Source organism: Streptomyces cucumeris (assembly GCF_024295805.1).
GTDB classification, from domain to species: Bacteria; Actinomycetota; Actinomycetes; order Streptomycetales; family Streptomycetaceae; genus Streptomyces; species Streptomyces cucumeris.
Genome location: NZ_JANCLX010000005.1, coordinates 1 through 55,860, shown reverse-complemented (window position 1 = coordinate 55,860; position 55,860 = coordinate 1). Strand labels below are relative to the sequence as shown.

Here is a 55,860-nt window from a genome sequence, read left to right as displayed (position 1 = left end):
CACCTACCACCGCGCCGCTATCGCCCCCTACTGGCCCCATATCCAGGCCCGGATCGAAGCCGACCGGGCCGCCCGGGGCCGGGCGCTGCTGGACGGCGGGGCGGACGGGCTGCTGTCCTCGCTGCCGCCCACCATGCGCTGGCGGGCGCCGGTGCTGGAGGTCGACTATCCCGTCGACCGGGATCTGTATCTCCGCGGCCGGGGGCTGTTGCTGCTGCCGTCGTTCTTCTGCCGCGGCACCCCGGTGACCTTCCGCAACCCGGAGCTGACCCCGGTGCTGGTCTATCCGGTCGAACACGCCCGCCGGACCGCGCCGCCCCGTATCCAGCCGCGCCCGGCCACCGCGCCCGCCTGCGTCCGTTCGCTGGGCAAGCTGGTGGGCCAGACCCGGTCCGCGGTGCTGCTGGAGGTCGGCGGCGGCTGCACCACCAGTGAACTCGCCCGCAGAGTGGGCGTCTCGCTCGCCTCGGCCAGTCAGCACGCGAGTGTGCTGCGGGAGGCCGGGCTGGTCCACACCCTGCGCCAGGGCAGCGCCGTACTGCACACCCTGACCCCGCTGGGCGCGGCGCTGCTGCGCGGCGGCGGCTCCCCGGGGGAGCGGGTCTTCGGCGCGCAGGCCGCGTTCCCCGCGGTGGCCGGTGCCCAGGGGCACGCGGGGCACGGATGACACGACCGCCCGGTGCCGCGGGCGGGTGTCAGTCATCGATGCCGGAGCGTTCGACGCCCGCCACGATGTAGCGCTGGAGCACCAGGAAGACCACCAGCAGCGGCACGATGGACACCGCGGCCGCCACGAACAGCTCGTGGATGTTGACGCTCTGGGCGGTGGTGAACGTCGACAGCGCGACCTGCACCGTCCATGCCTCCCGGTCCTGGCCGATGACCAGCGGCCAGAGGAAGGAGTTCCAGGCGCCGATGAACACGATGGTGCCCACCGCGGCGAACACCGGCCGTGAGTTGGGCACCACCACCCGCCAGTAGGTGCGCCAGTAGCCGAGCCCGTCCACCCGCGCGGCGTCCTCCAGCTCGCGCGGGAAGCCCAGGAAGTACTGGCGGAAGATGAACGCGGCCACCGCCTGGAAGAGCGTGGGCACCACCAGACCGCGCAGGGTCGAGATCCAGCCCAGCGAGCTGACCAGCACGAAGCTGGGCACGAAGGTGACCGCGGCGGGAACCATCAGGGTGCCCAGGATCCAGTAGAAGACCAGGTTGGCGTGGCGGTACGGGATGCGGGCAAGACCGTACCCGGCGAGCGAGGCCAGCAGCAGGGTGCCGAGCGTGGTGAGCACCGCGATCAGCGAGGAGTTGAGGAGGGCGTGCGCCATTGGCACATCGGGGTCCTCGAACAGCTCGCGTATGTTCCCCCAGTGGAGTTCGCCGGGGAAGAAGGTCCACTCCGGCGAGGTGATGTCCGCCTCGCTGGACAGGCCGTTGCGCACCAGCAGATAGAAGGGGAGCAGGAAGAGCAGCGCGAGCGCGCTCAGCAGCACCAGCCGCACCGCGCGGCCCGCGCGGGCCAGTCCGTCGCCCCGCCGGTGGTGCGCGGGGAGGTTCCGGGGCATCGCTCAGTCCTCCTTCCGGCCCAGGCCGAACCAGCGTGCCTGCGCCACCGTGACCACCGCGATGATCAGTGCCAGGATCACCGCGCCCGCACTGCCCAGGCCCAGGTTCTGCCCCTGTCCCAGCGCGGTGTAGTAGAGGTAGACCAACGGCGGCCGGGCGTAGGGCGGATAGCCGCGTGAGTCGGACAGCAGGTTGTAGAACTCGTCGAACGCCTGGAAGGCGTTGATCACCAGCAGCAGCACCACGGCCACCGAGGTCGCCCGGAGCTGCGGGAAGGTGATGTGCCGGAACACCTGCCACCCCGGCCGGGCGCCGTCCACCGCCGCCGCCTCGTACAGCCGCGGAGGGATCCGCTGGAGCCCGGCCAGGAACAGCACCATGTAGAACCCGGCCTGGAGCCACAGCCGCACGGTCACGATGACCAGCCAGTACCAGGGCGGATCGGTGGTGGACAGCCAGGCGATCTGATCGGCGCCGAACCAGCCGAGCACAGTGTTGGCCAGGCCGAACCGCACCCCGTTGAAGATCGACATCTTCCAGATCAGCGCCGCCACCACATAGGAGCACGCCACCGGCAGGAAGAACACCGACCGGAAGAACGCCTGCGCCCAGCGCAGCCGGTTGACCATCAGCGCCAGGGACAGCGAGAGCACATAGGTGGCCGGGACGATGAACGCGGTGAAGACCAGGAAGGTCAGCAGGCTGTCGGTGAAGGCGTCGTCGCGCAGCATCGCCGTGTAGTTGTCGAAGCCGACGAACTCGGTCGGTGACACGGTGTTGTGCGCGTCGAAGAAGCTGAGGTAGGCGCTCCAGGCCAGCGGTACATAGGTGAACAGGGTCAGCCCGAGGACGAACGGGCCCACGAAGACCCAGAACCACAGGGTGCGGTTCTGCCGGCCGAACCGGCTCCTCCGCGTCGGCGACTTCTGGTGCGGGGCCGCCCCGCGCATCAGCGCTTCTTCTGGACGCGCCGCAGCTCCGCCCGGGTCCTGCGTACCACGGACCGCAGCTCCCGCTCCGGACTGGCACCGCTCTTGATGATCCGGCTCAGCGCGTCCTGGTAGGCGGTCTTGCTCGCGGGCGTCCACAGCAGTGGTTCGGCGTGGCCGTGGTCGGTGGCGTAGCCCACCGCCTCACCGGCCGCGCCCGCGCGCAGTTTGGCGGCCCTCCTCGCCAGCGAGATCCGGGCCGGGATGTGGAAGCCGTAGGTGAGCGCGAAGTCCTCCTGGTACTCCGTCCTCTCCACCCACAGCCACTTCACATACTCCTTCGCCGCCTCCCGGTGGCCGCTGCGCGCGCTGACCGCCGCCCCGTAGGCGCCCACCGGCACTGCGGGGCCGCCGTGCGCCCCGTCCTCGGGGAACGGCAGCACCCCGAAGTCGTCCCCCAGTGCCTTCTTCACCTGCGGCAGCGCCCACAGCCCGGACCACTGCATGGCTGTGAGCCCCTGGGTGAACGCGGCCGGGTCCGACCAGTCCGAAGGAGCGCCCAGCAGCAATGACTTGTCGGCGAAGAGCCGGTGCAGCTTGCCGAGGGTGCGGGCGGCGGCCGGATCGTCGAACCCCACCTCGCCGTCGGTGGTGATCAGTTCGAGCCCGGCGGCGTGCAGCGGGGTGCCGCCGAGGACCCCGGGACCGCCGTCGTTGCCGAGGAAGAGCCCCTTGACGTCCCCGGTGGTCAGTTCCTTCGCCGCGTCCACCAGCGCGTCGAGCGTACGCGGCGGTTCCACGCCCGCCTTCTCCAGCATGCTCTTGCGGTAGTAGAGCAACTGCATGTCCACGACCTGCGGAACGGCCCAGATCCTGCCCTCATGGGTCTTGGGCGCCAGCACCGCCGGATTGAAGTCGTCCTTCGCCTCGCTGAGCAGATCGGTGAGGTCCACCACCTGACGGCCCCGGATCTGGTCCAGCGTCGGGCCGTTGACCTCGAAGACATCCGGCCCGGACGCCGTCAGCAGCGCGGCGGCGGTCTGCTGGTCGTAGTTGCCCGGCCGCCACTGCACCTGGACGTCGGCCTTGCGGTAGGCGTCCGCGTACCGCTTGACCGCCTGCTCGGTGCCGGGCTCGCCGTACTGGTGGTACCAGTGCGCGAGCAGCGGCCGGCCGCCCTCGCCGTCCGATCCCCGTCCGGTGTTGGACCCGCAGGCGGCGGTCAGTCCACCGGTCAGCGTGAGTCCCGCGCCCGCGCCGAACGTACCGAGCAGTCTTCTGCGGCTGATGGACACAGCTGGCGCCCCCTCGCTCCTCGTGTGGCCGGTCCCGGGCCACCGTATGTCCCAACGATCAACGATGGGGGCGGATTACGACAGGGGTGTTGCGGCGCCATGTCGGCTACGGCGCACGGAGGATGACGGGGCGTCGGACGACGGGGCCGGACCGTCTCACCGCTCCAGGACGAGCGCCATCCCCTGCCCCACGCCGATGCACAACGTGGCCAGTCCGGTGCCCGAACCGCGGGCCGCGAGCTGGTGCGCCACCGCCCCCGCCAGCCGGGCACCGGAGCAGCCCAGCGGATGGCCGATGGCGATGGCGCCGCCGCGCGGATTGACCACGTCCGGGTCGAAGCCGCGGTCCTCGGCCCATTCGGCGAAACAGCCAAGCACCTGTGCGGCGAACGCCTCGTTGAGCTCCAGCGTGGCCAGATCGCCGAAGCCACGGCCCGCCCTGGCCAGGGCCCGGCGCACCGCCTCGACCGGCCCGAGGCCGAAGTACTGCGGTTCGATCCCGGTGACGGCCGAGGCGCCGATCCGGGCGAGCGGTTCCCGGCCGGTGGCCGCGAGCCCCTCCTCGTCGACCAGCAGCAGGACCGCCGCGCCGTCGTTGAGGGGTGAGGAGTTCCCGGCGGTGACGGTGCCGCCGGGCTTGCGGAAGGCGGGCTTCAGACCTGCCAGGGACTCCAGCGAGGTGGTGTCCCGGATGGTCTCGTCGCGCACCAGGCCGGTGTCCGGGTACGGCAGCACCTCGGCGTCGTACGCCCCGTCCTTCCACGCCCGTGCCGCCTTCGCATGGCTGGCGAGGGCGAACGCGTCCTGGGCCTCGCGGGTGATGCCGTGCTTGTCCGCGATCAGCTCGGCGCCCTCGCCGAGGGCCACGGTCCACTCCGGCGGCATCTCCGGGTTGGTCATCCGCCAGCCCAGGGTGGTGGAGTACAGCTCCTGGTGTCCGGCCGGGAAGGCACGCTCGGGCTTCTGGAGCACCCACGGCGCGCGGCTCATGGACTCCACACCGCCCGCGAGCGCGATATGGGCGTCGCCGACGGCGATGGCGCGGGCGGCCTGGAGCACGGCCTCCAGACCCGAGGCGCAGAGCCGGTTGACGGTGGCGCCGGGCACCGTGACCGGGAGACCGGCCAGCAGCACGGCCATCCGGGCCACATCGCGGTTGTCCTCGCCCGCGCCGTTGGCGTTGCCGAAGTACACGTCGTCGATCCGGGCCGGGTCCAGCTCCGGGGTGCGCTCCAGCAGCCCGCGCAGCACATGGGCGGCCAGGTCGTCGGGGCGGACCCCGGCGAGCGCGCCGCCGTACTTGCCGACAGGGGTGCGGACGGCGTCGACGATGTAGACGTCGCGCGGACGGTCGAGGGTCATCGGGCGTCCCTTCCTGCGGCCTCGGGCGCTTGTGGCGCGGCCGTCCGGTGGTGTCGGCGGGTGACGGACGGAGGCGGTCGTCGTCACATCGTCCCGCCGGTGGTCAGCGTACTGATCACCTTCTCGCCCGCCCGTACGCTGCCACCGGGGGCGTGGCCCGTCAAGGGGCCCCGGCCCGCGCGGGTGCCGGTCCGGTTCAGTCGCCGAGGTCCACGGACATCAGGGCGGCGAGGCGCTCGACGGTTCCCCGGGACGTCACACGGAGCCCGTCCAGATCGAGTCCCTCGTCCCCTCTGACCGCCAGCAGAGCCTGCTCGCCGATGGCGTACACGATGAGGTGGCCCGACTGTGCGCGGGTGACGACCTCGCGCAGCCCGCCGATGCCGACCTCCCCGGTGGTGCGCCGCGCCAGGCCGAGCATGGCGGCCGTGAGCGCCGCCAGGGATTCGGCATGGATCTCGTAGCTGTCGGAAGCGACGAGCAGGCCGTCGGCCGTGGCGACGATGGTGTCGCTCACGCCCAGCACCCGCTCCCGCAAGCTCTTCAGTTCCAGGTCCAATCCTTCATCGCTCACTGCGAGGGCTCCTTGCATGGTGTGCGGCGGGCGGTGGCCGCTGTGTGCTCGGTGGGGGTCGAGTGCGGAGGTGGGGGTGAGGTCGGCGGTCAGTCGTCGGCTCTGGGCTGTCAGGCTCCCGGGGGTCCGGCTTCGGGGCGTCCGGCCCCGGGGCGGCGGCGGGGCAGTGAGGCGGGCGGCGCCGGTGGTGTCGCGGGGCGGTCCTCGCCCTCCCGCCGGGCCGGCTGTCGGATCGCGACCCCGGCGGCCCCGGACGGCGAGGAGGCGGGGCGGCCGTCGAGCAGCCCGCGGGCGGCCATGGCGACGATGTCGGTGGTGACGGCGAAGGTGCCGCGGCCGAGGAGAAAGGCGATGTCACGAGGCGTGTGGCGGCCGTTGGCGTGGAGCAGGATGTCCTGGAAGCGGGCGTTCGGCACGACGCTCGGCGCGGCCCGGCCGCTCGCCCTCACCCGGTGTGTCATCAACTGCTCCGGAGGACCCCATCGTTGGGAGACCACGGACAGCCGGCGACGGGTCTCCCGCAGCAGATCCTCGGGATGCACCCCGGGCCGCACCGGAAGGGGCAAGGGCACGGTCTCCGTCTCGGCCTGCCATCGATCCGGTCGGTTCAGCCCGATGGCGAACGCCGCGTCGTACAGCGCCGAGACGGTCACCACTTCCAGTTCCGCCGTGCCGACCCCGGCGGTCTTCGTCAGATGCGCACCCACGCGCTCCTCGGGGGCCCCGGCGGCGAACGCCGCGGACCACTCCCGTTCGGTGATCCGCTCCGACTTCAGCAGCAGGGACTCGGGCCCGGGGGCGCCGGGGGTGACGATCGCGGCGATCAGACCCTCGCGCAGGTGGATGACCCCCGCCGGGACGCCCTCGATCCGCAGTACACCCGTGAAGCGGCTCTCGTGCAGTCGTGTCAACTCACCGCGGAAGCCGGTCATGCGAGCAGCTTCCGGGCGTGCTCATCGATCTGGCGTGCTGCCAGCGCGAGGTTCGTACTCTCCCGTGCCAGCGCGACCACCAGCAGCAGGGAGTCGCCCCGTTTCCGGGGAATCACCTGGGTGACGTAGTGACTCAGCGTGGTGGTCACCGTGATGTTCTCCAGCCCCGTCCGGCCACTGACGGCTTCAAGAGTGTCCGATATTCGATGTGCGTCATCACAGGACTCGGCGGCGGACGGCAGCGCCGAACGATCGCCGCCGAAGCCGTACTCGAGGCCCGTCGTGCCGTCTATCAGCATCGCGGCGCTGACACCTGGGTGTTCGAGCAATTGGCGTATGAACAGTCCTAGTTCGGACACCCGGACCCCTTCACTCTTGAAGGGCCGTCACGATACCCTCCGATCACAATTTTGACGAGAAAGAAAACAGTCGATCATAAAAGTACCCAATGCTCCAACTTGGTGTGCTTTTCTTACACGTTACGTGCCTGCGGTCGTAGCCGCTCACGCTCCGTACATCACCCTGCCCACCCCGCGCCGCACGGTGTGAGGCGTCGGCGTCGACCGCGAAGGAAGTGCTGATGAACATCGAGACCGCTCTCAAGGAAGCCATGGCGATCGAGGGAGCCCTGGGGGTGGCCGTCGTCGACTACGAAAGCGGCATGACCCTGGGCGCAGAGGGGGGAACCGCCCTCGACCTGGATCTGGCCGCCGCCGGCAATACCGAGGTGGTCCGGGCCAAGCTGCGCACCCTGGCCAGTCTCGAGATCCGCGACTCCATCGAGGACATCCTGATCACGCTCACCCAGCAGTACCACCTGATCCGGCCGACGCAGCAGTCGAACGGCTCTCTCTTCCTCTACCTCGCCCTGGACCGCCAGCGCGCGAACCTCGCCCTCGCCCGCCACAATCTGCGGAAGATCGAGCAGCGCCTGGAGATCTGACGGGATACCGGATGCCGGACGTGCTGGATCGAGTGCGACGTCAGACCGCGCCCATCGAGGCATCGGCGCTCCGGCGTCGCACTCGTACCCGGTCGCGCCATCGGGTCACCGCGAAGGCGGCCTGGTGCCGATGACAACGGTCGCCTCCCGCTCCGCGCATTCGGCCACTGTGGCCCGCAGCCCGTCCCGGGCGACGATCCCCACGGCCGCGGACGCCTGGGCTCCGCTGGTCTCGAAGAGCAGACAGCCGCCCGGCGCCAGCCACCCGGCCGCCTGCGCGGTCACCCGGCGCAGCACGTCCAGCCCGTCCGCCCCGCCGTCCAGCGCCACCCGCGCCTCGTGCACCCGGGCCTCCGGCGGCAGCAGTCCGACCTGGGCGCTGGGCACGTACGGGACGTTGGCCAGCAGCAGGTCGACCCGGCCGCGCAGGCCCCCCGGCAGCGGTTCGTACAGATCGCCCTTGTGGACCCGGCCGCCCACCGCGGCCACATTGCGCCGGGCGCAGCGCACCGCCGCGGGATCGATGTCGGTGGCGTCCAGCGCGATCCGCTCCAGCGCCGCCCCCAGGGCCGCGCCCAGCGCGCCGGAGCCGCAGCACAGATCGACCACCACCGCCCCGGCCCGCGCGGGCGCCAGCGCGAGCGCCCGTTCGACGAGGAACTCGGTGCGGCGGCGGGGGACGAACACACCGGGATCCACGGCGATCCGCAGACCGCGGAACTCCGCCCAGCCCAGGACGTGTTCCAGCGGCAGCCCGGCGGCGCGCCGAGCCACCATGGCCTCGAGCGCGGCCGGATCACGGGCGGCGGAGAGCAGCAACTCCGCCTCGTCCTCGGCGAATACGCACCCGGCGGTACGCAGTCTGCCGACGACGGCGGGGAAATCGAGGACCGGAACGAGGGAGAGAGGTGAAGTCGACATGGAGCCTTCCGGGATTCCCAGGGCGCTCCGCCGGTCACCTACACCGGTTCGGCCGCTTGGCCGCAGAGGGGGAGCACCCAGCCTGACCTGGCGTTTATGGGTCTCACCTCCTCGGTATGCAGCGGGTGACGCCCACGTTACCCGATCAGCGCCCGCCGGGCCTCATGGATCAGGCGGTGCGCGTCGGCGCCGAAGACGGCGGATTCGCGCAGGGTGTTCCAGGCGCGGAGGTAGAGGGCGATGCTGTCGGCGTCGTTGATCCACAGCTCGGCGTGCCAGTCCTCGACGAGCACCAGCCGCTCATCGTGGATCCAGAATCCGTTGGCGGGCTGGATCTTCAGAGGCGCCGAGAACGGGACGATGCCCAGCTCGACCGTGTCCAGGCCGATGACGCTCATCAGCCGGTCGAGCTGGGCGGCGAGGACTGACGGTGGGCAGACGAGAGCGCGGAGCGTTCCCTCCCACATGAGGATCCGGTACCGCTTGCGCGAGTCGTACAGCCCTTCCTGGCGCCGCAGCCGACCCCGTACCGCGGCCTCGGTGTCGCGTGGAGACTTGTGCAGATCTGCGCTCTGGCTGAAGACAGAGCGTGCGTAATCGGGCGTCTGGAGCATGCCCACCACAACACAGTTTTGCCAGCCGCGCAGTGTGGTGGAGCGCTGGTGCTCGGCGTTGATCGTGTCCTGAACGGGCTTGTGCCCCAAGGCCAGTTGGCGGCGCCACGATCGGATGTGAGATTCCAGGCCGTTGAACCGGGAGAGGAGTTCCTCGGCGGCTTCCGGCTGGCCGGTTGCCGTGGCCCAAGCGCGTAGGTCCTCGGCTGTTGCCGTCTGACGGCCGTTCTCCAGTTTGTAGATCTTGGAATGCGGCCAGCCCAGCCGCTGGGCCAGTTGTGTACCGGTGAGCCGACCTCCAGGGCATGACGCGCGCAGCTCCCGAAGCCGCGCTCCCAGGGCCACCCGTGCCTGTTGAAAGTCAGTGCTCACCGGTCACACGGTACTTGCAACCTACGTGGCGAGCCCCGCTTCGAACGTGTCGTATCGCGCGGCGTAGTGCCATGCCGCGTCCCGAACCTGGAGATAGCGGTTGACCGCCGCCGGCTCGGTGATCACCTCCACGTTGAGCAGATTGTCGTCGTCATCGAAGTTGAGGAGGGCGACGAGCCGGGAGTCGAAGACCCAGAAGTCCTCGGCGGGCAGTCGCAGCCGATCGGCATCGGCGCGCCACATGTTGCGGATGTCCTCACCCACCGACCTGTTGCGCGCGGCGCTGTAGAGCAGGTAGCGCTGACCGGTTGTGGGTGGATTGTCGACGATGCGCACTCGCTCGCACCGCTTGCCTTGCCGGGTTTGCTCACGGATCGTGGCGAAGAACGGATGGTAGAGATCCAGTGGTGCCTCGCCCGTTGCGACGAACTCCTGGTAGCCGGGAGCGACTTCATCGCTCGCGAACCGGCGCCGAGTCTCCAGCCGCCAGGCGGTGTGCTCGAAGTTCTCGAAGAGCTTGCCGAAGTCATCCAGGTCGATGATGCGCGGTGTGCGAGTGGCCTCCTTGGGGCCGAAGTCGACCAGCAGTTCGCGTGGCACCACGATCGGCGTCTCGCCCTCTCCCAGGTGTCGGAGCTGGGCGAGGTCCTCGGGGTCGGAGAGCGGTGTTCCGTGGATGACGATCTCTCCGCTGTCCAAGTCCTCGTGCACGGCGGGGCAGCCCGTGACGTCAGAACCCGTGCCGTTGAAGCGCAGTCGACGCGCCATGATCACGTCCTTCCTCGTTGATCTGGACACCCCGAGCATGTCGCACCCACGGGTGCGCTCGGTACCGATTCGCTGACCCTGTGTGAGATCAATCAAGAACATCCCGCCCGTGGTCGAGAACATCCGAGAACATTGCCTCGCATCCCCCAGCTCCCTCTCCCTAATGTCCCGTTCACGCAGAAACGGCGGGAGAGGTGAGCGATGAGAATCCGCGAACAAGACATCGAGGCGCTGGGCGCCGATGGCCGACCCTGCGTGGCGAACTCACGGTGTCCGGCTATCCCCTGGTGGCCCTCGGGCGCATCCCGCTCGACAGCGCGAACCGGCTCGCCGATGTCCTGATGCGGGCCGCGCTGGATGAGCAGACGAAGAACGCCGCCTCGGCATAGGCGTCGCAGACCCCCGTACCGGCTGGACCGGAGCCCTGGCAGGTCGAGCCCAGCCGGAACGGGTGCACATGCACGACGGCACGAGGAGAGCCCTCGTGTCCGACAGCACAGAAGGGAATCTTCCCGATGCGGCAGGCAGGACACAAGGCCGTCTTACGCCAGGACCCGGACGACGGCGACACCTTGCCCGACACCGACGCGCCGTCACCCCCTTCGGGTGGCGATTGCGGTGGCGGCGACGGCTGCGGCCGTCGATAACCCGGAAGGCGGGGCGGTCCCCGGCCGGCGCCGGGGCCGCCCCGCTCGGTCTGCGAAGGCGGCACAGTGCACCACCACCACGGTTACCTTTGGCTCGGCTCAGGCCACGACCTCCTCAAGGACGGCCCCAGACGCCCCCTGCACCCCGAGTTCACACGCAGCAGGGTCGTTCCCCTCGAACTCGCCCACTGGCTGCTCAAACCCCCGGACTTCATCCAGGGAACCTGGACCCACCCGGCCGAGGCCGCGCGCTGGTTCGGGGACCGGGTGCGTGAGCACGCCGCGTCCTTCGCCTCTCATCACGACCGCGCCCCCGAAACGCTGTCCGCGAGGGACCGGGGTGCGGCCGAGGCGGTCGCGGGTGGGGAGGATGTGGCCGGCGGGTGGTATCTGACGGGGCGGCGGTTTCTCTCCGTCTGTCTGGTCGCCTGCGGCCCGCACCGGTTGCGCCCCGAAATCCCCTGTCCGCGGCGACGGACATGACGAGGGCACCGGCTGTCGGTGCCATGGGCGAGGATCGGGCCATGGCACATGTGACTGGGGGAACTCCGGTGCTCGACCGGCTCGGAGGCGGCAGGCTGGACGACGGATGGCTGGCGAACGCCCTGGGCGGGCTGGTCGACGGCTCCGGGTACTGGTCGACGCGGGGGGTGCTGGCCGCGCTGGAGCGCACCGGCGGCTTCCTGGCCGGGACCTGGGAGCCCCCGGAGGGGGAGACCGGGCCGGGCAGTGCCGGGGAGGGGTCCTGGACCCGGTTCCTCGGGCGGATCGGCGCCCTCGCGCTGCGCGCCGCCGTGGAGCCCACCCGTGAGGTGCGGCGGCAGCGGCTGCTGGCCTGGCTGGAGATCTGGGCGGCGAGCCCGTTCGCGGACCCCTCGGCGCGCTGGCGCACCGGGGTGGTGCGCACCGACCGCCCCGGTGTGCGGGACGAGCACGGCGCCGCCGTCTGCATCGGCTGGGTGCGCGGCGGGGCCCGGAAGTTCCTGGAGCTGCGCACCGGCCACGGCGAGCCGCCGTCGCTGGGGGAGCCCGTGGAGGTCAACGACCTCGTCCCCGGCGGTGGCTGGGGCTCGCCGGAGCAGATCCGCACGCTGGTGGCGCTGATCCGCGAGCGCGGTCCGGTGCCGTGGGACCGGTCGGCCGTCACGTTGCTGCGCGAGGCCACCGGGCTGGGGCGGGCCACCGCGTCGTTCGCCCTGGCCGGGCTGATCAGCACGGGATACACACCGTTCCTCGAAGCCGAGGAGCGCCGGATCCACCAGCTCAAGGCGGCCGAGAGCGAGGACGGCGGACAGGAGTTGGCGAGGCTGAGCCCGCTGGAGCGGCTGGAGCTGCTGGCGGACGTCCTGCCCGCCGATCCGGCCGCGCTGTGGGAGCTGGAGGGCATGCGGGAGGTCGCGACCCGGATCGGCGCGGCGTGGCGGGCCCGGTTCGGGCGGCGCACGACGGTGCCCGAGTCCACGCACACGGCGGTGGTCGAGCGGGAGCCGTTCCTGCTGACGGCGGGCAAGCTGTGCTGGGCGTTCACCGACCCCACCGACCTTCCGGAGCTGCGCGCGGACGTCGACACCTGGCTGAGCAACTCGAAGTTCGGCCCCTATGTCACCGACGCCCGTGGCCAGGCACGGTGGTTCGGGGACACCCTGCTCACCGCGGTGGCGCACCTCCCGTGGGTCTACGCCGAGCTCCCCGCCGGGGACGTGGTGCACGACGGTGTGCCCGGGCTGGTGCGGGTGTTGCGGAAGCGGCTGGAGCATCCGGGGCTGCTGCTCGGCGCGGGGTTCCGGGGGATGCGCGGGGAGGATCTGCCGGCGGAGCTGCCCGAGGGGTTCGGCCGCCGCCCCTACGCGGGTCCGGAACCACTGGACGACCCGAGCGTGGACGACGGGCTGACGGTGGTGACGCGATGGCGGGCGACCCGCCCGCACGAACGGCCCAGTATGCATCTGTCCTTCCGCCCCGCCTTCTACGGCGATGACGAACGCTCCCGGCGGCTGTCGGGATGGGTGGACCGCTACGGCCGCGAGCACATGGACGCGGTCGCCTGGCTGCGCGGCCCGGTCTGCTCCGCCATCGTGGACCGGATCGCCTCGGCCGCGCTGCCCCCGGGCCGCTACGAGTCCGATCCGGCGGCCTCGGCCCCGGACGTGGTCGCGCTCGCCGCGGGGAAGCTGGACCTGGAGGAGGACCAGGCACGGCTGTATCTGCAACTGCTGGCCCTGCCCGCCCCCACCGACCGCAACGTGCGGAAGTGGAACGGCTGGACGGCCGCCCGCCACCACGCCGCCCGCGACGGACTGCTGGCGCGCGGTGTGGTGGTGGCGGACAAGCGGCCCCGCGCCGGACGGCAGGTCTTCCTGCCCGGCGAGTGGGGCCACGCGGTGAAGCCGTTCACACCGATGGAGCGGTGGAAGGCGGCGCTGCTGGGCGTGGAGCGTTCGTACAACGGCCGCTACGACAACCACCCGCCGCTGCCCGTCCGCACCCTGCCCGAACTCTTCGCCCACGCCTGGACGCTGGTGGAACGGGGTGACGGCCCGGTCTGAGCGATGGCGCGCGGCGCCCCACGACCGCTACGGCACCGGTGTGTGATGCCCCCGTCGACGCGCAGATTCGTCCCGTTGACGTAATCGGCCAGCGGACTGGCCAGATAGGCCACCGCCGCGGCGATGTCCTCACCGGTGCCCAGCCGTCCGCTCGGGTTCGGCGCGTACTCCCGCGTCACCCGCTGTTCGATCGCGGGCCAGTCGCCCTCCCAGCCCTCCTCGGCGGCGCGCTCCTCGAACATCCGGCGCAGCCCGGGGCTCACGATGACCCCCGGGCTGACGGTGTTCGCGGTGATCCCGGTGCCGGACAGATGGCGGGCGAGGCTGGTGGTGGCGTTGAGCACGGCCGCCTTGGCCGCCGAGTACTCGACCATGTTGGGCAGCGCGGTGACGGCCGCGCGGCTGCCGACGTTGATGATCCGGCCCCAGCCGCGCTCGCGCATCCCCGGCACCAGGACGCGGACCATCCGGACCGCGGAGAGCAGATTGCCGTTCATGGCCGTCAGCCAGTCCTCGGGCGTGGCGGAGTCCCAGTCGTGTTCGGCGAACGGCCCCGCGTTGTTGACCAGGATGTCCGTGCCCCAGTCCGCCGCCCGCCGGGCCACCTCCGTGGCGGACTCGTCGTCGCCGAGGTCGCCGAGCACCGCCTCGGCCTGCGCGCCTTCACCGCGCAGTGCCGCCGCGACCTCCTCGGTCCGCGCCGCGTCGCGGCCGTGCACCAGCACCGCGCAGCCCTCGGCGGCCAGCCGGCGGGCGATCGAGGTGCCGATTCCGCCGCTGCCACCGGTCACCAACGCGCGCTTCCCCAGGAGTTTCAGATCCATACCAGGGACCCTAACCGCCCTCCATGTCACCCGGGCGGCAACGGATCACACGGTCACACCGGGCCCGGCGCCGGGCTGCCGAGGCGGGTGGCGTACGCCGTGACGGACACCGTCTCGTCGTCCAGGCAGCGGCCGGTCTCCAGGTCGAAGCGCTGCTTGAGCAGCGGCGAGGCCACGAACGGGCGTCCGCCCGCGGTGCCCAGCAGTCCGCGCGAGAGCACATACGCGCCGGTGAACGGATCGCGGTTGCCGATGGCGTGGGCGCGGCCCGCGCGGTCCTGGAAGACCGCCACCTGGGTGCCGTCCGGCAGCAGGGCCGCCACCCCGCGGCCGGGGACGAGATCGGTCAGCTCGCAGACGGTGAACCACTTCTGGTCGACGAGGAGTTCCACACGGACATCGGTCCGCTCGGGAGCCATGGTCATCGGCTGGAGGTCCCTTCGAGTTCGCGGGTACGGACGGGGATGGCCGGGCCGGACAGGATCGTGAGGTCCGGCTTGACCTGGTCGCGCTCGGGCACGAACCGCACCGTGGGGTCCGGTGCCCCGGGCGCGTTGACGAAGGAGACGAAGCGGCTCAGCCGCTCGGGGTCGGCCAGGGTCTCGGCCCACTCGTCGCGGTAGCCCGCCACATGGTCGGCCATCAGCGCCTCGAGCTCGGCGCACAGCCCCAGCGCATCGTCGACCACCACGTCCCGGACGTGGTCGAGACCGCCGTCGATCCGCTCCAGCCAGGCCGAGGTGCGCTCCAGCCGGTCGGCGGTGCGGATGTAGAACATCAGGAACCGGTCGATGAGCCGGATCAGCCCCTCGTCGTCCAGGTCCTGGGCCAGCAGGTCGGCATGGCGGGGGTCGGCGCCGCCGTTGCCCCCGACGTAGAGGTTCCAGCCGTTGGAGGTGGCGATCACCCCGAAGTCCTTGCCGCGGGCCTCCGCGCATTCGCGGGCGCACCCCGAGACGGCCGACTTCAGCTTGTGCGGGGAACGCAGCCCCCGGTAGCGCAGCTCCAGGTCGATCGCCATCCGCACCGAGTCCTGCACCCCGTAGCGGCACCAGGTCTGTCCCACGCACGACTTCACGGTGCGCAGCGCCTTGCCGTACGCATGGCCCGATTCGAACCCGGCGTCCACCAGCCGTGCCCAGATCACCGGGAGCTGGTCCACCCGGGCGCCGAACAGGTCGATCCGCTGACCACCGGTGATCTTGGTGTAGAGCCCGAAGTCCCGGGCCACCTCGCCGATCACGATCAGTTTCTCGGGGGTGATCTCCCCACCGGGGATCCGCGGCACGATCGAGTACGAGCCGTTGCGCTGGAGGTTGGCCAGGAAGTGGTCGTTGGTGTCCTGGAGCGCGGCCTGTTCACCGTCCAGGACATAGCCGCTGGCGCCCAGCGTCGGGGCGAGCGAGGCGATGATCGAGCCGATCGCCGGTTTGCACACCTCGCAGCCGTCGCCCCGGCGGGCCTCCTCGCGGCCGTGGCTGTCCAGCAGTTGCGCGTAGGTGGTCACGCGCAGGGTGCGCACGATCTCGTACAGCTCGGCGCGGGTGTAGCCGAAGCAGCCGCACAGCCCCTTGTCGACGCTGACGCCGCTCGCCTCCAGCTCGTCGTTGACCAGCGAGGTGAGCGCCTTGACGCAACTGCCGCAGCCGGTCCCCGCCTTGGTGCACTTCTTCACCTCGGGGACGGTGGTGCACCGGTGGTCGGTGACGGCGCCGCGGATCGCGCCCTTGGTGACGTTGTGGCAGTTGCAGATGACGGCCTCGTCCGGCAGCGCGGACGGGCCGAGCGCGGCGGGCGCACCGGCCCCGGCCGGGAGCACGAGCTGTTCGGGGGCGACCGGCGGCACCGAGCCGGTGAGCGGGCGCAGCATGCCGTACGCGTCGGCGTCACCGACCAGTACCCCGCCCAGCAGGGTGCCGTCCGCGCCGACCACCAGCTTCTTGTAGACGCCCGAGCGGGAGTCGGAATACACCACGTCCAGACAGCCCTCCGCGGTGCCGTGGGCGTCGCCGAAGCTGGCCACGTCCACGCCCAGCAGCTTGAGCTTGGTGGAGGTGTCCGCACCGGTGAATCCGGTGTGCGCGCTGCCCGCGATCTCGTGCGCGGCCACCTCGGCCATCTCGTAGCCGGGCGCGACCAGGCCGTACACCCGGCCGTCGGCGGCCAGCGCGCATTCGCCGATCGCGAGGACCGCCGGATCGCTGGTGCGGCAGCGCTCGTCCACCGTGATCCCGCCGCGCTCGCCCACCTCCAAGCCGCAGTCACGGGCCAGTTGGTCGCGGGGGCGCACCCCGGCCGAGAAGACGACGAGGTCGGTCTCGACGGCCGAACCGTCGGACAGCGCCATCCCGGTGACCGCGCCGGCGTCGTCCGCGGTGATCTCCTTGCCGCCGACACCGGTGTGCACGATCAGGCCCATGTCCTCGACGGTGCGGCGCAGCGCGGCGCCACCGCCGTCGTCCACCTGGAGAGCCATCAGCCGCGGGTTGAACTCCACGATGTGGGTGGTCAGCCCCAGCCCCTTGAGCGCACCGGCCGCCTCCAGACCGAGCAGTCCGCCGCCGACCACCGTGCCGGTGGCGCAGTTCTTCGCGTACGCCTCGATCGCGAGCAGGTCCTCGACGGTGCGGTAGACGAAACAGCCCTCGCTGTCCTTGCCGGGGACGGGCGGGACGAACGGGTAGGAGCCGGTGGCCAGCACCAGCGTGTCGTAGCCGACGGTCAGCCCGGAGCGGGCGGTCACCGTGCGCGCGGCGCGGTCCACGGACGCGGCCGGGTCGCCGAGGTGCAGTTCGATCCCGTGCCGGGCCAGGAACCCGTCCTCGACGAGGGAGAGGTCCTCGGCGGTGCGGCCGGAGAAGTACGAGCTGAGCTGGACGCGGTCGTAGGCGGGGCGGGGCTCCTCGCAGAACACCACGACCCGGGCGGTGCCGGTGACGTTCCGGTCGACGAGGGCTTCGAGGAACCGCTGGCCGACCATCCCGTGGCCGATCAGCACAATCGTCGGCTTCGTCATGAGCAGGAGCCTCCATCGTTGGTGAGCAGGTGGAGCAGCGGGGTGGCGGGGAGCGGCTCATCGCCCTCCCAGGTGCGGGCGAGCGCGCCGACGGTGCCGAGATCGCCGAGGAGGATGCCGCCGACGAGGCGGTCGCCCCGGACGACGACCTTGCGGTACGCGTTGCGGGTGGCGTCGGTGAGGTGCACGACGTCGTCCCCGGGGGCGGGGGTGGTCTCCCCGAAGGAGGCCAGGTCAAGGGGGCGGGCGGAGGCGAGGGTGAGCCGGGTGAGGGTGCGCGTCCCCTGGTACGGGGTCACCTGGTACGCGGTCGCCGCCGCGTCCCGGGGCGCTTCCGCTTCCCGGTGGCCGGGTCCGGCCCGGCCGCGGTCGCCGAGGACGGCGCCGACGGCGTCGGCCTGTTCCTGGGCGGCCTGTGCCAGCCCGTAGACCACACCGCCGTGTTCCGCGCAGTCACCGATCGCGTGGATCCGGGGGTCGCTCGTGCGCAGCGCGTCATCGACCACGACACCGCGCGCCACCTCCAGACCGGCCGCCCGGGCCAGCCCCACGCGCGGCCGGACCCCGCAGGCGAGCACCACGAGTTCGGCCTCCAGCGCATAGCCGTCGGCCAGTTCGACGGCGCTCACCGCGCGTCCGCCCCGGTCCCGTTCCCGGGTCCGCAGACCACGGACCCGGCATTCGGTGTGGACCTCCACGCCCAGCGCCGTCATATGGTCCCGCAGCAGCCGGGAGGCGCCCGGGTCGAGCTGGCGTTCCATCAGGTGCTCGCCCTGGTGCGCCAGCACCACCTGGGCGCCGCGTTCGGCCAGGGCGCGGGCGGCGGACACGCCCAGCAGCCCGCCGCCGATGACCACCGCCCGCACCCCGGGGCCGGCCGCGGCGCCGAGCGCCAGACAGTCGTCCATGGTGCGGAAGGCGTGCACCCCGTCCGGCAGTTCCCGGCCGCCGGGCGCGAACAGACCGCGCAGCGGCGGCAGCACCGGATTGGAGCCGGTGGCCAGCACCAGCGTGTCGTAGCCGAGGCTGCGGCCGTCGTCGCACAGCACCCGCGCGGTGTCGCGGTCGAGGCGGACCGCCCGCACCCCGCCCAGCCGGTGGACGACGGGGGCCGGGGCCGGGAGCGCGATGACTTCCGGGACGTACCGCCCGGCCAGCACCTCGGCGAGCAGCACCCGGTTGTACGCGGGATGCGGTTCCTCGCCGATCAGCGTCACCCGCAGCGGTCCGGCGCCCGCCGGCGGCGCGGCGGTGAGCTGCTGCGCCAGCCGGGTGCCCGCCATACCGCCGCCGACGATCACCACGCGGTGGTGGCGCTCCGGCTCCCTGTTCGACCTCATGACACCGAAGCCTGCGGGGTGCCTGTTACCCGACGGCATCCCCGTCGTTTCCCGGAGGCAACGCTGCCCTCAGCGGGCGCGGGCGGCCACTGTGAGCGGTGGCCGCGCGGCCGTCAGCCCAGCCGGACCGGCAGCGCCACCGGGCTGTTGCCGACGAAGCTGGGGTGCGGCACCAGCTCCTCGTCCGGCACCGCCACCGTCAGACCGGGGAAGCGGGCGAACAGCCGCTCCAGCGCGATGGTGGCCTCCATCCTGGCCAGCGGGGCGCCCAGACAGTAGTGGGCGCCGTGGCCGAAGGACAGATGGCGGGTGGCGGCGGCCCGGGTGATGTCGAAGCGGTCCGCGTCCTCGCCGTGGGCCCGCTCATCGCGTCCGGCGGAGGTGTAGGAGACCAGCACCGGCGCGCCGCCCGGGATGACGGTGTCGCCGACCTCCAGGTCACGGGTGGGGTAGCGGAACGGGAAGTAGCTGACGGGGGCGTCCCAGCGCAGGGTCTCCTCGACCACGTCGCCCCAGGCCGGGCCCTGTGCCTCGGCGTCCCCGGCGCGCGAGAGGACCAGCTCGAGCTGGTCGCGGTGGTTGCACAGCGCCCGCACCGCGTTGGTGATCAGGCTGAGCGTGGTCTCGTGTCCGGCGACGATCATCAGCAGCAGGGTGCCGATCAGTTCGCTCTCGCTCAGCCGGTCGCCGTTCTCCTCGCGCGCCGCGATCAGCGCGCTGGTCAGGTCGTCGCCGGGAGATGCCAGCCGGGCGGCAGCCACCTGGCCGAGGATGGCGACCATCTCCCGGTTGGCGGCCACCACCCGCTCGGGTCCGGTCCTGGTGGAGACGATCTCGTTGGACACCTCGTGCAGCCGGTCCTGGTACTCGGCGTCGACCCCCAGCAGCCGGCAGATGACCCCCATGGGCAGCGGCAGCGCGAGGTGGCGGCGCAGATCGGCCACCCCGTCCGGGGCGTCGGCGGCGGCCCGCTCCAGACCGTCCAGCAGCGACTCCGTCAGCTCCTCGACCGCGGGCCGCATCGCCTCCACCCGGCGCGGGGTGAAGGCCCGGGTGACCAGGGAGCGCAGCCGCCGGTGGTCCGCACCGTCGGCGGTGGTCATGCCCTGCACGGTGGCGAAGGTGGCCAGCGGCCAGCCGGGCGGGATGTCCCCGTTCCGCAGCGCCGCGAAGTGGCGGGCGTTCTTGGCCACGTCGGGGTGGGTGACGAACTCCTTCAGCTCCTCGTGCCGGGTGATGGCGTACGCGGACACCTCACCGGGCAGCAGGATCGGGACCGCGGCCCCGCGGGCGCGCAGCCGGTCGTTGACCGCGTGCTGGGCGGCCCCGGTGGGGTCCAGACGGTGCGGCGCTGCGGCATGCGGCACGGGGCATCGGCCGTCGGTCATCTGCTGCCTCCTGGCGGCTGCGAGGGCGTCACGGGCGGTTCTCGGAGGTGTTCCGGGCGGCCGGGGCCTCGGCGGCGAGCTGGGGCGCGGAGAACCGCACCGGCAGCGCGGCGAGACCCTTGGACCAGGGCGAGGTGATCCACGGCAACTGCTCCTCCGGGACCGCGATCTCCATGTCCGGCAGCCGGTGGCGCAGGGTGTCCACCGCGGTCCGGGTGATCAGCCGGGCCGGATCGCGTGCCGGGCAGGTGTGCGGCCCGGCGCCGAACGCCAGGTGCGAGCGGTTGCCGACGACCGGACGGCCGTCCTCGGGCAGCACCTCCGGATCGGCGTTTGCCCCCGCGAGCCCCAGGATGAGCATGTCCCCGGCCCGGATGTCCTGGCCGCCGAAGCGCAGATCGCGGGTGGCGTAGCGGCCGGGGAAGTTGGCGGTCGGCGGGAAGCGCCACAGCACCAGGTCGAGCGCGTCGTCCACGGTCATCTGGCCGTGCGCGAGCGAGGAGCGGAACGCCGGGTCGGTGAGCAGGATCCGGGTGGTCTCGGCGATCCAGTTCACGGTGGTCTGGTTCCCCGCGACGATGATCACGACCAGGTTGTGCAGCACTTCCTCGTCACCGAGGCCGATGGGGTGCTCCAGCAGCCAGGAGGTCAGATCCGGGCCCGGCCGCCGCTTCTTCTCCGCGATCAGCTCCAGCAGGATGCGGCCCATGGTCCGGTTGGCGCTGGTGGCGGCCACGGTCGGGGCGTTGGCGATGGTGCGGATGGCCTCGACCAGCCGCGGTCCGTTCTCCTCGTCCAGGCCCAGCAGTTCGGTGACCACCTGGAGCGGCAGGATCCGGGCGTACTCCGCCACCAGATCGGCCCCGGAGCGCCCGGCGAACCCGGCCACCAGCCGCTCCGCGGTGGCCCGCACCGTGCGGATCAGCTCATGGCCGTTGACCCGGCCCAGTGCGTCCACCACCGCCGAGCGCATCCGGCGGTGCTGCTGACCGTCGGCGAACAGCAGCGCGGGGCGCCAGCCGACCAGGGGCATCAGCGGGGAGTTGGTCGGCACCCGGCCGTCGCGCAGCGGGGTCCAGCGGCGCGGATCGTGGGAGAAGTACTGCTCGTCGCGGGTGAGGTGGAGCAGTTCGCGGTGGCCGATCACCAGCCACGCCTCGATGCCCGGGGAGATGTCCACCGGCACCACGGCGCCGTGCTCCCGGCGCATCCGCTCGTACAGGTCGGTCATCCGGCCTTCCAGCGCCGCCCCGTACAGCGGCACCCGGCGGGTCACGGTGGTCACGGCGCCTCCGCGACGGTCTCGATGAGATGGGACACCAGCGAGATCAGCGCCTGCACCGACGACTTGTGCTCGCGGGCGTCACAGATGACCAGCGGGGTGTGCGGCAGCAGGTCGAGTGCCGACCGCAGATCCTCCTCGTTGTGCAGCGCGCTGTCGGGGAAGGAATTGACCGCCACCGAGAACGGTACGTCCAGATCCTCCAGGTGGCCGATGGCGTCGAAGGACGCCTCCAGATCACGGGTGTCCACCAGCGCCAGCGCGCCCAGCGCACCGCGCGCCAGGTCCTTCCAGGCGGGCAGGAAGCGCTGCTGGCCCGGGGTGCCGAACAGATACAGCACCAACTCGCCGCCCAGCGTGATCCGTCCGAAGTCCAGCGCCACGGTGGTGGTGGTCTTCGACGGGCTGACGACGGTGTCAAGACGCGCTCCCGCCCGGCTCATCGTCGCCTCGGTGGAGAGCGGGGTGATCTCCGAAACGGTGCCGATCAGCGTGGTCTTGCCGACCCCCATCGGCCCGACGACCAGGATCTTGGCCGCGCCGGAGACGCTGGGCTGCACATACATGACGGGGCTGTCGTCCATGCCGTCCATATCGCCCGGCTCCGTTGTGTCGTCCGTATCGGCCATCGAGATCTCAGAGCTTGCTCTCAAGCCCATTGAGCACCTTCCTCAGCAAGTCCAAATCGGCACGCTCGGCCGCCCTGATCGGCGGGCGTGCCACGACGTGCCCCCAGTCGATGAGATCGGCGAGCAGCACCTGCACCACCGCGGGTGGCTGACCCAGGTGTGCCGCGACCTCCGCCACCGACAGCAACCCCCGGCAGAAATGGGCGATCCGCCGGTATTCGGGCTGCAGTGTCGGAGGCAGTGTGCTCCCGGAGGCCATGACGAGCGTTTCCAGCGGCAGAGCTTCCCGTGAGGAACCCGCGCGCCCCCCTGTGATCACATAGGGGCGCACCGCGGCCGTGGTCCGTTCCTCCCCGGGACCGGTCATGACGCCGGACTGATCGGCTCCCGCGGCTGACTGCTCAGGTGGGCGCCGATCTTCGCCACCAGCAGCTGCATCTGCTGGGCCACCAGACCGACATCCGCCTCGGTGTCGGTGGCCACCCCCAGCGAGGCGCCCTGGCCCGCCGAGGTGAACAGGACGAATCCGCTGTCGGACTCGATCATCAGCTGTCGCACCCCCGCCTCCTCACCGAACAGCAGTGACACCGTGGACTGGCTGGTCACCGTCAGCGCGGCGCAGGCGGCGGCCAGCGACTCGGCCTCGGCGACGCCGAGCTGGGACACCTCGCCGCTCAGCCCCTCGGCGGAGCCGTGCCCCATGCGCAGACCGTCCTCCGAGACGACGACGGCATGCCGCACCCCGGGAATCTGGGTCAGGGGACGCAGCATCCATCCAACGTCGGGCAGTCTGGAAATGGTTCCGGCCACTACCGGCCTCCCTCTCGATCCTCATGGTCATCTCGGTCGCGGTCCCGCGGGGACCGCGCCACCTCGGCCCGGCCGCGGCGGGTGCCCGCGACCACGCTGGCGACGGAGGCGCGGGCGGCCTCGGGCGTCCACGGGTCCCCGTCCGCCGCCGTGGTGCCGGCGGCCGCGCCCGGCGCCGTGGCGGCCGGAGGCGCCACGGCCGGTGTGGTGGCCGCCGGTCCGGTGGCGCTCCGCGGTGGCGTACGGCGGCGGTTGCGGCGCTGGGGCAGCCCGGGGGCGGCCGGACCCGGCGAGGGTGCCGGATCCGGTGCGGGGACCGCGTCCGGCTCCGGGGCCTGCTCCGCCTCGTCGGCGGCCACGGTCGCGGCCGCGGCCACGGAGGGCGGTCCGGCGGTCAGGGCGGCGGGTTCGGCGACGACCGGCTCCGCGGTCGGCACCGGCGCGCCGACGCTGAACTCGGTCAGCAGCCGGTGCGGTACGAAGACCACCACCCGGGTCCCGCCGTACGCGGACGCCGTGGACAGCTCCACCCCGAAGCCCAGCTCGCGCGACCAGCGGCCGGCGCAGGCGAGCCCCAGCCGCGGCACCGCGCCGAGCTGGGCCAGGTCCAGTCCCTCGCGTAGCTGGCCCACGGCCTGTTCCAGGGTGTCGGGCGGCATCCCGAGCCCCGCGTCGTCGATCTCGATGACGGCGCCCGCGGCCACTTCCCGGACCGAGACGGCCACCTGGGTGCGGGAGGGGGAGAACACGGTGGCGTTCTCCAGCAGTTCGGCGACCGTGTGCATCAGGCCCTCGACGGCGGGCGCCACCACGTAGAGGTTCTGGCCGCCGTGCACCTCCACCCGGCCGAACTCCAGGATCCGCGACTGCGCGCCGCGCACACAGTCGAACAGCGTCACCGGCCGGGTCTCCCGCCGCGCGGGCCAGATCCCGCACATCACCAGCAGGGTCTGCGCCTTGCGGGTCATCTGGGCGGCGGCGTGGTCGGCCTTCATCACCTCGGCCATCAGCCGGGGGTCGGAGACGAACTGCCCCAGACCGTCCAGCACCTGCTGCTGGACCATCGACATGGCGTGCATGTTCCGCGCCACCGACTCGAACGACGCCTGCACCGAATCCCGCAGGATCCGCTCCCGGCGCGCCGCCTCGTCCAGATCGGCCCGTACGGCCGCCATCCGTGCCACTTCTTCACCGCGTTCGGCCGCCAGGGCTCGCTCTTCCGCGGAATTGGCGCGTTCTCGTTCGGAAACGGCTTGTTCCCGTTTGGTCTCGGCCCGTGACGTGACAACGGCCCGGCGCAATCGGGACACCCATATCAGGCACAGCGACAACACCAGCACCAACAGCACGGACGCGGCCGTGGCGACGGTCTCCGCCCCCGACAGCACCTATGACACCTCCATCCGGGACACGGCCAAGAACGGGCAGATACTACTGACCAAGTGATCAGAAGAGTCCGGTAGTTGCCAAACTCTCACCGCTACGGAGGGAACGGGCAACCGTTCTCCGCATTCGGGCAGCTACGCGGAGGCGGCCCGCGGCAGGCGCAACAGCAGCCGAGCACCGCCTTCGGGGCTGGTGAGGACGGTGAGCGTCCCCCCATGGGCGTGAGCGATGTCATGGGCGATGGCGAGTCCCAGACCGGTGCCGCCGTCCTGGCGGGCCCGGGCGTGATCGAGCCGGGTGAAGCGTTCGAAGACCCGGTCGCGGTCGGCCTCGGGGATCCCGGGACCGTCGTCGTCCACGGTGAGTTCGACGGCGTCCTCGCACGGAACGACGGTGAGGCGGACCGAGGCGCGGGCGTGCCGGCAGGCGTTGTCGGCGAGATTGGTCAGCAGCCGCGAGAGCTGGACCCGGCTGCCGTGGACGACCGGGTCCGCCGCCGGGCCGGTGCCGTCGCCGGCCGGAGCGAGCGCGACCGTCCCCGGGTGGCGCCGCGCCTCCTCGGCGGCCAGCGCCCTCAGATCCACCGGGGAACGGGGCGGCGCGTCCTGGGCGTCCAGCCGGGCGAGCAGCAGCAGATCGGAGGCGACCGCCTGGAGCCGCTCGGTGTCCTGGAGCGCCTTGTGCACGGCGGACGGCCAGTCGGTGCGGTGCGGACGGGCCATGGCGAGTTCGAGCTGGGTGCGGACGGCCGCGATGGGGCTGCGCAGTTCATGCGAGGCGTCCGCGACGAACCGGCGCTGCCGGGTCATGGCCTGGTGCAGCCGGTCCAGGGTGGCGTTCATCGTCCGGGCGAGCCGGGCGATCTCGTCCCGCGCCGCGGGGACCGGGACCCGGCGGTGCAGATCGCGTTCGGTGATCTCGGTGACCTCCTGCCGGATGGCCGCCACCGGACGCAGCGCCCGCCCGACCAGCAGCCAGGTCAGCCCGGCCACGAACAGCACCAGACCGGCGGCCGCGGGGGCCACGTCGTGCAGCAGCAGTTGTCTGGCGTTGTCCAGGGCGGTGGTCGAGGGGTTCACCGCGACGTGGTAGCGCTCGTCGCTCTCGCCGGTGAGCAGGGCTCCGGGAGCCGGTTCGGGCGCACGGCCGTGCGTCATGGTGGCCTTGGGCTCCTGATGCGCCTCGAAGACGGCCGTGGCGGGGACCACGCGCCCCTCGACATCGTGGATCCTGACCCGGTCGGGCATGATGACCACCGGCTTGCCCGTGCGGGGCTCGACCATGGCGAGCTGGTCCACGACCGACACGGCGGTCCTCCGGGCATCCGACCGCGCGCTCTCGCGCAGGTTCTGCTGGAGGGCGAGAACGAGGGCGAGCACACACAGACCGATGGCGAACGTGACGGTCCCGGCCGCTGCCACGACGGCTTTGGCGCGGACGCTCATCGTGCGCGTGAGTCTCATACCGGGCCCGTCCTCTCCGCTTCCGCCGCCTGTGCCGTCGGTTTCTCAGCCGCCGTCGCGGGCCAGCAGATAGCCCGCGCCACGGATGGTGCGGATCGCGGTCCGTCCGTACGGCACATCGATCTTCCGGCGCAGCGCCCTGATGTACACCTCGACGAGATTGGCACCCCCGTCGTACGCGGTGTCCCACACCGTCCGCACGATCTCGGACTTGGAGACCACCTGGCCGGCACGACGGGCCAGGAACTCCAGCACGGCGAACTCCTTGGCCGTGAGGACGACGTTCTCCCCGCCGCGCCAGCAGGCCAGCGCAGCCGGTTCCAGCCGCAGATCGCCCAGCTCCAGCAGTTCGGGCCGGTCCAGCCCGCCGCGCCGGACCAGTGCGCGGACGCGGGCGATCAGCACCACGTAGGAGAACGGTTTGGTGAGGTAGTCATCGGCCCCGACATCGAGCCCGTCGGCCTCGTCGTACTCGCCGTCCTTCGCGGTCAGCATCAGGATCGGCGTCCAGACGCCCGCCGCGCGCAGCCGGGAGCAGACCTGGTAGCCGGACATCCCGGGGAGCATCACATCGAGCACGACGGCGGCGTACTCACCGTCGGTGCCATGAGCGGCCATCGCCCTCGTCAGACCGCCCGGTCCGTCACCGGCCTCCTCGACGGTGTAGCCCTCCTCCTCCAGCCCCTCCCGCAGGAGTTCGCGGAGACGGGCGTCGTCTTCCACCACGAGTATGCGCACCGGCTCAGAATGGCACGCCCCGGCTGAGCCCCCGCTGAAACCGCCGACGCCTTCAGCGGGGCCTCAGCGGTTTCAGCGGGGACTCAGCGCCGGTGCGACACGGTGGGCGGGCCGGTCGCCGAGTGACCCGGCCGCCGGACTCCCGCGACGGACGGCGGAGTCCGGCCCTTCGACCAAGGAGACATATGACGATGTCGACCAGGCCCCGTTCCGCAGCGGCCACGCGCCGCAAGATCCTTTTCGTCGTGGCCGCCGGTGCCCTGGCCATGGGTGCCGCGCCCGCATCGGCCGCCGGGGGCTCGCCTTCCCCCTCCGGCACGCTGGAGAAGCACCCCGACCGGATCGCGGTCGTCTGCGATGCCGTGGAGCGGCACGACGGGGCGGACGCGCGCGCCAAGCGCTCCGTCCCGGGGAAGGGGAAGACCGAGGGAGAGACCCCGTCGCAGATCCTGTGCGGCAAGGTGCTGCCCGGCAAGCCTGGTGACCCTGCCGAGCCCGGTAAGCCCGGCAACCAGTGCGTGGTGGTCGTCATGAAGCACGAGGCCGGACAGAAGAAGGCGACACCGGCGTTGCCCGGTCGGCACGGTGAGCGCGTCAAGCGCGGTGAGCGGGTCCGTCCGACCGGACCCATCAAGATCGACAAGCTGGACCGGACCGTGCGGCCGGGCGACGTCTGCGGTGTCTTCCTGATGAGGGAAGCCACGGTCGCCGGGCGCTGACCGCCGTCCTCCGGGTGAGGGCCCGGCGCGCACCCCGCGCCGGGCCCTCACCGCTGCCCGCCGGGGGGTGCGGGCACCCCGCCGACCGGGGGCTTCTAGGCTCCGGAGCATGCCTGACATATCCCTGACGACGCTGCTCCTGCTCTGTCTGACCGCGGCGGCGGCCGGCTGGATCGACGCCGTCGTGGGAGGCGGGGGACTGCTGATGCTCCCCGCCCTGCTGGTGGGACTTCCGCACCTTCAGCCCGCGTTCATCCTCGGCACCAACAAGGCGGTCGCCATCTGCGGCACCACGGGCGCCGCCGTCACCTACACCCGCAAGGCGCCCCTGGACCTGGGGATCGCCGTCCGGATCGGCGTGGCCGCCGCCATCGGCTCGCTCGCGGGGGCGTACCTCGCCTCGGGGATCGACAGCGGTGTGCTCCGCCCGCTCATCATGGTCGTCCTGCTGATGGTCCTCGCGTTCGTCCTGCTGCGGCCCACGTTCGGCGCCGCCCCCGCGCTGACCGGCCCGGTGTCCCGCCACCGCGTGCTCGCCGCGGTCCTCGGCGTGGGTCTGGGCATCGGCTTCTACGACGGTCTCATCGGCCCCGGCACCGGTACGTTCCTCGTCCTCGCCCTGGCCGCGACCCTCGGCACCGATCTGGTCACCTCGTCCGCGACCGCCAAGGTGGTCAACGTCTGCACCAACCTCGGCGCCCTCGTCACCTTCGGCCTCCAGGGCACCGTCCTGTGGCGCCTGGCCGCCGTCCTCGCCTGCTTCAACCTCGTGGGCGGCATGGTGGGCGCGCGGATGGCCCTCAAGCGGGGGAGTGGTTTCGTCCGCGGGGTGCTGGTGGTGGTCGTGGTCTCCCTGGTGTGCAAGCTGGGATACGACCAGTGGGTCGCCTGAACGGCACACCGAAGACACCGTGAATTCGGTGAGGGATCACCGCATTCGGGAATCAGCCCCAGAGTGTCTGAGCCTGAGCCCAGATTTTCTTCTCCCCCACGGCCGCGGCCCGTTTCCCGAATTCCGCCCCGGCCCGGCGGACTTGGCGGAATGCGGCTAGCCGCAGTGGGTGTGACCTGGGATGTCGTAGTGGCGAGCGCGGGTCGGGGGGAGGTTTTCCCCTTGTTACGGTTTCCCCGTTCCCGGTTTCGGAGCCCCGCGCTCCGATACGGTCATCCCCCCATGGAAACGGTGTAGTTGAACGTGAAACTCTCTTGGTCGAAGCGCGAGACGCGCGGTGCTCACCGGCGCAGAGTGCGGATGATTCCGCTCGGTATCGTGGCCGCCGTCGGCGTGGTCGCCGGGTCGGCGGCGGTGTTCTCCTCCCAGGACGACGCCACCGCGGGTGAGACCTTCCCCCAGGCGTCGCATCCGGCCACCCCCGAGGGCACCTCCGCCCCCGCCCCCACCGCCTCGGCAACCACCTCAGCGCCGAAGTCGCCGAAGTCGCCGAAGACAGGCAAGGTGGCGCGCTACGAGGCGGAGATCAACCGCCTGGTCAACAAGGCCCGCGCCGACCACGGCTGTGCCCCGCTGCACCGCGACCCCCGGCTGGACCGCGCGGCCCGGCTGCACAGCCAGGACATGGCCGCCCACAGCCACTACTCCCACACCGGCACCAATGGCTCCGACCCCAAGGAGCGGATGGAGGCGCAGGGGTACCACGACGCCTCGGCGGAGAACATCGACGCCTGGCCGAGGACCCCCAAGGGCGCGTTCGACGCCTGGATGCACAGCCCCGGCCACCGGGCGAACATCCTCTCCTGCCGTTCCAAGGCGACGGGCATAGGCGTGGCCCTCGGCGGCAAGCACCGGGCCTACTGGACCCAGGACTTCGGCTACAAGTAGGAGCGGACGCGGGGCCGGAATTGAGTAGCCGTACTCAGGCGCCCGGCCGCCGCGCCGACGCACCATCGGGCGGTGGAGACCGCCGGGAGACGATGGACGCGTATCCCCCTTGCCACCGGACCGGTGTGGCTGCTGGGGGCGCTGCTGATACCTCTGGGCCACCGGCTCGCCTCCCTGCCGTGGTGGGGGCGGGGTACGGCCGGAGCCCTGGTGGTGCCGGCCGTCGTCGCGGCGGCCATGGTGACGGCGCTCGCCCACGTCCCCGCCCCGGTCCACCGCGCGGTCCCGATGTGCCGTACGGCGGTGGGCCGGTGGGCCTGGGCCGTGATGGTGTTCTGCGGCGGCACGGTCGGACTTGCGGCCGGTGCCGGTGCCCGGCGCGCCGGAGCGCTGGACACCGGCGGTCCGCTGTCCCGCGCGGCCCTGTGCGGAGTGCCCTACGCGCTGGTGGCGGCGCTGTTCATCACGGGCGTGGCGGTCCGGGTCGTCTCCGGGGTGGCCCTGCTCGGTGTGGTGGCGTACGGCACCGCCGTGACCCACAAGGCGCGCCAGACGGCGGAGGTCCGGGCGCTGATGACCGGCACCTCCCTGGTCCGGCGGGAACTGGTGCTGCCCGATCCGCCCGCCGGCTACCGGCTGGACGAGGGCAACGGCGAGCTGGCGGACGACAACTTCCGGGCCCGGTACGTGTACACGGGCGCGGGGCGCGAACGGCCCGATGTGGTGTTCGCCGTCCGCCGCGACCCCGGCGCGCACGCGCGGGACGGACGGCGCGACGGGCGGATCACCGAGTCGGTCCGGACGCGCGGCGACGGAAGCGGGAGCATCGTCCTGACCCGCCACCGTGACGGACTGCGGCTCACCGTCACCGCCCACGGGGCGGCCCGGCCGGACGCGGTGGACCGGGGCGAGCTGCGGCGGATGCTGCGGAAGGCCCGTACGGCCGGCGACGGTCAGGTGCTGCGCGCGCTGCGCCGCCCGGTCGCCTGACGGGTGCCGGGCGGGACCGCCCGCGAGGACGTCACGGGCCCGGACGCGCCGTCCGGGAGACCGCGGACCGGAGCCGTCACGCGGTGACCGCGTCCTCGGCGGGGGCGGGACAGCCGACCGTCGCGGTCACCGCCGTCAGCAGCACCACCGAGTCCTCCAGGGCGCGCAGCCCGTGCCGCCCGTGCGGGATGCGGTGCACCTGCCCCGCGATGAGATCGGTGGTCCCGCCGTCGGCACCGGTCAGCCGGACATGGCCGTGCAGCACCTGGAGGCTCGCCGCCGGGGGCGCGTTGTGCTCGTCGAGCTCACAGCCGGAGACCATCGCGATCACGCTCTGCCGCAGCGGTCCGTCGTGCAGGAACAGATGGGCGCTGCGCCCGTGCGGATCGGCTCTCGCCTGGTCCAGATGGTGGCGCGCGAGCGCGGTGAGGTCATCCATGAGTGCCCCTCGATCGGCCTGGTCTGATCGTCGCCGGGTTCTCTCAATCGTCACCGGCTAGCGTGGTGCGCGCCAGTTCACCGCTGGGTCCGCGGGCCCCGGGGCCGCCCAGGAGAGAGGTTCAGCAGCCGTGGCCGACTATCTGACCGTCCTGACCACCACCGACACCCCCGAGAAGGCCGAGGCGCTGGCGCGCGGGGCCGTGGAGGCGCGGTTGGCGGCGTGTGCGCAGATCAGCCAGCCCGTCACGTCGGTGTACCGGTGGGAGGGGGCCATCGAGACCTCGGCCGAGTGGCAGGTCCTGTTCAAGACCACCGCCGCGCGGTACGAGGAGCTGGAGGCCCACATCCGCGAGGCGCACGACTACGACACCCCCGAGGTCATCGCCACCCCGATCGCCAACGGCAGCGAGGACTACCTGGCCTGGGTGGTCACGGAGACGACCATCGGCTGACCTGCGGTCCTGCCGGTCAGCGGTGATCGGCGTCCGCCGCCAGCGCCTCCTCCAGGCCCCGCTCCCGGGGCCCCAGGAAGGCCGGATCCGGCCGGAAGGCTGCGTCCAGGACCGCCTTGTTCGCCGCCAGTACCTCGCGCAGCGCACCGTGGTTCCAGGTCACGTCGTGCGGCTCGGCGACCGCCACCCCGTACGCGTCGATCCCCGCCGCACCGCACAGCGCCAGGGCCCGCTGGATGTGGAAGCCCTGGCTCACCAGGATCGCCCGGCGCACCCCGAAGATCCGCCGGGCGCGGCTGCACGAGTCCCAGCTGTCGAAGCCCGCGTAGTCGCGCACGATCCGCCCCTCGGGCACACCGTGCCGGGCCAGGTAGGCGCGCATCGCGTCCGGCTCGTTGTAGTCCTGGCGGCTGTTGTCGCCGGTGACCAGCAGCGCGCGCACCTTGCCCGCCCGGTAGAGCCGCGCGGCGGTGTCCAGCCGGTGCGCCAGGTACGGGGACGGCGCCCCGTTCCACAGCCCGGCCCCGAAGACCACCCCGACCGGGGCCGCGGGTACGTCCGCGACCGTGCGGATCCGGTCCTCGGTGGTCAGCCGCAGCCAGGTCGCGGGGAGCAGCGCCAGGACGCACAGCGCCGCGCCGATCTGGAAGAGCCGCCGCTGCTCCCGCCGCGTACGCCGCCGGAACAGCCGCCGGAGCCGCCGCCGCGCCCGGTACCACGGCGTCATGGCGGCCCACCGCATCCGCTCGAACCGCGCCCCCGCACGCCCCATCCGTCCCCCCGACCCGTCTCGCCGCCACCCCTGTGTCCGTCGGGCTGAGGGACGACCACGGACGCCGCGCGGTTGCGTCCCGGCCGCGTCCCGGCCGCGTCCCGGCCGCGTTCCGGCCGTGTTCCGGCCGTGTTCCGGCCGTATCGCAGGGGGTGGCGATCAGTCCGGCGGACTGCTTCCGCATAGCCTGGGGACGTTCCGTACGACCGAGAAAACAGGTGTGATCAAGCCGTGCCCCCGATCCCCACAGCAGAGCTCCACCTCCACATCGAGGGCACCCTGGAGCCCGGACTCGCCTTCGCGCTCGCCGCGCGCAACGGCGTCGTGCTGCCCTACGACACCGAGGACGAGCTGCGGGCCGCGTACTCCTTCACCGACCTCCAGGACTTCCTGGACCTGTACTACGCGCTGATGGCCGTGCTGCGCACCGAGGACGACTTCGCCGACCTCGCCCACGCGTACCTGGCTCGCGCCCGGGAACAGGGCGTGCGGCACGCGGAGATCTTCTTCGACCCGCAGGCCCACACCGAGCGCGGCGTCCCCATCGGCACCGTCATCGGGGGCCTGTCGCGGGCTCTGGACAGCGCCCAGGAGACCTACGGCATCACCACCCGCCTCATCATGTGCTTCCTGCGTGACAAGAGCGCGGAGTCCGCCCTGGAGACGTTCGAGTCGGCCCGGCCGCACCTGGACCGGATCGCCGCCGTCGGCCTGGACTCGGCCGAGGTCGGCAACCCGCCGTCGAAGTTCCGCGAGGTGTACGCGCGGGCCCGGGAGGCCGGGCTGAAGTGTGTGGCGCACGCGGGGGAGGAGGGCCCGCCCGCGTACGTGTGGGAGGCCCTGGACGTCCTCGGTGTGGACCGGATCGACCACGGTGTGCGCTGCCTGGAGGACGAGGCCCTGGTCGCGCGGCTGGTCGCGGACCAGGTGCCACTGACCGTGTGCCCGCTGTCCAACGTCCGGCTGCGCGTCGTCGACCGCCTCGAGGACCATCCGCTGCCCGCGATGCTGGACGCCGGGCTGCTGGTGACGGTCAACTCCGACGACCCCGCCTACTTCGGCGGCTACGTGGGCGACAACTACACCGCCGTACGGACCGCGCTCGGGCTCGACGCCGCCACCCTGCGCACCCTGGCCCGCAACTCCTTCCGCGCCGCCTTCCTGGACGAGCCGACGCGGGCGGCCTACCTGAAGGAAGTCGAGGAGACCGGATAGCGGCGGTTGACCTCACCTCAGGTTCAACTTCTACGTTCATGAGCAGTCGCGTGAACGGGTCATGCGATCAGTCCCACGGACGGACGAAGCGAAATGAGGACAGGGTGATGGAGTACTCCCACAGCGACGCCGAACTGGTCCGGCAGCCCATCGGCTACTGGTCCTGGGCCGCGCACCAGTCGGTGGTGACCCACATCCGCGCCGGGCTGGCCGAGTTCGGCCTCAGCCAGCCCCAGTGGTGGGTGCTCAACCAGGTGTTCGACGGCGGTGCGGACGGCCGGCTCCGTGAGCAGGTGCGGTCGGTCCTGGAGGGCTACCTGGATGCGGGCGACGCCCTCGAGCCGGAGATCGACGCCCTCCTGGAGCGCGGTCTGCTCGTCTCCGGCGAGGGGGCGCGGCTCCGGCTGACCGACGAGGGAGGGGCGTTGCGCGAACGGGCCGCGGAACGCCAGCTCCAGATGCGCGCGCGGATCCACGAGGGCATCGACGACGACACGTATGTGACCGTCCTCAAGGTCCTCCAGCGGATGATCCACAACACCGACGGCAAGGCATGGCACCACTGAGCGCTCCGGGGGAGCGGGGTACGGGCGCGGCGGGCCCGCGGTGGCCCCGCGGCGGGCCCGGGGATCAGTCCCCGGCCAGCTCCACCCGTACCGCGCACACCTTGAACTCCGGCATCCGCGAGACCGGGTCCAGCGCCGGGTTGGTGACCGTGTTGGCCCGGCCCGGCCCCGCCCAGTGGAACGGCATGAACACCGTGTCCGGCCGGATGTCCCGGCTGATCCGCGCCGGGGCCACGGCCCGGCCGCGGCGGGAGACCACGGCGAGCGGAGCCCCCTCCACCGCGCCCAGCCGGTCCGCGAGCAGCGGATGGAGCTGGACGAACGGCCCGGGCGCGGCCTCGTTCAACTCCGCCACCCGCCGGGTCTGGGCGCCTGACTGGTACTGGGACAGCACCCGGCCGGTGGTGAGCAGAACGGGGTACTCCGCGTCCGGCTCCTCGGCGGCGGGCCGGTGGGTGACGGGAACGAAGCGGGCCCGCCCGTCGACGGTGGCGAACCGCTCCAGAAAGAGCCGCGGCGTACCGGGGTGAGACACAACTACCCCGGCCGGCCCGGCCCCGTCGTCCTCCGGTCCGACGCCGGTCCGGTCTCCGTCCCGTTCCCCGTCCCGGTCACCGGCCCCGGCCGGGGCCGGGCAGGGCCAGAACACGCCGTCTTCTTCCGCGATCCTGCGGTAGGTGATGCCCGAGTAGTCCGCGGGGCCGCCCGCCGACGCGCGGCGCAGTTCGTCGAAGACTTCCTCCGGGTCGGCGGGGAACCCCTTCTCCCAACCGAGCCGCGCCGCCAAGGCGTTCAGCACCGCCAGGTCCGTCCGCACGCCCGGCGGCGGGGAGACGGCCGCCCGGCGCAGGATGACCCGGCCCTCCAGATTGGTCGTCGTGCCCGTCTCCTCGGCCCACTGGGCCACCGGCAGGACGACGTCCGCGAGCGCGGCCGTCTCGGAGAGCACGACGTCCGCGACCGCCAGGAAGTCCAGCGAGCGCAGCCGCGATTCGATGTGGGCCGCGCGGGGCGCGGAGACCAGGGGGTTGGAGCCCATGAGCAGCAGCCCCCGCACCTCGCCGCCGAGCGCGTCCAGCAGCTCGTACGCACTGCGCCCCGGGCCCGGCAGCGTGTCGGGGTCGACGCCCCAGACGCCCGCCACATGGGCGCGTGCGGCGGGGTCGTCCAGTTTGCGGTAGCCGGGGAGCTGATCGGCCTTCTGGCCGTGTTCCCGGCCGCCCTGGCCGTTGCCCTGGCCGGTGAGACAGCCGTAGCCGGACAGCGGGCGCCCGGCGTGGCCGGTGGCCAGGCACAGGTTGATCCAGGCGCCGACGGTGTCCGTGCCCTTGGACTGCTGCTCGGGGCCGCGCGCGGTGAGCACCATCGCGTTCTCCGCGTCGCAGAACATGCCTATCGCGCGCCGGAGTTCGGGCACCGGGACACCGGTGATCCGCTCGACCAGTTCCGGCCAGTGGGCCATGGCGGCGGCCCGTGCCTCCGCCCAGCCCGTGGTCTGCCGCGCGATGAACTCCTCGTCCACCCGCCCCTCCGCCACCACCAGGTGCAGCAGCCCCAGGGCCAGCGCGAGATCGGTCCCGGGCCGGGGGGCGAGGTGCAGATCGGCCTGTTCGGCGGTGCGCGTACGGCGCGGATCGACCACGATCAGCCGTCCGCCCGCCTCCCGCAGCTCGGTCAGATAGCGCAGCGCGGGCGGCATCGTCTCGGCGAGGTTGGAGCCGACGAGGATCACACAGCCCGTGCGCGAGACGTCCGCCAGCGGGAACGGCAGCCCCCGGTCCAGTCCGAAGGCCCGCTGGTGGGCGGCGGCGGCCGAGGACATGCAGAACCGGCCGTTGTAGTCGATCTGCGAGGTGCCGAGCACCACCCGGGCGAACTTCCCCAGCGCGTACGCCTTCTCGTTGGTCAGCCCGCCGCCGCCGAACACCCCCACCGCGTCCGGACCGTGCGCCCGGCGGGTGGCCGCGAGGCCCTCCGCGACCCGGTCGAGGGCCTCCTCCCAGGTGGCCGGTTCGAGCCGACCGGTGTCAGGGCGGCGGACCAGCGGCCCGGTCAGACGCACCCGGGAGGAGAGCAGGGCGGGCGCCGTGCGCCCCTTGCCGCACAGCGCGCCGCGATTGACCGGGAACGCGGTGCGTTCCACCACCTCGACACCGACATCCGCCGCCGACGGCCGCAGCGTCATCCCGCACTGCAGCGCGCAGTACGGGCAGTGCGTGTCGACGGAGGCGGCGGTGGTGGCGGAGGCGGTGGCGGGTGCGTCCCCAGGAGCGTGCGGCATACGGGGGAGCGTGCTACGTCCGTGTTACGGACCGCGTCCCGGTGCGTTACGCCTCCGGGAACCGGACCTCAGCGCACCCCGGAGGCGCCGGTGAAGTCGGCGCAACCACCCGTCACCGCGGCGCAACGGCGGCGCAACACGCCGCTGCCAGGCTCTTTTCATGACGGCGTCGCCCCGCCCGGGTCCTCCCGGTCCCCACTGTCCTTCCGGCCCTCCCCGGCCTCCCGGCCCCACCGGCCCCCACGACGGCCCCCACGACTTCGACAGCACGGCGCAGCTCATGAACCGGATCACCGCACAGCTCCACACCCAGCTCAGCCGCAGGGGGCGGTCCGCCCGCCGCCCCGCGCCCCCGCCGACCCTGGTCGCCGTCGCCCACGGCAGCCGGGACCCCCGGGCGCTGCGCACCGTGACCGCGCTCCTGGACCGGGTCCGGGCGCTCCGCCCCGAGGTGCCGGTGCGCCTGGGCCACATCGAGCTGAACGAGCCGCTGCTGACCGACACCCTCGCCGCCCTGCGCGGTGATGTCGTGGTGGTGCCGCTGCTCCTGGGCCGCGGCCACCACACCAAGCGGGACATTCCGGCCACCGTCGCCGCCGCGCCCCACCTCCGCGCCTGGATCGCCGGCCCGCTGGGCCCGCACCCCCTGCTGGCCGAGGCCCTGCACACCCGGCTGGCCGAGGCGGCCCGGCAGCCCGGGGCGCCCACCGCCGCGCCGGGCGGTGTGGTCCTGGCCGCCGCGGGCTCGAACGACCCGGACGCGGCCCTCGACACCGCCCGTACCGCCGAGCTGCTCAGCGCCCGGCTCGGCGGTGTCCCGGTGCTGCCCGGACACGCCTCCGGCACCGGGCCCCGCGTGTCCGACGCGCTGCGCGCCCTGGCCGACCTGGGCCATGAGCGGGCCGCGGTGGCCTCGTACTTCACCGCTCCCGGCCGTTTCGCGAGCCAGTGCGCGGACGCCGCCCCGGGGATCGCGGCGGCCCCGCTCGGCGACCATCCGGCCGTCGCCCGACTCGTCCTGCACCGCTACGAACAGGCCCTCGCAAGTGCTCCCTTGTCACACGAGGCGGTTACCGTCGGTGTATGAACAGCCCAGCAGGACCTGATCCCGACCCTTCCGGCGCGTCGTACCGGCCCGGGGCCACCGGTGAGGCCGCGGCCCGCCGGATCCCCGGCTACGACGCGGCGGACCTCGAGCGGTGGGCGGCCGAGCCCGACAAACGGCCGGGCCGCACCGCCTTCCAGCGGGACCGGGCCCGGGTGCTGCACTCCGCCGCCCTGCGCAGACTGGCCGGGAAGACCCAGGTGGTGCCCGCCGCCCCGGCCGCCGACCACGGCCCGGCGCGGCGCGCCCCGGCCTGGGACGCCACCCCGCGCACCCGGCTGACCCACTCCCTGGAGTGCGCGCAGGTGGGCCGGGAGCTGGGCGCCGCCCTCGGCTGTGACCCGGATCTGGTCGAGATGGCCTGTCTCGCCCATGACCTCGGCCATCCGCCCTTCGGGCACAACGGCGAACAGGTGCTCAACGAGATCGCCGCGCCCTGCGGCGGCTTCGAGGGGAACGCGCAGTCACTGCGGCTGCTGGCCCGTCTGGAGCCCAAGCGGTTCGTCCCCGACGAGGAGACCGGCGGCCAGCGCAGCGTCGGTCTCAACCTCACCCGCGCGGCGCTCGACGCCGCCACCAAGTACCCCTGGCCGCGCGGTGGCCACCCCCGTGACCCCGGCTCCCCGAAGTTCGGCGTCTACGAGGACGACATCCCGGTCTTCCGCTGGTTCCGGCAGGGCGCCCCCGAAGGCCGTACGACCTTCGAGGCCCAGGTCATGGACTGGTCCGACGATGTGGCGTACTCGGTGCACGACGTCGAGGACGGGCTGCACGCCGGTCATCTCGACCCGGCCAGCCTGCTCGCCGAGCCCGAGCGGGCCGAGGTGTTCGCCGTCGCCGCCGACCGGTACGCGCCCGGCGCCGATCCGCAGGAGCTGGCCGAGGCGCTGGACCGGCTGCTGGAACAGGAGTGGTGGCCCCACGGCTACGACGGCTCACCGGTGGCCCAGGCCCGGCTGAAGGACGCCACCAGCCAGCTCATCGGCCGGTTCTGCCTGGCCGCCGAGGGCGCCACCCGCGCCGCCTACGGCACCGGCCGCTTCACCCGCTACGCGGCCTCCCTGGTGGTGCCCCGCTCCATCCGGCTGGAGTGCGCGGTGCTCAAGGCGGTGGCCGACCGTTACGTCATCCAGCGCGCCGACCAGGAGCTGGTCCGCGCCGACCAGAGGGTGGTCATCGCCGAACTGGGGGAGGCCCTGATCGCCCGCGCCCCGGTCGGGCTGGACCCGCAGTTCCGCGCTCTGTTCGAGGAGGCCGGGGACGACGCCGGGAGGCTGCGCGCGATCGTGGACCAGATCGCCGCCCTGACCGACGCCTCGGCCCGAGCCCTCCACGCCCGCCTCACCGAACCCCCCTCGGCCCGCCGGGCATGAGCGCCGCCGCGCCCCGCCGGGACCGCGTCGGCCCTTCCCGACGTGCGCCCGGTGCGGGAGGCTCCTCCTTGGCCGGGGCGCGGGCGCCACGAGGTTCTGACAAGGGCCATCGAGGACACCGACACATCAGGCCGAGAAGAGACCTCCGACACCGGACCGGCGGGAGACTGACGGGAGAACGACACACGACACACGGCAGACCGACACGAGTCGCGCGCAACACTCACGCGAGAACGACGCGAGGCCCACGCGCCAGGCCGACGCGACCGGGGTAAGGCAAACGCAGAGCCACTGCTCGGCAGCGAGGAGGAGACAAGTGGTCGACGCACACCAGACGTTCGTCATCGTCGGAGGAGGTCTGGCCGGGGCGAAAGCCGCGGAAACCCTCCGGTCGGAGGGCTTCACCGGCCGGGTGATCCTCATCTGCGACGAGCGCGACCACCCCTATGAGCGGCCACCGCTGTCCAAGGGCTTCCTCACCGGCAGCCAGGAGCGCGACAGCGTCTTCGTCCACGAGCCCGCCTGGTACGCCCAGGCCGATATCGAGCTCCACCTCGGCCAGCCCGCCGTACGGCTGGACCGCGCCGCCAAGGCCGTGACCCTCGGGGACGGCACCCGGATCAACTACGACCGGCTGCTGCTGGCCACCGGCGCCGAACCGCGCCGTCTCGAGATCCCCGGCACCGATCTCGTCGGTGTCCACCACCTGCGCCGCCTGGCCCACGCCGAGCGGCTCAAGGGCGTCCTGGCCGCGCTCGGCCGGGACAACGGCCAGCTCGTCATCGCGGGCGCGGGCTGGATCGGCCTGGAGGTGGCGGCGGCCGCCCGCGGCTACGGCGCCGAGGTCACCATCGTCGAGCCGGAGCCCACACCGCTGCACCCGGTCCTCGGCCCGGAACTGGGCGCCCTCTTCGCCGATCTCCACAGCGAACACGGCGTCCGCTTCCACTTCGGTGCCCGGCTCACCGAGATCACCGGCCAGGACGGCGTGGTGCTGGCGGCCCTGACCGACGACGGCGAGGAGCACCCCGCCCACAGCGTGCTGGCCGCGATCGGCGCCGCGCCGCGGATCGCCCTCGCCGAGGCCGCGGGCCTGGAGGTGGTGGACCGCGCCCTGGGCGGCGGTATCGCGGTGGACGCCGCGCTGCGCACCAGCGACCCGGACATCTTCGCCGCGGGCGACGTCGCCTCCGCCCCGCTCGCCTTCCTGGAGGGCACCCCGGTCCGCGCCGCCCTGCCCCCGAGCGCCCGGCTGCGGGTGGAGCACTGGGCGAACGCGCTCAACGGCGGACCGGCCGCCGCCCGCGCGATGCTCGGCCAGGACGTCACGTACGACCGGGTGCCGTACTTCTTCTCCGACCAGTACGACGTCGGCCTGGAGTACTCCGGCTACGCCCCGCCCGGCTCCTACGACCAGGTCCTGGTCCGCGGTGACGTCGGCAAGCGGCAGTTCATCGCGTTCTGGCTGAACGAGGGCCGGCTGCTCGCGGGGATGAACGTGAACGTGTGGGACGTCACCGGGACCATCCAGGGGCTGATCCGCGCCGGAGCCCCGCTGGACGCGGCGGCCCTGGCCGACCCGGCCGTCCCGCTGGCCTCGCTGCTGCCGTAGCCGGTGCCCCAGCCGGCACCGTGACCCACGCCGTGACGGCGGGCCGCCGACCCGCGGCCCGCGGCCCGCGTCCCGGGTCCGGCACGGAGCGGAGAACCGTGTCGGACCCCGGCCGTAGAATTCACGCGTGGCAGGCAGGATCAACGATGACGACGTGAGGGCGGTGCGGGACGCGGTCCCGATCGACGCCGTCGTGTCCGAGTACCTCCAGCTGCGGGGCGCGGGGGGCGGCAATCTCAAGGGCCTGTGCCCCTTCCACGACGAGAAGTCCCCGTCCTTCCAGGTCAGCCCCAGCAAGGGGCTGTATTACTGCTTCGGCTGCCAGGAAGGCGGCGACACGGTCGACTTCGTGATGAAGATCGACCACCTCTCCTTCGCGGAGACCATCGAGCGGCTGGCCTCCCAGGCGGGCATCACCCTGCGCTACGAGGAGGGCGGGTACACCCCCGGGCGGCAGCAGGGTGAGCGCACCCGTCTGGTCGAGGCCCACAAGGCGGCGGCGCAGTTCTACGTAGAGCAGCTCGACGGCACCGAGGCGGAGATCGGCCGGAAGTTCCTCGCCGAGCGCGGTTTCGACCAGGCCGCCGCCCAGCACTTCGGCGTCGGCTACAGCCCCGCGGGCTGGGACCACCTGGTCCGCTTCCTACGCGGCCGCGGCTTCACCGACCAGGAGCTGATCCTCTCCGGTCTCGCCCAGGAGAGCCGCCGCAATCCGATCGACCGCTTCCGCGGCCGGCTGATGTGGCCGATCCGCGACATCACCGGCGAGGTGGTCGGCTTCGGCGCGCGCAAGCTGCGCGACGACGACAACGGCCCCAAGTACCTCAACACCCCCGAGACCCCGCTCTACAAGAAGTCCCACGTCCTGTACGGCATCGACCTCGCCAAGAAGGACATCGCCAAGACCAGCCGGGCGGTCGTCGTCGAGGGCTACACGGACGTCATGGCCTGCCATCTGGCCGGGGTGACCACCGCCATCGCCACCTGCGGCACCTCCTTCGGCGGCGACCACATCAAGATCCTGCGCCGGCTGCTGATGGACAACGCGAGCGCCGAGGTGGTCTTCACCTTCGACGGTGACGCGGCGGGCCAGAAGGCGGCCCTGCGCGCCTTCGAGGACGACCAGAAGTTCGCCGCCGAGACCTACATCGCGATCACCCCGGGCGGGATGGACCCCTGCGAACTGCGGCTCGCGGAGGGCGATGGCGCGGTCAAGGCCCTGGTCGACAGCCGCACCCAGCTCTTCGAGTTCGCCATCCGGCAGATCATCGCGCGCCACAACCTGGACACGGCGGTGGGCCGCGCCGCCGCCCTGGAGGAGGCGGCCCCGGTCGTCGCCGGGATCAAGAACAGCTCCATCCAGCACGAGTCCGCGGTGCACCTCGCGGGTCTGCTGGGCATCCTCGACACCCAGTTCGTCGTCCGGCGCGTCTCACAGCTTGCCCGCTGGGCCCGTGAGCGCGGGCGCGGCCAGGGCGGCGACCAGCGCGGCCGGGGCGATCAGCGCGGCCGTCCGGGCGGCCCCGGCGGCGACGGCGGACCGAGGGGCCAGCGGGGCGGTCCGGAGGGACAGCCCGCCCCGGCGGCCCCGCGCGGCCCGGCACTCAACCTCCGCAGCCCCGCCCACCGCGTCGAGCGCGAGCTGCTGAAGCTGGCCCTCCAGCGCCCCGAGCTGGTCTCCCCGGCCTTCGACGCGTACGGCGTCGACGAGTTCACCGCCCCGCCGTACGCGGCCGTGCGCCGCACCATCGAGGACGCGGGCGGGGCCACCGGCGCCGACGGCGACTATCTCGCCCGGGTCCGGGACACCGCCCCCGACGACACGGTCCGCGCGATGGTCACCGAGCTGGCCGTCGAGCCGCTGCACATCCGCCGGGAGGCGGACGAGGCGTATGCGGGCGTGCAGTTGGTCGCCGTGCGCCTGGCCGCCGTCAATCAGCGGGTGACGGAGGTCCGGGGCGCCCTCCAGCGGCTCGGCCAGCAGGCCGACCCCGACCATCTCGCCGCCGTCCAGAACGAGCTGTGGGTCCTCCAGCAGTACGGACAGTCCCTGCGCGACCGGGGCGCGGCGGCGCTGTAGGGGGCCGCTGCAGGGCGCCGCGCCCGCTTCCGGCCTGCCCCTTCCCGGCGTTCTCCTGCCGTCTTCCGCCGTCCCACCGGCCTCCCCGGCCCCACGGGTGGCCCCCCGGGCGATAGATGTAGCCGCCGGGTAGTCAGACGGTCACGGGCCGCTGCGTAAAAAGTGCCCGCACGCCCCTCGTGGCGGGCCTGTCCCGTACTCCACACTGGGGGCGGTGCCTGAGTCCTCGGAGCGCGGCGGTGTTGACCGGCCACTGCCGGATTCCCCCGCAGATCCACTCATGATGGACGGGACGGACGGCGGTGTGGCCGCCGCAGCCGTACCCGATCGTTCTGCCGCTTCAGCAGCGATCACCCTGGAGGTCGCCCCCGTGCAGACCCAGACCCTCTCCGACGCGGCCCCGGCCGCGCCACCGCACTCCCGGCCGTCCCCTTCGCCCGGCGCGGAACCGGCCGTGCCGCCGCACTCCGCGGACGCCACGGGCGCGCCGGACGCCGGACCGGAGGGGGCGGAGGACATGACGGCGGCACCGGACGGGGCCGCGCCGGAGCCCGACGCGGTGGCGCCGCCCGAACCCGACGGGCCCGACACGGTCCCGCCGCCCGAACCCGACGAGGCCGACGCGGCGGCGCCGCCCGAACCCGTGCCGTCGGCCGCGCGGCCCGACACCAGCGGCCCGTCCTCCGACCTCTTCCGCCAGTACCTGCGCGAGATCGGCCGTATCCCGCTGCTCTCCGCGGCCGAGGAGGTCGAGCTCGCACGCCGGGTGGAGGCGGGCCTGTTCGCCGAGGAGAAGCTCGGCACCACCCCCGACCTCGACTCCCAACTCGCCCTGGACCTGGACCGGTTGGTGGTCCAGGGCCGGATGGCCAAACGCCGTCTGATCGAGGCCAACCTCCGCCTCGTCGTCTCCGTCGCCAAGCGCTACATCGGCCGCGGGCTGACCATGCTCGACTTGGTCCAGGAGGGCAACCTCGGCCTGATCCGGGCCGTCGAGAAGTTCGACTACGCACGCGGGTACAAGTTCTCGACGTACGCGACCTGGTGGATCCGCCAGGCCATGTCCCGCGCCCTGGCCGACCAGGCCCGGACCATCCGGGTCCCGGTGCATGTCGTCGAGCTGATCAACCGGGTGGTCCGGGTGCAGCGCCGGATGCTCCAGGAGCGCGGCTACGAGCCCACCCACGAGGAGGTCGCGGCCCAGCTCGACATCACCCCGGAGCGGGTCGGCGAGGTGCTGCGGCTGGCCCTGGAGCCGGTCTCGCTGCACGCGCCGGTCGGCGAGGAGGACGATGTCGCCCTCGGCGACCTCATCGAGGACGGCGACGCCGCGTCCCCCGTGGAGTCGGCGGCCTTCCTGCTGCTCCGCGAACACCTGGAGGCCGTGCTCTCCACCCTCGGCGAGCGCGAGCGCAAGGTCGTCCAGCTCCGCTACGGACTGGTGGACGGCCGCCCGCGGACGCTGGAGGAGATCGGCCGGATCTTCGGCGTGACGCGCGAGCGGATCCGCCAGATCGAGTCGAAGACCCTCAACAAGCTCCGCGACCACGCCTTCGCCGACCAGCTCCGCGGCTACCTGGACTAGGGCCCGTCTTCAAAGGGGCCGCCCTGCTCCCGACGCCTGGCACGGCAGCTCGCTGCGTTGTCGGAGTCGCCCGAGTACGCCCAGTACGAGGGCGATCCTCCGCCTTGCGATCTACCGCACCAGACGCCGGTCGCGGCCGGACGCCCCCTTTGAAGACGGACCCTAGACCGCGTCGCCCTCGAACGCACCCGGATGGGTCTGCTCGCGCACCGCGACGTACTGCTGCCGCACCGCCTGCCCCACGGCCAGTTCCTCACCCGGTTCGAAGACCTGGCTGGCCGCCGCGGGCCACCGGGGCGGCTCGTGCGGCGAGAGGGTGCCGTGCGCGGCGCCGAGCGCCCAGGCGGCCTGACGGGCCGCGCCGATGGCGGTGTAGTCCGCGGGCTGGGGCACCACGATCTGCGCACCCAGCAGCGCGGGCGCGATGGCCCGTACGGCCTGGAGGTCGGCCGCGGGCCCGAGCAGGAAGACCCGCCGCACCTGGACCCCGCGGCCGCGCAGCACGTCCAGCGCGTCCGCGAGCCCGCACAGCATGCCCTCGAAGGCGGCGCGGGCCAGGTGCTCGGGCTTCATCGACTCGCGCCGCAGCCCGGTGAGCGTTCCTGCGGTGTGCGGCAGCCGGGGGGTGCGCTCACCCTCCAGATAGGGCAGCAGCACCAGTCCGTACGCACCGGGGGTGGACTTCAGCGCGAGCGCCGACAGCCCCTCCAGATCGGTGCCGAGCAGCTCGGCGGTGCCGCGCAGCACCCGTACGGCGTTCAGCGTGTGCACGACCGGCAGATGCATCCCGGTGGCGTCCGCGTACGACAGGATCGTGCCGGTCGGGTCGGCAAGCGCCTCGTGGTGGACGGAGAAGACCGAACCGGAGGCCCCCAGCGAGATCACCGCGTCCCCGACGCCGACGCCGAGCCCGAAGGCCGCGGCCATCGTCTCGCCGGTCCCGGCGGAGATCAGCAGCCCCTCGGGGGTGTGCCCGGCCGCCTCGGCGGGGCCGATCACCTCGGGCAGCCGCACCTGATGGCCGAGCGCCAGCTCCACGAGGTCCGGGCGCCAGGAGCCGGTGGCGGCCGACCAGTAGCCGGTGCCGGAGGCCGTCCCCCGGTCCGTCGTCCGCCGGTGCGGCCGTCCGAGAAGCTGCCACACCAGCCAGTCGTGCGGCTGCATCAGCTCGGCGATGCGGTGCGCCGCGTCCGGCTCGGTCCGGGTCAGCCAGCGCAGCTTGGCGACCGCCTGGGTGGAGGTCGGCACCGCGCCGACCGCCTGGGCCCATGCGGCGCGGCCGCCGAGCGCCTCGATGATGTCGGCGGCGGCGGCCTGCGCGCGCTTGTCGTTGCCCACCAGCGCCGGGCGCACCAGCGCCCCGCCCCTGTCCAGCGCGACCAGCCCGTGCTGCTGCGCGGAGACGCCGATGGCCTGCACTCCCTCCAGCAGCCCGCCCTCGGCGGCCTCGCCGAGGGAGAGCAGCCAGGACTGCGGGTCCACGTCATGTGGGGAGTCATACGGCGATCCGTCGCCGCCGACGGCTGGATGCGGGGCGTACCCCTGTTTGAGTACGGCTCCCGTATCCGCGTCACAGACGACGATTCGTGTGCTGTCGGACGAACTGTCCAACCCGGCGACTATCCCCATGGCCCCGATGATGCCACCGAGGGCGCTAGGTGTTGCTGGTGCCCCAGTCGTCCTCCTCCAGCACCCGCTCCTCGCGCTGCCCGCCGATCCGCTCACGCAGCGGCCGCACCTTGCCGAGCGCCTTCACGGCGGCCTGGCGACCGCCGTGCGCGGCCGATTCAGCGGTGTTGCGGACGGCGGGGTTGTGTGCGAACCGCTGCGCGCAGCCGCGCAGCTGCTCGTACCGTTCGCGGCCGGCCCGTGTGCCCAGTACGTAACCAACAGCCAGCCCGGTGATGAACGTCAGCCGGTAGCGCATCGACCTGCCCTTCTGGTTGTCCTTCGCGTCGGACCCCGGGGTCGTGCCGCTCGCCTACCCGCCCGTGCCGCAGATCACCCGCAGATCACCGACAGATCATCCGGGGGCCGCCCGCGGGGATACCGATTGGCGGAGCACCCCCCTGCTTGCGCTAATGTATGTGTCGCAGCGAACGCACGCCCTCCGGGAACTCCGGACGGGGGCGCGGTCGAGGCACACGGAGCAATCCCCTGTAGCTCAATTGGCAGAGCAGCCGGCTGTTAACCGGCAGGTTACTGGTTCGAGTCCAGTCGGGGGAGCTCGGTCCCCTGTAGCTCAATTGGCAGAGCATTCGGCTGTTAACCGGAGGGTTACTGGTTCGAGTCCAGTCGGGGGAGCCAACGGGAGAGGGCCCTGCGGGGCCCTTTTTCATGCCCGGTTCAGGCCCGGGCGTGAGTGCTCCGAACGGCGGAACGACGAGATCAAGCCATGATCGAGCCGCGGGCGCGTCCAACATCGGCCTGCCGGAGCAGCAGATCGTATGAGCGGCTATGCTGCGGCAGACGGCGCGCACATCTGTGAAGGCGCGCCGCTACGGGGCGGTAGCTCAGCCGGTTAGAGCAGCGGACTCATAATCCGTCGGCCGTGGGTTCGAGTCCCACCCGCCCCACCGCGCAGATGTTCGCGAAAACGTTCCTGACCTGGTCTTTCAGGTCAGGAACGATCTTTTTGAGCCGGGTGGCGCACCCTACCCCGCCCCGGCCCGTCAGCACGGCAATGACACCGCCCACGATCGTGTCCCACAACGGGACAACGAGCCGGGTGCCCGGATGGACACGAACCGCGGCGCTCTTCGGCCCGAACCCGCCCCCCGGGCCGGGACCCGAGGGGGCGATTGGACCGAAGCGGCGGTCAGCGGCCGATGACGTTGGAGCAGTTGCTGCCGATGTTGACGGCACCGGTCGGGGCCGCCGCGCTGACGGGAGCGACGGTGCCGGTCGCGACACCGCAGTCGTTCTTCTGGAAGACGAGGCTGAAGCTGTTGATGGTGATCCCGTTGCCGCTGTCGCCGAGCCCGGCGGACGGCACCCCGTACGCGGCCGCACTGCCCGCGCCGACCATCACCAGCGTCGCGGACGCCGCGGCGAGGAGCGCTGCCTTCTTACCGATTCGCATCTGATTCCTCCGGATGATCTATAAAGCCAAATATCTGACGATCAGATCAAACGGGTAAGTACCGCCCCCACCGGGCAGACGCGGCGGCGGGTAACTCGGCCGATACGGAAATTCGCCGGTTCTGCCCACACGATTCCGCCGATCGGCCCGGCCCGGCGGCGGCGCGGCGCCCTGCCCGCGGCCGGAGGCCGGCTGCTGCCCGAGGGCGAGCGGGGGCGCGCGACGCCCGCCGGCGGGCCGCAGGGCAACCCCGCGGGTGCGGGGAGCACCCGAGGCCTTCGGGCTTGGCGATGGCGGCGATGGGACCAACCCCGCGGGTGCGGGGAGCAGGTGGCGGGTTTTGGGCAAGGGGGTGCCGAGGCGGGGACCAACCCCGCGGGTGCGGGGAGCAGTTGTGTCCGCAGGACGTGCACGTGTACCGGCCGGGACCAACCCCGCGGGTGCGGGGAGCAGCTCACGGTGCACGGCGACCAACACGGAGGAGAGGGACCAACCCCGCGGGTGCGGGGAGCAGGAGCTCGGGCTTGCGGACGCCATCAGCCTGGGGGGACCAACCCCGCGGGTGCGGGGAGCAGAGGAAGCGACCTGGTGGTCTAGGTGCTTGGGTGCCCGATTTTACTTACTTTGCGAATGCTGCAGACGCTTCGGGTGCTCACCCCGCAAGGTGTACCGCCCACCACTTCCCTCTCCCACCCTCGTGCTGAGTATTCCGGAAAGAGCCCGACCGGATCTGGGAGATGGGGACAAGCGACGCTCCCGCGCTACCCCGGCGGGGACACCAGCCCCGACTCGTAAGCCAGGATGACGAGTTGGACCCGGTCGCGGGCGGTGAGTTTGGCGAGGAGGCGGGTGACGTAGGTTTTGGCCGTGGCCACGGTGATGCAGAGTTCCGCGGCTATCTCGGAGTTGGAGAGGCCCGTGGCGACGAGGGTCAGGACCTGGCGTTCGCGGTCGGTGATGCCCTCGACGGGGCGCGGGGTCCTCGGGGCCGGGCGGGTGGCGAATTCCTTGATGAGGCGGCGGGTGACGCTCGGGGCGATCAGGCCGTTCCCGGCCGCGACCACGCGGATCGCGGCCAGGATGTCGTCCAGGGCCATGTCCTTGACGAGGAATCCGGAGGCCCCGGCGCGCAGCGCGCCGTAGACGTAGTCATCGTCGTCGAACGTGGTGAGGACGATGACATGGGCCGTGCCGGGGCCCGCGGTGATGCGGCGGGTGGCCTCGATGCCGTCCACACCGGGCATCCGGATGTCCATCACCACCACATCGGCCCGGGTGCTCTCGGCGAGTGCGACCGCCTCGGTGCCGTCGCCCGCCTCCCCGACGAGTTCGAGGTCGTCGGCTTCGGTCAGCACCATCCGCAGTGCCGCCCGGACCAGTGGCTGGTCATCGGCGAGGACCACGCGTACGGTCACCGGGCAACCGCGCCCGACACCGCGGCGACCGGGACGCCGACCACCGGCAGCCGCGCCGCCACCCGGAAACCGCCCCCCGGCCGCGGGCCCGCCGTGAACTCCCCGTGCAGCAGGCCCACCCGCTCCCGCATCCCCAGCAGGCCGTAGCCGTAGCCGGTGTCGCGTTCGGGGCCGCGGCCCCCGTCCACCACCTCCACCGACAGCGCGTCCTCCCGGTGGTCGATGGTCACCCGGCACGCATCGGCGCCGGCGTGGCGGACCACGTTGGTGACCGCCTCCTGGACGATGCGGTACGCGGACATGTCCACCTCCGGCGGCAGTGGACGGGGGGTGCCCGACCGCCGGACGTCGACCCGCACCCCCGCCGCCGTGGTGTTCGCGGCCAGCCGGTCGAGGTCCGCGAGGCCGAGCCCCTGGACGTCGGTGTCCTGGCCGGGGACCGGTGCGGCCTGGCGGAGCGCGCCGAGCATCCGGCGCAGGCCCGACAGGGTCTCCCGGCCCGCGGACTCGATGGCGTCGAGCGCGTCGCGCGCCCCCGCGGGCTGGGTGTCGATGACCCGGCGTGCCGCGCCCGCCTGGAGGGCGATGATGCCGATGCTGTGCGCCACCATGTCGTGGAGTTCGCGGGCGATCCGCAGCCGTTCGGCGGTGACGGCCTGCGCCGCGGCCTGGGCGCGGGACCGTTCGGCGTGTTCCCGCGCCTGGTGGGCGGAGTTGCCGAGCAGCCAGGCGATGACGGTGGTCAGCGCCACCGTGAGCTCCGTCGAGGTGCCGACGGGCCAGCGGCACAGCACCCGCGTGGCTGCGTAGCCGATCAGGACGCCGAGGGACATGGCCAGGGCGATCAGTCCGGTACGGCGCGGCCAGGTGGCGGCGATGGCGCATATGGCCACGTCCACCGCGAGGAACTGCAGCAGTGGAATCTCCGCGACGCTCAGGGCGGTCGATCCGATGACGGAACCGGCGAGCAGCAGCCCGAGCGCCCCCAGCGGACGGCGGGGCAGCCGGGCGCTCCCGGCCAGTGCCAGGGCGGTGGCCAGGGACAGCGCGGTCAGACCGTCCCAGCGATACAGCAACACCCCGGGGTAGACGGTCGGCTGCGGCTCCCCGGGCAGCCGCAGGCGCAGCAGGAACGAGAGCGCGGCGCCCGCACACCAGGTGATGGCCGTCCAGACCCCTGGGGGGACACGTCTGAGGAGGGGCGGAGGCGGCGTGGCGGGCATGCGGCGATGGTAACGAGGCGGTGGCCGCGCGACATCGGACCGCGGATGTACACCCACGGGTGACACCGGTGGTGGGAAGTGTCGGCGGCGGTCCGACGACGACCGGGGGCACCGGGCGGCAGCGTGGTCCACGTGATCGAAGTCAAGGAACTGACGAAGCGTTACGGGGTACACACCGCCGTCGACGCGCTGAGCTTCACCGTACGGCCGGGAAGGGTGACCGGGTTCCTCGGGCCGAACGGCGCGGGCAAGAGCACCACCCTCAGGCTGATCCTGGGCCTCCACGAGCCCACCGGCGGTTCGGTGACCGTCTGCGGCCAGCCGTTCCGGGAATGTCCGCGCGGGCTGCGCCACGTCGGGGCGCTGCTGGACGCGCATGAGGTGCACGGCGGACGCAGCGCGTCGGCGCATCTCGGCGCCCTCGCACGGAGCAACCGCATCCCGCGCCGGCGGGTGGACGAGGTGCTGCGGGAGGTCGGTCTCGCCGAGGTGGCACGGCGGCGGATCGGCGGCTTCTCGCTCGGCATGAAACAGCGCCTCGGCATCGCCACCGCGCTGCTCGGCGACCCTCCGGTGCTGCTCTTCGACGAACCGCTCAACGGCCTCGACCCGGAGGGTGTGAAGTGGGTGCGCGGGCTGTTCCGGCGGCTGGCCGCCGAGGGGCGCACGGTGTTCGTCTCCAGCCATCTGATGTCGGAGATGGAGCACACCGCCGACGACCTGGTGGTCATCGGCCGCGGTGCGCTGCTCGCGGCGGAGACCCTGACGGAGTTCTCGGCGCGCGGCGACCGCCGGACCGTACGGGTGGGCACGCGGAACGCCGACGTCGCCGCGCTGACGGCGGTGCTGACCGGCGAGGGCGCGACCGTACGGCGGGACGCGGACGGGGACGGAAACGCAGACGGGAGCGGGGAAGGCGGCGGCGCGCTCACCGTGACCGGACTGGACGCCGCCCGGATCGGCGACCTCGCCTGCCACCACCGCCTGCCGCTGCACGAACTGACCGTCCGTACCGCCTCCCTGGAGGAGGCGTTCATGGAACTCACCGCCGACAGCGTCGAATACCTCGCGGGGGAACCCCGATGACCACGATGACAACCACCTCCGTACCCGACACCCGCGGTGGCGCCGTCGAGCCGTCCGCCCGGTTCCGCGATCTGCTCGCCGCCGAGTGGATCAAGCTGTGGTCCCTGCGCTCGACCGTCTGGGCGTTGGTGGTCACCGCGTTGACCGTACTCGGGTTCACCATCGGCACCGCCTACGACCAGTACCGCTACTGGCCCGACGACCCGCGGCACACGGCCGCGTTCATCAAGGACGGGATCGCGGTCGGACTCATCTTCAACGGCAACGCCGCCACCATCCTCGTACTGGCCCTCGGTGCGTTCGGCGCCATGAGCGTCGTCGGCGAGTACAGCACCGGGCAGATCCGTACGACCTTCGCGGCCGTCCCGGCGCGCCGTTCGGTGATGGCGGCCAAGGTCACCGTGATGGCGGGGGTGACGGCCGTCTTCGGGGCGGTGGTGTCGCTGCTCTCGTTCTGCGCGACTCAGGCGATCCTGTCGGAGTTGGGTGTCGGGGTTCCGATCGGCCACCCGGGCGTGGTCCGTGTGATCGTCGCGTCGGCGCTGCTGCCACCGGTCTCCGCGCTCATCGGTATGGCGCTCGCCGCCGTACTCCGGCAGGCCGGGGCGGCGTTGGTGTCCACCGTGGCCGTGATCGTCCTGCTGCCCGCCATCTTCAGCGAGGACCGGTACTGGAGTGCCGTGATCGACCACTCCCTGCTCCTCAGCGCATGGTTCCGGCTGACGCGGTCCGGCGTGTACAGCGGGGTGGCGCACTCCTGGACGACCGGCGGGGCGTGGTGCGTGTACGCGGTCTGGGCGGTGGTCGCGGCCGGGGTCGCGGTGGCGGTGGTCCACCGCCACGACCAGTGACCGCGCCCGGGGAGCGGGCGAGGGAGCGGGGCGACGCCGCGCCGCCGGCACCGGCGACGCGGCACGGCCCCGCCGGGCCGGGGCTCAGCGGTGTGTCACCGCGTGCTGCGCTCCACCGGGATCCACAGTTCCGCGTCGCCACGGCTGCCGTCCTCCGCGGGGCGCGTGCGCAGGATCTCCGGTCCCGGCCTGCTCCGGTACGGGTTCGACGGGAACCACTGGGTGAACACGTCCCGCCACAGGTACTGGATCACCTGCGGGAACTCGCCCGAGACCTCGAACACCGCCCAGTCCCCGGCCGGGACGGCGAGTGTGTCGAGATCGCCGGGGCCGGACGGAGCCCCTCCACCCGTCACCACCGCGTGGTAGTAGTCGAGTTCGGTCCCCTCGGCGCGGCTGTCGTCCAGGTTGTCCGTGACGGCCACGATCCCCCGCGGCTCCTGGTCGCTCAGTGCCTCCAGCCTGGTCAGGGTCTCCGGGCCGATACCCCGTACGAAGTCCATGATGGCCGTGTTGTGTCCCTCGTGGACCAGTGGGACACGGGCCCTCCTGCCCACCACCCGGAACTCCTCCTTCTCCACGATCCGGTACCGCATGCTGACGCTCCCTTCGACGATGAGGCGGAAGGACATCCGTGGCTGGGAGTGCAGCGCGGCGCCGTCACGCCTGGCCTCGCCCGGACCGATGCCGTGCATCGCGCGGAACGCCCGTGCGAACGCCTCGCCCGAGCCGTAGCCGTAGCGTGTCGCGACCTCGAGCAGGGTGTGCTCTCCGGAGAGCACCTCGGCCCCCGCGACGGTCAGCCGGCGGCGGCGGACGTAGACGGACAGCGGCATACCCGCGAGCGCGGAGAACAGCCGCCGGAAGTGGTACTCCGACGTGACGGCGATCCGTGCCAGCTCGGCGGCGTCGATCTCCTGGTCGAGGCGGTCCTCGATATGGTCCATGGCCTGATTCAGCCGCTCCAGCACTCCCGGCCTCCTTCCTCTTGGCCTTCTGGCCTCCTGGCCTCTTGGCGTTCACCACGCTAGGGAGGGCCCACCCTGCCGCACCCGACATCCGGTGCCCGGCCCGGTCGGGCACCGCCTTTACCCGCCCCGCAGGTCCCGCACCACGCCCCTGACCTGCGGAAGAGCGGTCCCGAGGAATACCGGGCGGGGGAGAGGGGTTACCGTCGTGGCATCTGCCGACGTATGGAAGCGGGATCTCAGGCATGAGCACGAGCACGAGCACCGTTGAACTCACGAAGGACAACTTCGACGAGATCGTCTCGGGAAGCGACTTCGTACTGATCGACTTCTGGGCGTCGTGGTGCGGACCGTGCCGGATGTTCGCGCCCGTCTACGAGCGGTCGGCCGAGCGTCACCAGGACCTGACCTTCGCGAAGGTCGACACCGAGGCCCAGCCCGAGCTCGCTGCCGCCTTCGATATCCAGTCCATCCCCACGCTGATGATCGTGCGCGAGAACATCGCCATCTTCTCCCAGCCGGGCGCCCTCCCCGCGGAGGCGCTGGAGGACGTCATCGGCCAGGCCCGCGCCCTGGACATGGACAAGGTCCGCACCGACATCGCCGCCGCCGAGAAGGCCGCGGGCGAGTCCGGCGGGGCCGGTGAGGCCGGCGAGGCGAAGGCATCCGACGGCCATGAGTGAGCTGGTGCTGATCCGGCACGGCGAAACCGAGTGGAGCCGGTCGGGGAAGCACACCAGCTGGACCGAACAGCCCCTGACGGCGCGCGGTGAGGAACAGGCCCGTGCGCTGCGCCCACTGCTCGCCGGACGGACGATCGGGCTCGTCCTGGTGAGCCCGCTGGGCCGGGCCGCGCACACCGCGCGGCTCGCCGGGCTCGACAGCGCGCAGACCGAGCCCGATCTGCACGAATGGGACTACGGCGGCTACGAGGGCATCACCACCCCCGAGATCCACCGCACCCGCCCCGACTGGAACCTGTGGACCGACGGGGTGGCACCGGGCGACGCCGAGCACCCCGGGGAGTCCCCCGAGCAGATCGGCGCCCGGGTCGACCGGGTGCTGGCCCGGATCGCTCCGGCGCTCGAAGGGAACGCCACGGACGGGACGGCCACGGACGGGACGGGAGACCGCGGGGACGTCGTGCTGGTCGCCCACGGCCATGTGCTGAGGGTGCTCACCGCCCGTCGGCTGGGCCTGCCCCCGTCCGCCGGAGCGCTGTTCCGCCTCGACACCGCGACCCTCAGTCGACTGGGAACCGAGCACGGCCGCCCGGCGGTTGTCGCCTGGAACGTAGGCTCGGAGCCGAACTCCGGGCGGGTCGCAACCGGCAGCGGTGCGGCCACGGCCGGATGATCGGACCCGACCGTCCGTGGTGCGTCGTCCGTCCGAACGGCGTCACCTGACAGCTGACAGGAAGCAGGGAACAGCGAGCATGGCTACGACGCGCACTGCGCACACCGTCTGGAACGGCAATCTGGCCGAGGGCAAGGGAGTCGTCACCTTCGACTCGTCCGGGATCGGCGAGCAGCCGGTGTCCTGGCCCTCCCGCGCCGAGCAGGCGAACGGCAAGACCAGCCCCGAGGAGCTCATCGCCGCCGCGCACTCGAGCTGCTTCTCGATGGCGCTGTCGCACGGTCTGACCCAGGCCGGGACCCCGCCGACGCAGCTCACCACCCAGGCCGAGGTCACCTTCCAGCCCGGCACCGGCATCACCGGGATCCACCTCACCGTGGAGGGCACGGTCGAGGGGCTGGACGAGGCGGCGTTCGTCGCGGCCGCCGAGGACGCCAAGAAGAACTGCCCGGTGAGCCAGGCGCTCACCGGTACGGAGATCACCCTGTCGGCGAAGCTGGCCTGACGTTCTCCCCCTGCTCCACGCGCTGGAGCAGACCCCAGGTGAACTCCGCCACGTAAGGGCGGAGTTCACCTTTCTCCGTTTCCTCCGTTCCGGGGGCGTCGAAGGCCAGCCGCCAACGGGTGGGCGCCGAGCCCTCCATGGGCCGTGCGGGCGCGAAGGCGCGCGCCACCTCGTCCACCGTGCAGGACCACGGCAGCAGATCGGCGGCCGTGCGCAGGCTCGGCCCGGCCGCGCCCGGGGCGCGCACCAGCCACTCGTTCCACACCGCCCCACCGGGCGCGGTGAGCACCTCGAACCGCAGATCCGGCCACAGGGGTACCGGCCAGCTCAGCGCGTCGCAGGTCAGATCGCCGATCCGGCGCTTCGCGGAGGTCTCGGGCGGGCCGAGCACCGAGCGGTAGCGGGCCACGGCGGACCGCCGTCGCGGGGACCGCTGCATGGCCTGCCAGCGCCGGTTGGCCTCGCGCATCACGGCCCGCCCGAACCCGAGTTCCCGCAGCGCGTCCTCGACCAGCCCGGGCTGGAAGTCGGCCATCCGCCGCAGCAGGACGAGGACGAAGGGGAAGGAATCGGGGAACGGTTCGGACCCGGGGAACGAGGACGCGGAAGCCATGCCCCCATCCTGTCGCAGCACCCGCCCGGTCCGGGCGGCCCGTGTCTCCGGCGGGCCCGGTGGTCCGTGCGTGCCGGGTGCGGCGCGGCGGGACGGGTGTAACCCGTTCCCTCCGTGGGTCCGATGGCACGTGCGCCCTGCGGACCGGTGCCATGTGCGTCCCGCGGGCCCGGTGGCCACATCTGCCCGGGGACTGGTGCCACGCCCCTGCCGGGACCGGGGCACCGCTCCTCCGGGGGGAAGAGCCTGTTGCCATGCCCCCACTCGCGGGACCCCCGCCCCGCCCGCCCCGCGGGATCCGGGCCCGGGGTGGCGCCGCGGTACACGGATGGTCGCGTATCCGCCCCCGCGGGGCGAAACCCGACAGGACCGGGGCCTTCACCTCGGACCGGGTCCGAACCGTGGCGGACCGGGACCGGTGTACCCGTTCCGGCGGTTCTCGCGCAAGGGTGCGGCCCCCTGCACAGGATCCTCACACCCGCCCGTATCCGGGTTGTTCATCGGTCACATAACCTGCCCGGCGTCATGGATTACTGCCCTCCCTGCCGCCGCCATCTCAACGGTGCGCTCTCCTGCCCCGGATGCGGAAAGCCCGTCGAGGAACTCGAGCTGCCCACGGCCGGGTCGGGGGCGGCGGAGGCGGGCACGGGCGCCGACGGGGCCTCCGATGCGCCCCTGTCGCGTGCGGAACGGCGCAGGGCGCAGCGGTCGTCGTCCGGCGCGACCCGTCGCAAGCCCAAGTCCCGCGGTGGCCGTGCACGCCGCGCCCGTCCGGGGCGCGCCCGCCGGAGGGTCGTGGTGGCCGCGGTGCTGGGTCCGGTGCTGGCCGCCCTGTTCATGGCGGAACTGGCGAACGAGGGGTACTTCCGGGAGCCGTCCCCCGCGCCCGCAAGCGAGAAGCCGGTGGCCGACCGCGGTGGCGGCGTGACGGAGTCCGCCGAGCCCGTGGTGCGTGACAGCGGCGGGCCGAGTACGGGCCCGGCCACTGGCAGCGGCCGTCCGGACGATGACGGCGGCGACCGCGAGAAGAAGAAGGACGGGGGTGCGAAGAAGACGAAGGCCACCCCCTCGCCGGACCCCGAGACCCCGGCCTCCGACGCACCGGAACCCTCCGTCCCGGCCACCGGTGGCCCCGGCCCCTCCCGGCCGTCCACCCCGGCGACGTCGAAGCCGCGTCCGACCGCGCCGGGCCCGTCCGAGCCGGCCCCGACCCCGACGCCGTCCGAGACCTGCGACCGCTTCCTGTGGTGGTGCACCTAGCTGTATTGATCACGAGCGTTGTTGACACTGGCGGGCCTTGAACATGGCGAAGACCTCCGATGTGGTGGAGCTGTCTAGGAACACACCGCACGGAGGTCTTCGTGTCCCACCGTAATGCCCGGCTGACC

General features: G+C 72.5%; 54 protein-coding genes, 3 tRNA genes and 1 CRISPR repeat array (1 of these 58 only partly in view). Of the genes, 25 read left to right on the top strand and 32 right to left on the bottom strand.

Features of this window, described 5'->3' with window-relative positions; all coding sequences use genetic code 11:
* Window positions 1–667, top strand: the 3' portion of a protein-coding gene (locus tag NMK44_RS09140; protein WP_254740276.1) for an ArsR/SmtB family transcription factor. Its footprint begins 401 nt before the window's first position; 667 of the gene's 1,068 nt are visible here — the last part of the coding sequence; its start codon lies off the left edge, out of view; the stop codon is at window positions 665–667.
* A 28-nt stretch (window positions 668–695) separates the two neighbouring features.
* Here the strand turns inward: NMK44_RS09140 and NMK44_RS09135 are convergent, their stop codons facing one another.
* From NMK44_RS09135 to NMK44_RS09105, 7 genes are all read right to left on the bottom strand, one after another.
* Window positions 696–1,562, bottom strand: coding sequence for a carbohydrate ABC transporter permease (locus NMK44_RS09135; RefSeq protein WP_254740274.1), 867 nt, complete (start codon window positions 1,560–1,562; stop codon window positions 696–698).
* 3 nt (window positions 1,563–1,565) lie between these two features.
* Entirely contained in the window at window positions 1,566–2,513 is a 948-nt protein-coding gene (locus NMK44_RS09130; protein ID WP_254740272.1) for a carbohydrate ABC transporter permease, read from the bottom strand.
* The gene (locus NMK44_RS09125) at window positions 2,513–3,787 is read right to left on the bottom strand and encodes an ABC transporter substrate-binding protein (RefSeq protein WP_254740270.1); all 1,275 of its coding nucleotides are present in this window, start codon (window positions 3,785–3,787) and stop codon (window positions 2,513–2,515) included. The genes NMK44_RS09130 and NMK44_RS09125 overlap by 1 nt, the downstream gene beginning before the upstream one ends.
* Before the next feature lie 156 nt (window positions 3,788–3,943).
* Window positions 3,944–5,149 carry a thiolase family protein gene (locus tag NMK44_RS09120; protein WP_254740268.1) on the bottom strand — a complete coding sequence of 402 codons (1,206 nt, stop codon included), beginning with the start codon at window positions 5,147–5,149 and terminating at the stop codon, window positions 3,944–3,946.
* Window positions 5,150–5,345: 196 nt separating this feature from the next.
* Window positions 5,346–5,723 carry a roadblock/LC7 domain-containing protein gene (locus NMK44_RS09115; protein ID WP_254740266.1) on the bottom strand — a complete coding sequence of 126 codons (378 nt, stop codon included), beginning with the start codon at window positions 5,721–5,723 and terminating at the stop codon, window positions 5,346–5,348.
* A gap of 110 nt (window positions 5,724–5,833) precedes the next feature.
* Window positions 5,834–6,655 (bottom strand): hypothetical protein, encoded by an 822-nt coding sequence (locus NMK44_RS09110; protein WP_254740264.1) that lies wholly within the window; start codon window positions 6,653–6,655, stop codon window positions 5,834–5,836.
* Window positions 6,652–7,014, bottom strand: coding sequence for a hypothetical protein (locus tag NMK44_RS09105; RefSeq protein ID WP_254740262.1), 363 nt, complete (start codon window positions 7,012–7,014; stop codon window positions 6,652–6,654). Before NMK44_RS09105 ends, NMK44_RS09110 begins: the two co-directional genes overlap by 4 nt.
* Window positions 7,015–7,235: 221 nt before the next feature.
* Between NMK44_RS09105 and NMK44_RS09100 the strand changes: the two genes are divergently transcribed.
* Entirely contained in the window at window positions 7,236–7,598 is a 363-nt protein-coding gene (locus NMK44_RS09100) for a hypothetical protein (RefSeq protein WP_254740260.1), read from the top strand.
* A 105-nt stretch (window positions 7,599–7,703) separates the two neighbouring features.
* Here NMK44_RS09100 and NMK44_RS09095 read toward each other — a convergent pair whose 3' ends face one another.
* From NMK44_RS09095 to NMK44_RS09085, 3 genes are all read right to left on the bottom strand, one after another.
* Window positions 7,704–8,519, bottom strand: coding sequence for a putative protein N(5)-glutamine methyltransferase (locus NMK44_RS09095; protein WP_254740258.1), 816 nt, complete (start codon window positions 8,517–8,519; stop codon window positions 7,704–7,706).
* Between the two features lie 137 nt (window positions 8,520–8,656).
* Window positions 8,657–9,505: a helix-turn-helix domain-containing protein gene (locus tag NMK44_RS09090; protein ID WP_254740256.1), complete on the bottom strand. Its 849-nt coding sequence runs from the start codon at window positions 9,503–9,505 to the stop codon at window positions 8,657–8,659.
* A 21-nt stretch (window positions 9,506–9,526) separates the two neighbouring features.
* Window positions 9,527–10,273: a DUF6879 family protein gene (locus NMK44_RS09085; RefSeq protein WP_254740254.1), complete on the bottom strand. Its 747-nt coding sequence runs from the start codon at window positions 10,271–10,273 to the stop codon at window positions 9,527–9,529.
* 713 nt (window positions 10,274–10,986) lie between these two features.
* Here NMK44_RS09085 and NMK44_RS09080 point away from each other — a divergent pair.
* The gene (locus NMK44_RS09080; RefSeq protein ID WP_254740252.1) at window positions 10,987–11,403 is read left to right on the top strand and encodes a hypothetical protein; all 417 of its coding nucleotides are present in this window, start codon (window positions 10,987–10,989) and stop codon (window positions 11,401–11,403) included.
* Between the two features lie 41 nt (window positions 11,404–11,444).
* A complete protein-coding gene (locus NMK44_RS09075) occupies window positions 11,445–13,466 on the top strand; it encodes a hypothetical protein (protein WP_254740250.1) in 2,022 nt (673 codons plus the stop codon).
* Here NMK44_RS09075 and NMK44_RS09070 read toward each other — a convergent pair.
* The 12 genes from NMK44_RS09070 to NMK44_RS09015 all read right to left on the bottom strand — a co-directional run bounded on the left by NMK44_RS09070 (window position 13,373) and on the right by NMK44_RS09015 (window position 26,342).
* The gene (locus NMK44_RS09070) at window positions 13,373–14,290 is read right to left on the bottom strand and encodes an SDR family NAD(P)-dependent oxidoreductase (RefSeq protein WP_254740248.1); all 918 of its coding nucleotides are present in this window, start codon (window positions 14,288–14,290) and stop codon (window positions 13,373–13,375) included. The genes NMK44_RS09075 and NMK44_RS09070 overlap by 94 nt on opposite strands.
* Before the next feature lie 53 nt (window positions 14,291–14,343).
* A complete protein-coding gene (nirD, locus tag NMK44_RS09065) occupies window positions 14,344–14,715 on the bottom strand; it encodes a nitrite reductase small subunit NirD (RefSeq protein ID WP_254740246.1) in 372 nt (123 codons plus the stop codon).
* Window positions 14,712–17,306 (bottom strand): nitrite reductase large subunit NirB, encoded by a 2,595-nt coding sequence (gene nirB / locus NMK44_RS09060; protein WP_254740244.1) that lies wholly within the window; start codon window positions 17,304–17,306, stop codon window positions 14,712–14,714. Before nirB ends, nirD begins: the two co-directional genes overlap by 4 nt.
* Window positions 17,303–18,646 carry an NAD(P)/FAD-dependent oxidoreductase gene (locus NMK44_RS09055; RefSeq protein WP_254740243.1) on the bottom strand — a complete coding sequence of 448 codons (1,344 nt, stop codon included), beginning with the start codon at window positions 18,644–18,646 and terminating at the stop codon, window positions 17,303–17,305. The genes nirB and NMK44_RS09055 overlap by 4 nt, the downstream gene beginning before the upstream one ends.
* Before the next feature lie 113 nt (window positions 18,647–18,759).
* On the bottom strand, window positions 18,760–20,034 hold the full coding sequence (locus NMK44_RS09050) for a cytochrome P450 family protein (RefSeq protein WP_254740241.1): 1,275 nt from the start codon (window positions 20,032–20,034) through the stop codon (window positions 18,760–18,762).
* 28 nt (window positions 20,035–20,062) lie between these two features.
* Window positions 20,063–21,265, bottom strand: a complete 1,203-nt coding sequence (locus NMK44_RS09045; RefSeq protein WP_254740818.1) for a cytochrome P450 — start codon at window positions 21,263–21,265, stop codon at window positions 20,063–20,065.
* A 50-nt stretch (window positions 21,266–21,315) separates the two neighbouring features.
* A complete protein-coding gene (locus tag NMK44_RS09040) occupies window positions 21,316–21,909 on the bottom strand; it encodes a GTP-binding protein (protein WP_308358455.1) in 594 nt (197 codons plus the stop codon).
* A 43-nt stretch (window positions 21,910–21,952) separates the two neighbouring features.
* A complete protein-coding gene (locus NMK44_RS09035; RefSeq protein ID WP_254740239.1) occupies window positions 21,953–22,312 on the bottom strand; it encodes a DUF742 domain-containing protein in 360 nt (119 codons plus the stop codon).
* Window positions 22,309–22,755, bottom strand: a complete 447-nt coding sequence (locus tag NMK44_RS09030; protein ID WP_254740237.1) for a roadblock/LC7 domain-containing protein — start codon at window positions 22,753–22,755, stop codon at window positions 22,309–22,311. Before NMK44_RS09030 ends, NMK44_RS09035 begins: the two co-directional genes overlap by 4 nt.
* On the bottom strand, window positions 22,755–24,143 hold the full coding sequence (locus NMK44_RS09025) for an ATP-binding protein (protein ID WP_254740235.1): 1,389 nt from the start codon (window positions 24,141–24,143) through the stop codon (window positions 22,755–22,757). The genes NMK44_RS09030 and NMK44_RS09025 overlap by 1 nt, the downstream gene beginning before the upstream one ends.
* A gap of 132 nt (window positions 24,144–24,275) precedes the next feature.
* Window positions 24,276–25,604, bottom strand: coding sequence for a sensor histidine kinase (locus NMK44_RS09020; protein WP_254740233.1), 1,329 nt, complete (start codon window positions 25,602–25,604; stop codon window positions 24,276–24,278).
* Between the two features lie 45 nt (window positions 25,605–25,649).
* Window positions 25,650–26,342, bottom strand: a complete 693-nt coding sequence (locus tag NMK44_RS09015; RefSeq protein WP_254740231.1) for a response regulator transcription factor — start codon at window positions 26,340–26,342, stop codon at window positions 25,650–25,652.
* 191 nt (window positions 26,343–26,533) lie between these two features.
* Between NMK44_RS09015 and NMK44_RS09010 the strand changes: the two genes are divergently transcribed.
* From NMK44_RS09010 to NMK44_RS08995, 4 genes are all read left to right on the top strand, one after another.
* Window positions 26,534–27,061, top strand: coding sequence for a hypothetical protein (locus NMK44_RS09010; protein ID WP_254740229.1), 528 nt, complete (start codon window positions 26,534–26,536; stop codon window positions 27,059–27,061).
* Between the two features lie 109 nt (window positions 27,062–27,170).
* Window positions 27,171–27,953 carry a TSUP family transporter gene (locus tag NMK44_RS09005; protein ID WP_254740227.1) on the top strand — a complete coding sequence of 261 codons (783 nt, stop codon included), beginning with the start codon at window positions 27,171–27,173 and terminating at the stop codon, window positions 27,951–27,953.
* Between the two features lie 360 nt (window positions 27,954–28,313).
* Window positions 28,314–28,901, top strand: coding sequence for a CAP domain-containing protein (locus NMK44_RS09000; protein ID WP_254740225.1), 588 nt, complete (start codon window positions 28,314–28,316; stop codon window positions 28,899–28,901).
* A gap of 72 nt (window positions 28,902–28,973) precedes the next feature.
* On the top strand, window positions 28,974–29,891 hold the full coding sequence (locus NMK44_RS08995; protein ID WP_254740223.1) for a hypothetical protein: 918 nt from the start codon (window positions 28,974–28,976) through the stop codon (window positions 29,889–29,891).
* A gap of 76 nt (window positions 29,892–29,967) precedes the next feature.
* Here the strand turns inward: NMK44_RS08995 and NMK44_RS08990 are convergent, their stop codons facing one another.
* Window positions 29,968–30,330, bottom strand: coding sequence for a cupin domain-containing protein (locus tag NMK44_RS08990; RefSeq protein ID WP_254740221.1), 363 nt, complete (start codon window positions 30,328–30,330; stop codon window positions 29,968–29,970).
* A gap of 130 nt (window positions 30,331–30,460) precedes the next feature.
* Here NMK44_RS08990 and cutA point away from each other — a divergent pair, with 130 nt between their 5' ends.
* Entirely contained in the window at window positions 30,461–30,784 is a 324-nt protein-coding gene (cutA, locus tag NMK44_RS08985) for a divalent-cation tolerance protein CutA (RefSeq protein ID WP_254740219.1), read from the top strand.
* A 16-nt stretch (window positions 30,785–30,800) separates the two neighbouring features.
* Here cutA and NMK44_RS08980 read toward each other — a convergent pair whose 3' ends face one another.
* Window positions 30,801–31,511, bottom strand: a complete 711-nt coding sequence (locus NMK44_RS08980) for a SanA/YdcF family protein (protein WP_254740217.1) — start codon at window positions 31,509–31,511, stop codon at window positions 30,801–30,803.
* A 276-nt stretch (window positions 31,512–31,787) separates the two neighbouring features.
* On the opposite strand from NMK44_RS08980, the gene NMK44_RS08975 reads away from it, so the two are divergent.
* Window positions 31,788–32,771, top strand: coding sequence for an adenosine deaminase (locus tag NMK44_RS08975; protein WP_254740216.1), 984 nt, complete (start codon window positions 31,788–31,790; stop codon window positions 32,769–32,771).
* A 107-nt stretch (window positions 32,772–32,878) separates the two neighbouring features.
* Complete coding sequence (locus tag NMK44_RS08970) at window positions 32,879–33,337, top strand: MarR family winged helix-turn-helix transcriptional regulator (RefSeq protein ID WP_254740214.1); 459 nt, start codon at window positions 32,879–32,881, stop codon at window positions 33,335–33,337.
* Between the two features lie 64 nt (window positions 33,338–33,401).
* On the opposite strand, the gene NMK44_RS08965 is transcribed toward NMK44_RS08970, so the two are convergent.
* Entirely contained in the window at window positions 33,402–35,618 is a 2,217-nt protein-coding gene (locus NMK44_RS08965; RefSeq protein WP_254740212.1) for a molybdopterin oxidoreductase family protein, read from the bottom strand.
* Window positions 35,619–35,898: 280 nt separating this feature from the next.
* Between NMK44_RS08965 and NMK44_RS08960 the strand changes: the two genes are divergently transcribed.
* The 5 genes from NMK44_RS08960 (at window position 35,899) to NMK44_RS08940 (ending at window position 43,373) form a co-directional block, all read left to right on the top strand.
* Window positions 35,899–36,705 carry a sirohydrochlorin chelatase gene (locus NMK44_RS08960; RefSeq protein WP_254740210.1) on the top strand — a complete coding sequence of 269 codons (807 nt, stop codon included), beginning with the start codon at window positions 35,899–35,901 and terminating at the stop codon, window positions 36,703–36,705.
* Window positions 36,702–38,096 (top strand): deoxyguanosinetriphosphate triphosphohydrolase, encoded by a 1,395-nt coding sequence (locus NMK44_RS08955; protein WP_254740208.1) that lies wholly within the window; start codon window positions 36,702–36,704, stop codon window positions 38,094–38,096. The genes NMK44_RS08960 and NMK44_RS08955 overlap by 4 nt, the downstream gene beginning before the upstream one ends.
* Window positions 38,097–38,412: 316 nt before the next feature.
* A complete protein-coding gene (locus NMK44_RS08950) occupies window positions 38,413–39,708 on the top strand; it encodes an NAD(P)/FAD-dependent oxidoreductase (RefSeq protein ID WP_254740206.1) in 1,296 nt (431 codons plus the stop codon).
* A 127-nt stretch (window positions 39,709–39,835) separates the two neighbouring features.
* On the top strand, window positions 39,836–41,788 hold the full coding sequence (gene dnaG / locus NMK44_RS08945; protein WP_254740204.1) for a DNA primase: 1,953 nt from the start codon (window positions 39,836–39,838) through the stop codon (window positions 41,786–41,788).
* Window positions 41,789–42,002: 214 nt separating this feature from the next.
* Window positions 42,003–43,373: an RNA polymerase sigma factor gene (locus tag NMK44_RS08940; protein ID WP_254740202.1), complete on the top strand. Its 1,371-nt coding sequence runs from the start codon at window positions 42,003–42,005 to the stop codon at window positions 43,371–43,373.
* Window positions 43,374–43,535: 162 nt separating this feature from the next.
* Here the strand turns inward: NMK44_RS08940 and NMK44_RS08935 are convergent, their stop codons facing one another.
* Both NMK44_RS08935 and NMK44_RS08930 read right to left on the bottom strand, forming a co-directional pair.
* Window positions 43,536–45,002: an FGGY family carbohydrate kinase gene (locus tag NMK44_RS08935; RefSeq protein WP_254740200.1), complete on the bottom strand. Its 1,467-nt coding sequence runs from the start codon at window positions 45,000–45,002 to the stop codon at window positions 43,536–43,538.
* Between the two features lie 25 nt (window positions 45,003–45,027).
* A complete protein-coding gene (locus tag NMK44_RS08930; RefSeq protein WP_254740198.1) occupies window positions 45,028–45,300 on the bottom strand; it encodes a YtxH domain-containing protein in 273 nt (90 codons plus the stop codon).
* Window positions 45,301–45,526: 226 nt separating this feature from the next.
* Here NMK44_RS08930 and NMK44_RS08925 point away from each other — a divergent pair.
* The 3 genes from NMK44_RS08925 (at window position 45,527) to NMK44_RS08915 (ending at window position 45,949) form a co-directional block, all read left to right on the top strand.
* A tRNA-Asn gene (locus NMK44_RS08925) sits at window positions 45,527–45,599 on the top strand.
* A 5-nt stretch (window positions 45,600–45,604) separates the two neighbouring features.
* A tRNA-Asn gene (locus NMK44_RS08920) sits at window positions 45,605–45,680 on the top strand.
* Between the two features lie 195 nt (window positions 45,681–45,875).
* Window positions 45,876–45,949, top strand: a tRNA-Ile gene (locus tag NMK44_RS08915).
* 242 nt (window positions 45,950–46,191) lie between these two features.
* Here the strand turns inward: NMK44_RS08915 and NMK44_RS08910 are convergent.
* From NMK44_RS08910 to NMK44_RS08900, 3 genes are all read right to left on the bottom strand, one after another.
* The gene (locus tag NMK44_RS08910) at window positions 46,192–46,455 is read right to left on the bottom strand and encodes a hypothetical protein (protein ID WP_254740196.1); all 264 of its coding nucleotides are present in this window, start codon (window positions 46,453–46,455) and stop codon (window positions 46,192–46,194) included.
* Between the two features lie 240 nt (window positions 46,456–46,695).
* Window positions 46,696–47,030: a CRISPR direct-repeat array (repeat unit 29 nt; unit sequence GGGACCAACCCCGCGGGTGCGGGGAGCAG).
* 186 nt (window positions 47,031–47,216) lie between these two features.
* Window positions 47,217–47,870, bottom strand: a complete 654-nt coding sequence (locus NMK44_RS08905) for a response regulator (protein ID WP_254740194.1) — start codon at window positions 47,868–47,870, stop codon at window positions 47,217–47,219.
* Window positions 47,867–49,093: a sensor histidine kinase gene (locus tag NMK44_RS08900; RefSeq protein WP_254740192.1), complete on the bottom strand. Its 1,227-nt coding sequence runs from the start codon at window positions 49,091–49,093 to the stop codon at window positions 47,867–47,869. The genes NMK44_RS08905 and NMK44_RS08900 overlap by 4 nt, the downstream gene beginning before the upstream one ends.
* A 132-nt stretch (window positions 49,094–49,225) precedes the next feature.
* Between NMK44_RS08900 and NMK44_RS08895 the strand changes: the two genes are divergently transcribed.
* Together NMK44_RS08895 and NMK44_RS08890 are read left to right on the top strand one after the other, a co-directional pair.
* The gene (locus NMK44_RS08895; RefSeq protein ID WP_254740190.1) at window positions 49,226–50,179 is read left to right on the top strand and encodes an ABC transporter ATP-binding protein; all 954 of its coding nucleotides are present in this window, start codon (window positions 49,226–49,228) and stop codon (window positions 50,177–50,179) included.
* On the top strand, window positions 50,176–51,030 hold the full coding sequence (locus NMK44_RS08890; protein WP_254740188.1) for an ABC transporter permease: 855 nt from the start codon (window positions 50,176–50,178) through the stop codon (window positions 51,028–51,030). Before NMK44_RS08895 ends, NMK44_RS08890 begins: the two co-directional genes overlap by 4 nt.
* Window positions 51,031–51,125: 95 nt before the next feature.
* Here the strand turns inward: NMK44_RS08890 and NMK44_RS08885 are convergent, their stop codons facing one another.
* The gene (locus NMK44_RS08885) at window positions 51,126–52,001 is read right to left on the bottom strand and encodes an AraC family transcriptional regulator (RefSeq protein ID WP_254740186.1); all 876 of its coding nucleotides are present in this window, start codon (window positions 51,999–52,001) and stop codon (window positions 51,126–51,128) included.
* 242 nt (window positions 52,002–52,243) lie between these two features.
* Between NMK44_RS08885 and trxA the strand changes: the two genes are divergently transcribed.
* The 3 genes from trxA (at window position 52,244) to NMK44_RS08870 (ending at window position 53,859) form a co-directional block, all read left to right on the top strand.
* Window positions 52,244–52,681: a thioredoxin gene (gene trxA / locus NMK44_RS08880; protein ID WP_254740184.1), complete on the top strand. Its 438-nt coding sequence runs from the start codon at window positions 52,244–52,246 to the stop codon at window positions 52,679–52,681.
* Complete coding sequence (locus tag NMK44_RS08875) at window positions 52,674–53,354, top strand: histidine phosphatase family protein (RefSeq protein ID WP_254740182.1); 681 nt, start codon at window positions 52,674–52,676, stop codon at window positions 53,352–53,354. The genes trxA and NMK44_RS08875 overlap by 8 nt, the downstream gene beginning before the upstream one ends.
* A 79-nt stretch (window positions 53,355–53,433) precedes the next feature.
* Entirely contained in the window at window positions 53,434–53,859 is a 426-nt protein-coding gene (locus tag NMK44_RS08870) for an OsmC family peroxiredoxin (RefSeq protein ID WP_254740180.1), read from the top strand.
* On the opposite strand, the gene NMK44_RS08865 is transcribed toward NMK44_RS08870, so the two are convergent.
* Window positions 53,834–54,472, bottom strand: coding sequence for a hypothetical protein (locus tag NMK44_RS08865; RefSeq protein WP_254740179.1), 639 nt, complete (start codon window positions 54,470–54,472; stop codon window positions 53,834–53,836). The genes NMK44_RS08870 and NMK44_RS08865 overlap by 26 nt on opposite strands.
* A 525-nt stretch (window positions 54,473–54,997) precedes the next feature.
* On the opposite strand from NMK44_RS08865, the gene NMK44_RS08860 reads away from it, so the two are divergent.
* Window positions 54,998–55,732 carry an SCO2400 family protein gene (locus tag NMK44_RS08860; RefSeq protein ID WP_254740177.1) on the top strand — a complete coding sequence of 245 codons (735 nt, stop codon included), beginning with the start codon at window positions 54,998–55,000 and terminating at the stop codon, window positions 55,730–55,732.
* Window positions 55,733–55,860 lie beyond the last annotated feature (128 nt).

Bases quoted from the DNA above. Each gene is read 5' to 3' on its own strand.
- NMK44_RS08890 (WP_254740188.1), top strand. From the start codon at position 50,176: ATGACCACGATGACAACCACCTCCGTACCCGACACCCGCGGTGGCGCC.
- NMK44_RS09070 (WP_254740248.1), bottom strand. From the start codon at position 14,290: ATGGATCTGAAACTCCTGGGGAAGCGCGCGTTGGTGACCGGTGGCAGC.
- NMK44_RS09035 (WP_254740239.1), bottom strand. From the start codon at position 22,312: ATGACCGGTCCCGGGGAGGAACGGACCACGGCCGCGGTGCGCCCCTAT.
- NMK44_RS09075 (WP_254740250.1), top strand. From the start codon at position 11,445: ATGGCACATGTGACTGGGGGAACTCCGGTGCTCGACCGGCTCGGAGGC.
- NMK44_RS08910 (WP_254740196.1), bottom strand. From the start codon at position 46,455: ATGCGAATCGGTAAGAAGGCAGCGCTCCTCGCCGCGGCGTCCGCGACG.
- NMK44_RS09110 (WP_254740264.1), bottom strand. From the start codon at position 6,655: ATGACCGGCTTCCGCGGTGAGTTGACACGACTGCACGAGAGCCGCTTC.
- NMK44_RS09100 (WP_254740260.1), top strand. From the start codon at position 7,236: ATGAACATCGAGACCGCTCTCAAGGAAGCCATGGCGATCGAGGGAGCC.
- NMK44_RS08900 (WP_254740192.1), bottom strand. From the start codon at position 49,093: ATGCCCGCCACGCCGCCTCCGCCCCTCCTCAGACGTGTCCCCCCAGGG.
- NMK44_RS08990 (WP_254740221.1), bottom strand. From the start codon at position 30,330: ATGGATGACCTCACCGCGCTCGCGCGCCACCATCTGGACCAGGCGAGA.
- NMK44_RS08860 (WP_254740177.1), top strand. From the start codon at position 54,998: ATGGATTACTGCCCTCCCTGCCGCCGCCATCTCAACGGTGCGCTCTCC.
- NMK44_RS09040 (WP_308358455.1), bottom strand. From the start codon at position 21,909: ATGGACGGCATGGACGACAGCCCCGTCATGTATGTGCAGCCCAGCGTC.
- NMK44_RS08965 (WP_254740212.1), bottom strand. From the start codon at position 35,618: ATGCCGCACGCTCCTGGGGACGCACCCGCCACCGCCTCCGCCACCACC.
- NMK44_RS08930 (WP_254740198.1), bottom strand. From the start codon at position 45,300: ATGCGCTACCGGCTGACGTTCATCACCGGGCTGGCTGTTGGTTACGTA.
- NMK44_RS09000 (WP_254740225.1), top strand. From the start codon at position 28,314: ATGATTCCGCTCGGTATCGTGGCCGCCGTCGGCGTGGTCGCCGGGTCG.
- NMK44_RS08870 (WP_254740180.1), top strand. From the start codon at position 53,434: ATGGCTACGACGCGCACTGCGCACACCGTCTGGAACGGCAATCTGGCC.
- NMK44_RS09045 (WP_254740818.1), bottom strand. From the start codon at position 21,265: ATGACCGACCTGTACGAGCGGATGCGCCGGGAGCACGGCGCCGTGGTG.
- NMK44_RS09055 (WP_254740243.1), bottom strand. From the start codon at position 18,646: ATGAGGTCGAACAGGGAGCCGGAGCGCCACCACCGCGTGGTGATCGTC.
- nirB (WP_254740244.1), bottom strand. From the start codon at position 17,306: ATGACGAAGCCGACGATTGTGCTGATCGGCCACGGGATGGTCGGCCAG.
- NMK44_RS09130 (WP_254740272.1), bottom strand. From the start codon at position 2,513: ATGCGCGGGGCGGCCCCGCACCAGAAGTCGCCGACGCGGAGGAGCCGG.
- trxA (WP_254740184.1), top strand. From the start codon at position 52,244: ATGAGCACGAGCACGAGCACCGTTGAACTCACGAAGGACAACTTCGAC.
- NMK44_RS08980 (WP_254740217.1), bottom strand. From the start codon at position 31,511: ATGACGCCGTGGTACCGGGCGCGGCGGCGGCTCCGGCGGCTGTTCCGG.
- nirD (WP_254740246.1), bottom strand. From the start codon at position 14,715: ATGACCATGGCTCCCGAGCGGACCGATGTCCGTGTGGAACTCCTCGTC.
- NMK44_RS08875 (WP_254740182.1), top strand. From the start codon at position 52,674: ATGAGTGAGCTGGTGCTGATCCGGCACGGCGAAACCGAGTGGAGCCGG.
- NMK44_RS09085 (WP_254740254.1), bottom strand. From the start codon at position 10,273: ATGGCGCGTCGACTGCGCTTCAACGGCACGGGTTCTGACGTCACGGGC.
- NMK44_RS08935 (WP_254740200.1), bottom strand. From the start codon at position 45,002: ATGGGGATAGTCGCCGGGTTGGACAGTTCGTCCGACAGCACACGAATC.
- NMK44_RS08865 (WP_254740179.1), bottom strand. From the start codon at position 54,472: ATGGCTTCCGCGTCCTCGTTCCCCGGGTCCGAACCGTTCCCCGATTCC.
- NMK44_RS09050 (WP_254740241.1), bottom strand. From the start codon at position 20,034: ATGACCGACGGCCGATGCCCCGTGCCGCATGCCGCAGCGCCGCACCGT.
- NMK44_RS09010 (WP_254740229.1), top strand. From the start codon at position 26,534: ATGTCGACCAGGCCCCGTTCCGCAGCGGCCACGCGCCGCAAGATCCTT.
- NMK44_RS09020 (WP_254740233.1), bottom strand. From the start codon at position 25,604: ATGAGACTCACGCGCACGATGAGCGTCCGCGCCAAAGCCGTCGTGGCA.
- NMK44_RS08955 (WP_254740208.1), top strand. From the start codon at position 36,702: ATGAACAGCCCAGCAGGACCTGATCCCGACCCTTCCGGCGCGTCGTAC.
- NMK44_RS09095 (WP_254740258.1), bottom strand. From the start codon at position 8,519: ATGTCGACTTCACCTCTCTCCCTCGTTCCGGTCCTCGATTTCCCCGCC.
- NMK44_RS09005 (WP_254740227.1), top strand. From the start codon at position 27,171: ATGCCTGACATATCCCTGACGACGCTGCTCCTGCTCTGTCTGACCGCG.
- NMK44_RS08970 (WP_254740214.1), top strand. From the start codon at position 32,879: ATGGAGTACTCCCACAGCGACGCCGAACTGGTCCGGCAGCCCATCGGC.
- NMK44_RS09135 (WP_254740274.1), bottom strand. From the start codon at position 1,562: ATGCCCCGGAACCTCCCCGCGCACCACCGGCGGGGCGACGGACTGGCC.
- NMK44_RS09120 (WP_254740268.1), bottom strand. From the start codon at position 5,149: ATGACCCTCGACCGTCCGCGCGACGTCTACATCGTCGACGCCGTCCGC.
- NMK44_RS08960 (WP_254740210.1), top strand. From the start codon at position 35,899: ATGAACCGGATCACCGCACAGCTCCACACCCAGCTCAGCCGCAGGGGG.